Origin of the sequence: Actinomycetospora termitidis, assembly GCF_030286555.1 — a bacterium.
GTDB lineage: Bacteria > Actinomycetota > Actinomycetes > Mycobacteriales > Pseudonocardiaceae > Actinomycetospora > Actinomycetospora termitidis.
Window position 1 is genome coordinate 961400 of sequence record NZ_JASVWF010000001.1, and the last position, 55289, is coordinate 1016688.

Annotated in this window: 63 protein-coding genes, 3 tRNA genes and 1 pseudogene (2 of these 67 running past the window's edge); 47 read left to right on the forward strand and 20 right to left on the reverse strand. The window is 73.8% G+C overall.

The window, feature by feature from the left end; all coding sequences use genetic code 11:
• The 8 genes from QRT03_RS04705 to QRT03_RS04740 all read left to right on the forward strand — a co-directional run.
• On the forward strand, window positions 1–638 hold the 3' portion of the coding sequence (locus QRT03_RS04705) for an FAD-dependent monooxygenase (protein ID WP_286051348.1). It extends 493 nt beyond the left edge of the window; only the last 638 of its 1131 coding nucleotides appear in the window; the start codon falls outside the window, past its left edge; the stop codon is at window positions 636–638.
• A gap of 58 nt (window positions 639–696) precedes the next feature.
• Window positions 697–1941, forward strand: coding sequence for a serine hydrolase domain-containing protein (locus tag QRT03_RS04710; protein ID WP_286051349.1), 1245 nt, complete (start codon window positions 697–699; stop codon window positions 1939–1941).
• 147 nt (window positions 1942–2088) lie between these two features.
• The gene (locus tag QRT03_RS32065; RefSeq protein WP_345783232.1) at window positions 2089–2373 is read left to right on the forward strand and encodes a hypothetical protein; all 285 of its coding nucleotides are present in this window, start codon (window positions 2089–2091) and stop codon (window positions 2371–2373) included.
• Between the two features lie 86 nt (window positions 2374–2459).
• Entirely contained in the window at window positions 2460–3200 is a 741-nt protein-coding gene (locus tag QRT03_RS04720) for a ScbR family autoregulator-binding transcription factor (protein WP_286051350.1), read from the forward strand.
• Window positions 3201–3264: 64 nt separating this feature from the next.
• Window positions 3265–3337: transfer RNA gene (locus QRT03_RS04725), tRNA-Glu, on the forward strand.
• A gap of 22 nt (window positions 3338–3359) precedes the next feature.
• Window positions 3360–3433, forward strand: a tRNA-Asp gene (locus QRT03_RS04730).
• A gap of 28 nt (window positions 3434–3461) precedes the next feature.
• Window positions 3462–3535, forward strand: a tRNA-Phe gene (locus tag QRT03_RS04735).
• A gap of 95 nt (window positions 3536–3630) precedes the next feature.
• A complete protein-coding gene (locus QRT03_RS04740) occupies window positions 3631–3837 on the forward strand; it encodes a hypothetical protein (RefSeq protein ID WP_286051351.1) in 207 nt (68 codons plus the stop codon).
• A gap of 71 nt (window positions 3838–3908) precedes the next feature.
• Here QRT03_RS04740 and QRT03_RS04745 read toward each other — a convergent pair whose 3' ends face one another.
• From QRT03_RS04745 to QRT03_RS04760, 4 genes are all read right to left on the reverse strand, one after another.
• Window positions 3909–5615, reverse strand: a complete 1707-nt coding sequence (locus QRT03_RS04745) for an LGFP repeat-containing protein (protein WP_286051352.1) — start codon at window positions 5613–5615, stop codon at window positions 3909–3911.
• 64 nt (window positions 5616–5679) lie between these two features.
• Complete coding sequence (locus tag QRT03_RS04750; protein WP_286051353.1) at window positions 5680–6624, reverse strand: hypothetical protein; 945 nt, start codon at window positions 6622–6624, stop codon at window positions 5680–5682.
• Between the two features lie 52 nt (window positions 6625–6676).
• The gene (locus tag QRT03_RS04755; protein WP_286051354.1) at window positions 6677–7588 is read right to left on the reverse strand and encodes a S1 family serine peptidase; all 912 of its coding nucleotides are present in this window, start codon (window positions 7586–7588) and stop codon (window positions 6677–6679) included.
• Window positions 7589–7665: 77 nt separating this feature from the next.
• On the reverse strand, window positions 7666–8439 hold the full coding sequence (locus QRT03_RS04760) for a coniferyl-alcohol dehydrogenase (RefSeq protein ID WP_286051355.1): 774 nt from the start codon (window positions 8437–8439) through the stop codon (window positions 7666–7668).
• A 146-nt stretch (window positions 8440–8585) separates the two neighbouring features.
• Between QRT03_RS04760 and QRT03_RS04765 the strand changes: the two genes are divergently transcribed.
• Both QRT03_RS04765 and QRT03_RS04770 read left to right on the forward strand, forming a co-directional pair.
• Window positions 8586–9284 carry a GIDE domain-containing protein gene (locus QRT03_RS04765; RefSeq protein WP_286051356.1) on the forward strand — a complete coding sequence of 233 codons (699 nt, stop codon included), beginning with the start codon at window positions 8586–8588 and terminating at the stop codon, window positions 9282–9284.
• Between the two features lie 44 nt (window positions 9285–9328).
• A complete protein-coding gene (locus QRT03_RS04770; protein ID WP_286051358.1) occupies window positions 9329–10156 on the forward strand; it encodes a PhzF family phenazine biosynthesis protein in 828 nt (275 codons plus the stop codon).
• 42 nt (window positions 10157–10198) lie between these two features.
• On the opposite strand, the gene QRT03_RS04775 is transcribed toward QRT03_RS04770, so the two are convergent.
• The gene (locus QRT03_RS04775; RefSeq protein WP_286051359.1) at window positions 10199–11056 is read right to left on the reverse strand and encodes a nitrilase-related carbon-nitrogen hydrolase; all 858 of its coding nucleotides are present in this window, start codon (window positions 11054–11056) and stop codon (window positions 10199–10201) included.
• Between the two features lie 409 nt (window positions 11057–11465).
• Here QRT03_RS04775 and QRT03_RS04780 point away from each other — a divergent pair, with 409 nt between their 5' ends.
• The 6 genes from QRT03_RS04780 to QRT03_RS04805 all read left to right on the forward strand — a co-directional run bounded on the left by QRT03_RS04780 (window position 11466) and on the right by QRT03_RS04805 (window position 19823).
• A complete protein-coding gene (locus QRT03_RS04780) occupies window positions 11466–12248 on the forward strand; it encodes an alpha/beta fold hydrolase (protein ID WP_286051360.1) in 783 nt (260 codons plus the stop codon).
• 47 nt (window positions 12249–12295) lie between these two features.
• Window positions 12296–13129 (forward strand): hypothetical protein, encoded by an 834-nt coding sequence (locus QRT03_RS04785; RefSeq protein WP_286051361.1) that lies wholly within the window; start codon window positions 12296–12298, stop codon window positions 13127–13129.
• Window positions 13130–13145: 16 nt separating this feature from the next.
• Complete coding sequence (locus QRT03_RS04790) at window positions 13146–14786, forward strand: NAD(P)/FAD-dependent oxidoreductase (protein WP_286051362.1); 1641 nt, start codon at window positions 13146–13148, stop codon at window positions 14784–14786.
• A complete protein-coding gene (locus QRT03_RS04795; protein ID WP_286051363.1) occupies window positions 14783–16195 on the forward strand; it encodes an ATP-binding protein in 1413 nt (470 codons plus the stop codon). The genes QRT03_RS04790 and QRT03_RS04795 overlap by 4 nt, the downstream gene beginning before the upstream one ends.
• A 92-nt stretch (window positions 16196–16287) precedes the next feature.
• Window positions 16288–18156 carry an asparagine synthase (glutamine-hydrolyzing) gene (gene asnB, locus QRT03_RS04800; protein ID WP_286051364.1) on the forward strand — a complete coding sequence of 623 codons (1869 nt, stop codon included), beginning with the start codon at window positions 16288–16290 and terminating at the stop codon, window positions 18154–18156.
• A 455-nt stretch (window positions 18157–18611) separates the two neighbouring features.
• The gene (locus QRT03_RS04805) at window positions 18612–19823 is read left to right on the forward strand and encodes a DUF445 domain-containing protein (RefSeq protein ID WP_286052054.1); all 1212 of its coding nucleotides are present in this window, start codon (window positions 18612–18614) and stop codon (window positions 19821–19823) included.
• A 49-nt stretch (window positions 19824–19872) separates the two neighbouring features.
• Here the strand turns inward: QRT03_RS04805 and QRT03_RS04810 are convergent, their stop codons facing one another.
• Window positions 19873–20232, reverse strand: a complete 360-nt coding sequence (locus QRT03_RS04810; protein WP_286051365.1) for a fluoride efflux transporter FluC — start codon at window positions 20230–20232, stop codon at window positions 19873–19875.
• Window positions 20229–20687 (reverse strand): fluoride efflux transporter CrcB, encoded by a 459-nt coding sequence (crcB, locus tag QRT03_RS04815; protein WP_286051366.1) that lies wholly within the window; start codon window positions 20685–20687, stop codon window positions 20229–20231. The genes QRT03_RS04810 and crcB overlap by 4 nt, the downstream gene beginning before the upstream one ends.
• A 244-nt stretch (window positions 20688–20931) precedes the next feature.
• Here crcB and QRT03_RS04820 point away from each other — a divergent pair, with 244 nt between their 5' ends.
• The 4 genes from QRT03_RS04820 (at window position 20932) to QRT03_RS04835 (ending at window position 23135) form a co-directional block, all read left to right on the forward strand.
• Window positions 20932–21414 (forward strand): helix-turn-helix domain-containing protein, encoded by a 483-nt coding sequence (locus tag QRT03_RS04820; RefSeq protein WP_286051367.1) that lies wholly within the window; start codon window positions 20932–20934, stop codon window positions 21412–21414.
• 2 nt (window positions 21415–21416) lie between these two features.
• Window positions 21417–22145, forward strand: coding sequence for a hypothetical protein (locus QRT03_RS04825; protein ID WP_286051368.1), 729 nt, complete (start codon window positions 21417–21419; stop codon window positions 22143–22145).
• A 142-nt stretch (window positions 22146–22287) separates the two neighbouring features.
• A complete protein-coding gene (locus tag QRT03_RS04830) occupies window positions 22288–22584 on the forward strand; it encodes a DUF2516 family protein (protein ID WP_286052055.1) in 297 nt (98 codons plus the stop codon).
• Window positions 22578–23135 (forward strand): YbaK/EbsC family protein, encoded by a 558-nt coding sequence (locus QRT03_RS04835; RefSeq protein ID WP_425604774.1) that lies wholly within the window; start codon window positions 22578–22580, stop codon window positions 23133–23135. The genes QRT03_RS04830 and QRT03_RS04835 overlap by 7 nt, the downstream gene beginning before the upstream one ends.
• Window positions 23136–23139: 4 nt before the next feature.
• Here the strand turns inward: QRT03_RS04835 and QRT03_RS04840 are convergent, their stop codons facing one another.
• Window positions 23140–23610, reverse strand: coding sequence for a DUF2505 domain-containing protein (locus tag QRT03_RS04840; protein WP_286051369.1), 471 nt, complete (start codon window positions 23608–23610; stop codon window positions 23140–23142).
• A 45-nt stretch (window positions 23611–23655) separates the two neighbouring features.
• Between QRT03_RS04840 and QRT03_RS04845 the strand changes: the two genes are divergently transcribed.
• Entirely contained in the window at window positions 23656–24717 is a 1062-nt protein-coding gene (locus tag QRT03_RS04845; protein ID WP_286051370.1) for a UDP-N-acetylmuramate dehydrogenase, read from the forward strand.
• On the opposite strand, the gene QRT03_RS04850 is transcribed toward QRT03_RS04845, so the two are convergent.
• Window positions 24714–25472: an SDR family NAD(P)-dependent oxidoreductase gene (locus tag QRT03_RS04850; RefSeq protein WP_286051371.1), complete on the reverse strand. Its 759-nt coding sequence runs from the start codon at window positions 25470–25472 to the stop codon at window positions 24714–24716. The genes QRT03_RS04845 and QRT03_RS04850 overlap by 4 nt on opposite strands.
• 127 nt (window positions 25473–25599) lie before the next feature.
• On the opposite strand from QRT03_RS04850, the gene mshA reads away from it, so the two are divergent.
• From mshA to QRT03_RS04885, 7 genes are all read left to right on the forward strand, one after another.
• Window positions 25600–26901 (forward strand): D-inositol-3-phosphate glycosyltransferase, encoded by a 1302-nt coding sequence (gene mshA, locus QRT03_RS04855; RefSeq protein WP_286051372.1) that lies wholly within the window; start codon window positions 25600–25602, stop codon window positions 26899–26901.
• Window positions 26898–27377 (forward strand): type III secretion system chaperone family protein, encoded by a 480-nt coding sequence (locus QRT03_RS04860; protein WP_425604775.1) that lies wholly within the window; start codon window positions 26898–26900, stop codon window positions 27375–27377. The genes mshA and QRT03_RS04860 overlap by 4 nt, the downstream gene beginning before the upstream one ends.
• 76 nt (window positions 27378–27453) lie before the next feature.
• Complete coding sequence (locus tag QRT03_RS04865; RefSeq protein WP_286051373.1) at window positions 27454–29034, forward strand: AMP-binding protein; 1581 nt, start codon at window positions 27454–27456, stop codon at window positions 29032–29034.
• A gap of 116 nt (window positions 29035–29150) precedes the next feature.
• Window positions 29151–29597 carry a MerR family DNA-binding protein gene (locus QRT03_RS04870; protein ID WP_286051374.1) on the forward strand — a complete coding sequence of 149 codons (447 nt, stop codon included), beginning with the start codon at window positions 29151–29153 and terminating at the stop codon, window positions 29595–29597.
• Between the two features lie 208 nt (window positions 29598–29805).
• Entirely contained in the window at window positions 29806–30192 is a 387-nt protein-coding gene (locus tag QRT03_RS04875) for a DUF3224 domain-containing protein (protein WP_286051375.1), read from the forward strand.
• A gap of 13 nt (window positions 30193–30205) precedes the next feature.
• Window positions 30206–30496, forward strand: a complete 291-nt coding sequence (locus QRT03_RS04880; protein ID WP_286051376.1) for a putative quinol monooxygenase — start codon at window positions 30206–30208, stop codon at window positions 30494–30496.
• Between the two features lie 205 nt (window positions 30497–30701).
• Complete coding sequence (locus QRT03_RS04885; RefSeq protein WP_286051378.1) at window positions 30702–30989, forward strand: DUF1330 domain-containing protein; 288 nt, start codon at window positions 30702–30704, stop codon at window positions 30987–30989.
• Here QRT03_RS04885 and QRT03_RS04890 read toward each other — a convergent pair.
• Both QRT03_RS04890 and QRT03_RS04895 read right to left on the reverse strand, forming a co-directional pair.
• Window positions 30986–31375: a VOC family protein gene (locus QRT03_RS04890; protein WP_286051379.1), complete on the reverse strand. Its 390-nt coding sequence runs from the start codon at window positions 31373–31375 to the stop codon at window positions 30986–30988. The two genes, QRT03_RS04885 and QRT03_RS04890, sit on opposite strands and share 4 nt — an antisense overlap.
• Before the next feature lie 5 nt (window positions 31376–31380).
• Window positions 31381–31662, reverse strand: coding sequence for an ArsR/SmtB family transcription factor (locus QRT03_RS04895; protein WP_286052058.1), 282 nt, complete (start codon window positions 31660–31662; stop codon window positions 31381–31383).
• Window positions 31663–31707: 45 nt separating this feature from the next.
• On the opposite strand from QRT03_RS04895, the gene aac(3) reads away from it, so the two are divergent.
• On the forward strand, window positions 31708–32502 hold the full coding sequence (gene aac(3) / locus QRT03_RS04900; RefSeq protein WP_286051381.1) for an aminoglycoside 3-N-acetyltransferase: 795 nt from the start codon (window positions 31708–31710) through the stop codon (window positions 32500–32502).
• Here aac(3) and QRT03_RS04905 read toward each other — a convergent pair whose 3' ends face one another.
• Window positions 32503–33384 carry a LysR family transcriptional regulator gene (locus tag QRT03_RS04905; RefSeq protein WP_286051382.1) on the reverse strand — a complete coding sequence of 294 codons (882 nt, stop codon included), beginning with the start codon at window positions 33382–33384 and terminating at the stop codon, window positions 32503–32505.
• A gap of 114 nt (window positions 33385–33498) precedes the next feature.
• Between QRT03_RS04905 and QRT03_RS04910 the strand changes: the two are divergent.
• The 4 genes and pseudogenes from QRT03_RS04910 (at window position 33499) to QRT03_RS04925 (ending at window position 36281) form a co-directional block, all read left to right on the forward strand.
• Window positions 33499–34341, forward strand: a pseudogene (locus QRT03_RS04910) (TIGR03564 family F420-dependent LLM class oxidoreductase).
• Window positions 34342–34547: 206 nt separating this feature from the next.
• On the forward strand, window positions 34548–35084 hold the full coding sequence (locus QRT03_RS04915) for a 2'-5' RNA ligase family protein (protein WP_286051383.1): 537 nt from the start codon (window positions 34548–34550) through the stop codon (window positions 35082–35084).
• Between the two features lie 48 nt (window positions 35085–35132).
• Complete coding sequence (locus tag QRT03_RS04920; RefSeq protein WP_286051384.1) at window positions 35133–35834, forward strand: pentapeptide repeat-containing protein; 702 nt, start codon at window positions 35133–35135, stop codon at window positions 35832–35834.
• A gap of 81 nt (window positions 35835–35915) precedes the next feature.
• A complete protein-coding gene (locus QRT03_RS04925) occupies window positions 35916–36281 on the forward strand; it encodes a trypco2 family protein (RefSeq protein ID WP_286051385.1) in 366 nt (121 codons plus the stop codon).
• A gap of 59 nt (window positions 36282–36340) precedes the next feature.
• Here QRT03_RS04925 and QRT03_RS04930 read toward each other — a convergent pair whose 3' ends face one another.
• Both QRT03_RS04930 and QRT03_RS04935 read right to left on the reverse strand, forming a co-directional pair.
• A complete protein-coding gene (locus QRT03_RS04930; protein WP_286051386.1) occupies window positions 36341–37783 on the reverse strand; it encodes a hypothetical protein in 1443 nt (480 codons plus the stop codon).
• 32 nt (window positions 37784–37815) lie between these two features.
• Window positions 37816–37992 carry a hypothetical protein gene (locus tag QRT03_RS04935; protein ID WP_286051388.1) on the reverse strand — a complete coding sequence of 59 codons (177 nt, stop codon included), beginning with the start codon at window positions 37990–37992 and terminating at the stop codon, window positions 37816–37818.
• A gap of 301 nt (window positions 37993–38293) precedes the next feature.
• Between QRT03_RS04935 and QRT03_RS04940 the strand changes: the two genes are divergently transcribed.
• The gene (locus QRT03_RS04940) at window positions 38294–39301 is read left to right on the forward strand and encodes a MerR family transcriptional regulator (RefSeq protein WP_286051389.1); all 1008 of its coding nucleotides are present in this window, start codon (window positions 38294–38296) and stop codon (window positions 39299–39301) included.
• Between the two features lie 64 nt (window positions 39302–39365).
• On the opposite strand, the gene QRT03_RS04945 is transcribed toward QRT03_RS04940, so the two are convergent.
• Window positions 39366–39803 (reverse strand): OsmC family peroxiredoxin, encoded by a 438-nt coding sequence (locus tag QRT03_RS04945; RefSeq protein WP_286051390.1) that lies wholly within the window; start codon window positions 39801–39803, stop codon window positions 39366–39368.
• 101 nt (window positions 39804–39904) lie between these two features.
• The gene (locus QRT03_RS04950; RefSeq protein ID WP_286052060.1) at window positions 39905–40174 is read right to left on the reverse strand and encodes a GlsB/YeaQ/YmgE family stress response membrane protein; all 270 of its coding nucleotides are present in this window, start codon (window positions 40172–40174) and stop codon (window positions 39905–39907) included.
• Window positions 40175–40364: 190 nt separating this feature from the next.
• Here QRT03_RS04950 and tatA point away from each other — a divergent pair, with 190 nt between their 5' ends.
• Both tatA and QRT03_RS04960 read left to right on the forward strand, forming a co-directional pair.
• Complete coding sequence (gene tatA, locus QRT03_RS04955) at window positions 40365–40640, forward strand: Sec-independent protein translocase subunit TatA (protein ID WP_286051392.1); 276 nt, start codon at window positions 40365–40367, stop codon at window positions 40638–40640.
• A 36-nt stretch (window positions 40641–40676) separates the two neighbouring features.
• A complete protein-coding gene (locus QRT03_RS04960) occupies window positions 40677–41870 on the forward strand; it encodes an acyltransferase family protein (RefSeq protein WP_286051393.1) in 1194 nt (397 codons plus the stop codon).
• Here QRT03_RS04960 and QRT03_RS04965 read toward each other — a convergent pair.
• From QRT03_RS04965 to QRT03_RS04975, 3 genes are all read right to left on the reverse strand, one after another.
• Window positions 41834–42775: a ferredoxin family protein gene (locus QRT03_RS04965; RefSeq protein WP_286051394.1), complete on the reverse strand. Its 942-nt coding sequence runs from the start codon at window positions 42773–42775 to the stop codon at window positions 41834–41836. The two genes, QRT03_RS04960 and QRT03_RS04965, sit on opposite strands and share 37 nt — an antisense overlap.
• On the reverse strand, window positions 42772–44064 hold the full coding sequence (locus QRT03_RS04970) for a cupin domain-containing protein (RefSeq protein WP_286051396.1): 1293 nt from the start codon (window positions 44062–44064) through the stop codon (window positions 42772–42774). The genes QRT03_RS04965 and QRT03_RS04970 overlap by 4 nt, the downstream gene beginning before the upstream one ends.
• Before the next feature lie 72 nt (window positions 44065–44136).
• A complete protein-coding gene (locus QRT03_RS04975) occupies window positions 44137–44400 on the reverse strand; it encodes a hypothetical protein (protein WP_286051398.1) in 264 nt (87 codons plus the stop codon).
• Window positions 44401–44555: 155 nt separating this feature from the next.
• Here QRT03_RS04975 and QRT03_RS04980 point away from each other — a divergent pair, with 155 nt between their 5' ends.
• From QRT03_RS04980 to QRT03_RS05030, 11 genes are all read left to right on the forward strand, one after another.
• Entirely contained in the window at window positions 44556–45311 is a 756-nt protein-coding gene (locus QRT03_RS04980) for a phosphoglyceromutase (RefSeq protein WP_286051400.1), read from the forward strand.
• 122 nt (window positions 45312–45433) lie between these two features.
• The gene (locus QRT03_RS04985; RefSeq protein WP_286051401.1) at window positions 45434–46654 is read left to right on the forward strand and encodes a sensor histidine kinase; all 1221 of its coding nucleotides are present in this window, start codon (window positions 45434–45436) and stop codon (window positions 46652–46654) included.
• On the forward strand, window positions 46655–47374 hold the full coding sequence (locus QRT03_RS04990; RefSeq protein ID WP_286051402.1) for a response regulator transcription factor: 720 nt from the start codon (window positions 46655–46657) through the stop codon (window positions 47372–47374).
• 57 nt (window positions 47375–47431) lie between these two features.
• Complete coding sequence (locus QRT03_RS04995; protein WP_286051404.1) at window positions 47432–48451, forward strand: Ppx/GppA phosphatase family protein; 1020 nt, start codon at window positions 47432–47434, stop codon at window positions 48449–48451.
• 38 nt (window positions 48452–48489) lie between these two features.
• On the forward strand, window positions 48490–49785 hold the full coding sequence (locus QRT03_RS05000; RefSeq protein ID WP_286051405.1) for a hypothetical protein: 1296 nt from the start codon (window positions 48490–48492) through the stop codon (window positions 49783–49785).
• 74 nt (window positions 49786–49859) lie between these two features.
• Window positions 49860–50612 carry a sugar phosphate isomerase/epimerase family protein gene (locus QRT03_RS05005; RefSeq protein WP_286052061.1) on the forward strand — a complete coding sequence of 251 codons (753 nt, stop codon included), beginning with the start codon at window positions 49860–49862 and terminating at the stop codon, window positions 50610–50612.
• Window positions 50613–50663: 51 nt separating this feature from the next.
• Window positions 50664–51503, forward strand: coding sequence for a pyrroline-5-carboxylate reductase (gene proC, locus QRT03_RS05010; protein ID WP_286051406.1), 840 nt, complete (start codon window positions 50664–50666; stop codon window positions 51501–51503).
• A 227-nt stretch (window positions 51504–51730) separates the two neighbouring features.
• Complete coding sequence (locus tag QRT03_RS05015) at window positions 51731–51955, forward strand: helix-turn-helix domain-containing protein (protein ID WP_286051407.1); 225 nt, start codon at window positions 51731–51733, stop codon at window positions 51953–51955.
• Window positions 51956–52074: 119 nt separating this feature from the next.
• A complete protein-coding gene (locus QRT03_RS05020) occupies window positions 52075–52176 on the forward strand; it encodes a 30S ribosomal protein bS22 (protein WP_010241351.1) in 102 nt (33 codons plus the stop codon).
• A gap of 68 nt (window positions 52177–52244) precedes the next feature.
• Window positions 52245–53360, forward strand: a complete 1116-nt coding sequence (locus QRT03_RS05025) for an NAD-dependent epimerase/dehydratase family protein (RefSeq protein ID WP_286051410.1) — start codon at window positions 52245–52247, stop codon at window positions 53358–53360.
• 33 nt (window positions 53361–53393) lie between these two features.
• Window positions 53394–54401, forward strand: coding sequence for a lysophospholipid acyltransferase family protein (locus QRT03_RS05030; RefSeq protein WP_286052062.1), 1008 nt, complete (start codon window positions 53394–53396; stop codon window positions 54399–54401).
• Between the two features lie 21 nt (window positions 54402–54422).
• Here QRT03_RS05030 and QRT03_RS05035 read toward each other — a convergent pair whose 3' ends face one another.
• A protein-coding gene (locus QRT03_RS05035; RefSeq protein WP_286051411.1) for an HAD family hydrolase crosses the window boundary here: on the reverse strand, window positions 54423–55289 show its 3' portion. It continues 18 nt past the right edge of the window; 867 of the gene's 885 nt are visible here — the last part of the coding sequence; its start codon lies beyond the right edge, outside the window; it ends in the stop codon at window positions 54423–54425.

Consider the following 55289-nt stretch of genomic DNA (forward strand, 5'->3'; position numbering starts at 1 on the left):
CCTCGAGCCGGGTCCGGGCCCTGCTCGACGGCGGGGCGGGCGCGCTCTCGCCGACCTTCGTCGTCCGCCGGGGCACGATCGCCGCCTCCGCGGGGGAGTCCACCCACCCGGAGCTGCGGGTGTGGTCCACCCCGGCGCTGCAGGTCGCGCGCATCCCCTCGCCGAGCGGCGGCGCCGAGGTCGTCCTCGTCACGCGGGCCGACCTGCCCCCCTCGGAGCGCGAGTGGATCGTCTCCCGCCTCGACCCGGAGGTGCGGCGCACCGTCTCCGGGGTCGCCTCGCAGGAGCCGGAGCAGGTGGTCGCGCACCAGCGCCCCCTGCCGCGCTGGACCCGGCACCGGCTCACCGTCGTCGGGGCCGCGGCCCAGCCGCTGCTGCCGCACGCGGGCGAGGAGGAGAGCCAGGCGCTGCTCGACGCGCACGCGCTCGGAGCGGCGTTCGACCGCTCGGACGGCCGCATCCTGCCCGGGCTGGAGGGCTACGAGACGCTCCGCGCGGCGGCCCGGGCGGCCTGCGCGGCGCGGGTCGCGGAGTTCGCCGCCCTGTCGCACGCCGAGGGCCTCACCCGTCGCCTCCGTGACCGCCTGTGGGCCCGCGAGGCGGTGGACGAGGTCGTCGAGGTCGTCGGGGACCCCTGAGGCCCCGTCCTCGATCACTCCGCTCGATCATGACGCCGGACGGGCGCAGGATGGTCCGGTGAGCACCGCTGCCCCGGAACGTCCGATCACCGTCGAGGAGGACCCCGCCGCGGTGGGGTTCGATCCCGCCCGCCTCGCGCGCGTGGACACCCACTTCCGCCGCTACGTCGACGACGGCCGCCTCGCCGGCTGGCAGGCCGTCGTGGCGCGCCACGGCAAGGTCGTCCACGCCTCGACCCACGGCCGTCGCGACGAGGAGGCCGACCTACCGGTCGAGGCCGACACGCGCTGGCGCATCTACTCCATGACGAAGCCCATCACCTCGGTCGGCGCGCTGATCCTCTTCGAGCGCGGCGAGCTCGAACTGACCGACCCGATCAGCCGGTGGCTGCCGGCCTTCGCCGAGCCCCGGGTGTACGTCAAGGGCAGCGCCACCGCCCCGCTGACGATGCCCAGCCCCGAGCCGGTCCGGGTCTGGCACCTCCTCACGCACACCGCCGGGCTGACCTACGGCTTCCACCACGCCCACCCGGTCGACGAGCTCTACCGGTCCCGCGGCTTCGAGTGGGGCGTCCCGGAGGGCATGGACCTGGCGGCGTGCGTCGACGCCTGGGCGCAGATGCCCCTGGTGCACACGCCGGGCACGGAGTGGAACTACAGCCACGCCACCGACGTGCTGGGCCGGCTCATCGAGGTCGTGTCCGGGCAGAGCCTGGACGCGTTCCTCCGGGCCGAGATCCTCGACCCCCTCGGCATGACGACGACCGGCTTCCAGGCCGACGACCCGTCCCGGACCGCGGCGCTCTACGCCCTGGGGCCCGGCCGCACCCGGGTCCGGGCCGACGGCATGGGCGAACCGTTCCTGCGGCCGCCGACGTGGCTCTCCGGCGGCGGAGGGATGGTCTCCACCGCATCGGACTACCACCGCTTCACCCAGATGCTCGCTCGCGGTGGCGAGCTGGACGGGGTCCGGATCCTGGGATCGCGCACCGTGGCCTACATGGGACGCAACCACCTGCCCGGGGGACTCGACCTCGAGCAGGTCGGCCGGCCGCTGTTCGCGGAGATGCCCTTCCACGGCGTCGGCTTCGGGCTCGGGGTCTCCGTGGTGACCGACCCCGCCGCCTACCGGACGCTCGTCAGCCCAGGTGAGATGGCCTGGGGCGGCGCCGCGAGCACCGCGTTCTGGGTCGACCCGGCGGAGGGGATCACGGCCCTGTTCCTCACCCAGCTCCTGCCCTCGAGCGCGCACCCGATCCGCAGCCAGATGCGGTCGCTCGTCTACCAGGCGCTGGTCGACTGACGCGCTACGTGACCGGCGTCAGCACGCACCGTCACGAACCTGAGGACTCCCCGGGTCACCCTGAGAGAGGGCTGCACAGCGACCGCCTGCTCGGTAGCGTCCAGCCCTGCCTCGCGGTGGACGAGGGAACGGGTGCACAGGAGACGGATGAACGTGACGCCGGGTCCACGACGACGGCCAGCCGGACCGCATCCGGAGAGCACGACGGTCGCCCCGACGGTCCCCGCGCCCCGCGGGTCCGACCAGGGGGCGCTGGCCGGGGTACCGGCCCAGCGCACCGCGGCCGACGTGTACCGGGTCAGCGAGGAGCAGGTGCACCGTGCGCGCATGGCGGTCGCCCGCAACGCGCTGGACTCCGAGGACTGCCGCGACCTGCTCGACATGCTCGGGCTCATCGGCGAGCCGGGCGAACCGCCGCCCGTGCGCCGCTGACGCTCGCCCGGAGGCGCTGACCGGACGGGCCCGCCACCCCGGCGGTGCCCGGCCCGGACGGCGCCGTCTGCGAGCCTGATCCCGACATGGTCGACGTCCCCGCCACGCGCCCGGCCGGCTCCGAGGCACCGCTGCGCCCCGCCCCCCGTCAGGCGCGGGCGGTGGCGACCCGCGACACGATTCTCGAGGCCGCCGCCCACGAGTTCGCCGCCGAGGGCTACCACGCCGCGTCGCTCTCGAAGATCCTCGAGCGCAGCGGGGTGACCAAGGGCGCGCTGTACTTCCACTTCACCTCGAAGCTCGCGATGGCCGACGCCGTCGTCGCGGTGATGGAGGAGCGGTTCCCGGAGATCGCGGCGTCGTTCGAGGGACTGGGCCGCGACGCCCTGACGACGGCCGTGCACCTGGCGATCGGCATCGCGGACGCCCTCGCCGCGGACGTGTGCTGCCGCGGCGGGATGCGGGTGATGGGCGAGGGTGCCCTGGGGCCCGCGCGCGCCCCCTGGCCGTACCGCTACTGGGAGGACGTGTTCGTCGACCTGCTCGCCCGCGCGGCGGCGGAGGGACTCCTGCGCGACACGGTGGACTCCCGCGAGCTGGCCCGGACCGTCGTCGCGATCGGGCACGGGCACCGTGTCGTCTCCACCGCGACGACCGGCCTGGCCGACCTGCGGGAACGCGCCGTCGCCTCCTGGGAGCTGCTGCTCGGGTGCGTGGCCGATCCGGCGTGGCTGGAGCGGTGGAACGCGGCCGGCGGGATGGCGTCGCTGCCCGTCGGGGTGCCGACGACGGGGGTGCCTGACGGGGGCCCGGGAGCCGTCCCGTAAGCTTCCCCCTGCACCCGACGGAGCGGACCGGTCCACACCGGAGGGGGTAAGGTCCACACACCGAGCCCCCATCGTTCAGTGGCCTAGGACTCCGCCCTTTCAAGGCGGCAACGCGGGTTCGAATCCCGTTGGGGGTACGCAGTACAGTTCGACAAGCAAGGCCCAGTGGCGCAGTTGGTTAGCGCGTCGCCCTGTCACGGCGAAGGTCGCGGGTTCGAGTCCCGTCTGGGTCGCACAGTCAGGCCGGTGTCCGGCCGACAAGGCCAGGTAGCTCAGTTGGTACGAGCGATCGCCTGAAAAGCGATAGGTCGGCGGTTCGACCCCGCCCCTGGCCACCCTTCCTGATCGGGTCGCCGTCCGTGTGTTGCGCCGGACGGCCGAACGGGCATTACACTCCCGCCGCAGACGACGGCCGAGGGGGTTGGACGCCGTGGGCGAATGGGTCATCGCGTTGTTGGTGCCGTTCCTCGTGATCGGCGCCGTCGCGCTGGTCGCGGGTCTGATCACGCTGCGGCTGCGACGCCGCTCGATCCGACGGATGTCGGCGAATCCGCCGCAGCCGGACCCGCAGTGGCAGGGGGCGCACGTCGAACCGCTCGTCGAGCGTGAGGTGGACGCGCACCGTCGCGGAGCCTGAGCGGCCCCGATCCGCGAGTGCGACACCGGGCAGGCCCGGGAGCCCCGGGACCTGCCTGGTGACGACCTCGCCTAGCGGGTGAACACGTAGGTCTGGTTGTTCGCCTGGTACCAGATGATCGTGCCCTTCGCGAAGTCGCTGCGCTGGCCGCCGGTCATCGCGTACTGGTCCGTCGTCGGGAACCCGATCACGCTCGTGGGCCCGCCCAGCGCCTTGTACCGCGTGAGGATCGCACCGCGCACCGCGTGCGCCCCCGTGGCCTGCGACCAGTAGATCGACCCGCCCGCGTAGTCCTGCGCGCGCCCGCCGGCGACGGCGTACACCGCCGCCTTCGGAGCGCCCAGGTACGAGGAGGCCCCGCCCAGCTTCTGGTAGTACGCCGTCACGGGGTCGGTGGCCGGGGCCGTGGTCGTGGAGGTCGGCGGCTTCGTGGTGGTCGGGGGGACGGTCGTCGTCGGCGGGGCCGTGGTGGTCGGGGGCGCCGTCGTGGTGGGCGGCGTCGTCGTCCCGAGGTCGATCCCGGTGGCCGCCGCGTACCGGCGCAGGGCCTCCATGAAGTAGTAGTCGCCGAACATGATCCCGGTGTCGGCGCTGCCCGACGGCTTGTTCTGCGTGCCGTGCAGCAGGACGGCCTGGTTCGTGGTGCCGTCGGCGAGGTAGGCCGGGGTGGACAGCGAGGCGATGATGTCGCGCGCGCCCTCGAGGTAGCGCTGCTTGCGCGCGGCGTCGGGCTCGAGCGTCGAGAGCTCGACGAGGCCGGACGCGGCGATCGCGGCCGCGGAGGAGTCGCGCGGCTGGCCGGCCGTCGAGGGCAGCGAGAAGTCCCAGTACGGGACCTTGTCGGCGGGCAGGTGCGAGAGGAAGTAGTCGGCGGACGTCCGCGCCGTCGTCAGGAACTGGGCGTCCCGGGTGAACCGGTAGGCCATGGTGAAGCCGTGCACGGCCCAGGCCTCGCCGCGCGACCAGGTGGAGTCGTTGCTGTAGCCCTGGTGGGTGTACTTGCTGATCACCGCGCCGGTGGTCTGGTTGTAGTTCACGACGTGCCAGCTGCCGCCGTCCGGGCGGAAGAAGTCGCGGGCCGTGGTCTTCGCGTGCGTCGTCGCGATGGTCGCCAGCGACGGGTCGCCGCCGTTCTGGGCCGCCCACCAGAGCAGCTCCAGGTTCATCATGTTGTCCATGATCACCTGGTACTTGGAGGTGTCGGTCCGGGCGTCCCAGGAGCGGATCGCGCCGACCTTGGCGTTGTAGCGGGTCGACAGCGTCCGCGCGGCGGTCAGGGCGACGGCCTTCGCGTTCGCGTCGCCGGTGAGCACGGCGTCCTGGCCGAACGAGTTGAAGATCTGGAACCCGACGTCGTGGCTGGTGTCGTCGGTCTTGTTCGACTCGACGCCGGCCTGCCACGCCTCGGCGCGCTGCTTCCACACCGGGTCCTTGGTATGCGCGTACGCCTGCCACAGCGCGCCGGGGAAGAAGCCGCTGGTCCAGTCGGAGGCGCCCGCGGTGACCCACGCGCCGTTCGCGCCGGTGCGGACGGGGTAGGCGTTCGTCGCGGTCCGACCCGCCGTCGCGGCCAGGCGGGCCTCGGCGAAGGCCAGGTCCTTGCGGACGGTGTCCGCGCTGAGTTCCGCGGCGCGGGCCGGGGGCGCCGTGAGCACCTGCGTCCCCGCCCCGAACACCGCGACCGCGGCGAGTGCCGCCACGACCGTCCATCGCCGGGCCCACCCGCGCCCGACCGTCCCCGCCGTCATGATCTCCCCCTCCGGATGACGCACCGTCACCGCAGGAGTCGTATCGATCAGCCGAGAGCGTTACGGCAGGTGGCCTACGAACACGGAACGCACCTCAGAAATCCACTCCGCCGCCCTCGGCCTTCGGGATGTCCGGCCGACACGCCGGTGCACCCACCGGCACCCAGCGGGCGTCGCCGCCGTGGCGCGCCGTGCCGTCCGCGGCCGTGCGGGCCGGGCCGCTGCCCTCCTCCGGGCGGTAGCACCGGTCGAGGCCCACCGCGTCGAGGTGGCAGAGGAACCACGTGACCATGACGGCGTCGACCGGTCCCGCGTCGGTCGGGAGCTCCGCGTCCCAGTACGTCGCGTCGGCGTCGGCGCGCACCCGCCACGCGCGGCCCCACCGGTCAAGCAGGGTCCGCCGGGAGGGCACGGCGTGCAGGCGCTGACGCAGCCGCAGCTCGCCGAGCGGGAGGTCGAGCGTCCAGTCGACGAGATCGCCGCGGCGCTCGCCCCGCGCGGTCGCGGCGACACCGCCGGTCTCCTCGGCGAGGCGGAGCGCCACGGTCTCGACCGTCCCGTCCCCGGTGCGCCCGAGAACGCTCTCCTCGAGGGCGAAGGTCCGCCGCTCGTGGCGCACGACCCGCCGTCCCCGCCGCTGGTCCGTGTCCGCGACGCCGCAGCCGGCGAGCCGGACCGCCCCGGCCTCGGCGCCGTCGGGGAGCGAGAACTCGGCTCGGACGCCCCCGGCGTAGCGGGAGAGCTCGTCGTCGTACCGGTCGTGGCGCTGCGCCCAGCCCAGCCGGTACCCGGGCACCATGGCGCCGATCGCCGCCAGCCAGCAGCCGAACCACAGCAGGAACGCCGGGGTCCGGTCCTCGACGAGGAAGACCGCGACCAGCGCCGCGAGCCCGAGGACCCCGAACCCCGCGCTGGCCCACCACCATCGGAGCCACCCGCGTTCCCGGGCCCGGGACAGGGCGGAGCGGGGGAACAGCGGACCGTCGCCGGGGATGAAGGGCGCATCGGTCGGGGGAAGAACGTCGTCACGAATCGTCATGCGCCCAGAGTCATGGTGACGCTGGGTGCATGGCGATCGGCCGAACGAGTGGTCAGAGGAGTCCGAGGCTCCGGAACGGCCCACCGGTCGCGAGGGCGAGGTCCCCGGGAGCGCCGTGGTCCCGCGCGTAGTCGAGCATCCTCGCGAGGTCGCCGACACCGTTCGATCCCGGCGCGGGCAGCAGGTTCAGCGTCGACAGCACGCCCACGGCCGTCCCATCGGGGGAGAGGAAACCGCTGCCGGAGTCTCCGGGCACGCCCGGGGTCACGGTGAGCACGGGGTGGCTCCAGCCGTTCCCCTGGTCGCCGAGCCCGACGCCGACCTTCGGCGAGAGGGCCGCGACCCCGCCGCGCAGTTCGGAGTTGCCGTAGCTCGCGACCCGCTCGCCGGCGCCCAGCCCGTCGGTGTCGAGCCCGGTCGGCCCGCCGAAGAACGGCACCGTCGGGGAGACCGCCGCGACGTCGGCGGGGTCGATCTCGACCAGAGCGAGGTCGTTGTAGGCGCAGGCGTCCGCGTCGGACTCGCCGGACTCCTGCATCGCCAGCCACGAGTTGTAGGCGAGCTTCCCGGGCTTCGACGCGCCGCTGATCTCGACCGGCGTGCCGAGGGGCAGGGACTCCGAGGTGCACCCGTCCGTCTCGGTCGACCCGCCCGTGCCGGAGCAGTGGGCGGCCTGGCCGAGGAAGGTCTTCCCGCCACCGGTGAACACGAAGTTGGAGGTGCACTGCGCCCCGTCGGTGCGTACCTGCACGCCCGGGTGGATCGTCGATCCCCCCAGCGCGGCGGCGAGATCGGGCAGCGCGATCGGGGCCGGCAGCGGGACCGCAGGGGCCGGGGCGGTCACCGCTCCGGGGACCGGGGGCGCCGGGGACGGCGTCGGATCCGCCCACGCCGCACCGCCCGCCGCACCGAGCAGCAGCGCCGCTCCGGCCAGCACCGTCGCGAACCGTCGTCCCTGCCGCACCCGCTCACCCCACCCGATCGGCTGATCCGTTTCACGGACACAACGCCCGGAACCCGGGTGGGTGACGGCGGAGGCGCTTACCGCGTCTGGAGGGCGGCCCAGGTGGTGGCCGCGGCGACCCCGCCGTCGGCGGCGAGGGTCTGGCCGTTGATCCAGCGGCTCTCGTTGGACATGAGGAACGCGACGACGGCCGCGATCTCGTCCGCCTCGGCGTCGCGGCCGGCGGCCGTGCGCTGCCGGGCGAGCCGGCGCGGGTCCATCGAGCGCTCGACCTCGGCGAGCTGGGGCGTCCGGACGGGCCCGGGCGCGACCCCGTTCATGCGGACCCCGTCCGGCCAGGTCAGCGTGGAGGAGGCCGTCGTGTACGCGAGCACGGCCTCCTTCGACACCTCGTAGACCGGCCGGTCCGGACGGCGCTCGCGGCACCAGCGCAGGCCCTCCTCGAAGGAGGTCGTCGCGAGCAACGGCCGCAGCTCGGCCAGGTGCGCCACCCAGTGCCTGCCCTCGGCCGAGGACACGTTCACCACCGACCCGCCGCGCTGGATGCGGGGCAGCAGCCGTTCGGTCAGGTGGCGCATCCCGAGGAAGTTCACCGCGAGCACGGTCTCCGCGGGGGACGTGCCCGGGACACCGGCGACGTTGGCCAGCGCGTCCACGCGATCGTCGAGCCGCTCGACGGCCGCGTCGATCGACCGCGGGTCGGCGAGGTCGCAGCGCACGTGGGCGACCTCGCGGTCCGGCGGGTCCCGCCGGTCGAGGCCGATCACGGCCACACCGTGGCGCGAGAGGAACTGCGCGAGGGCGCGTCCCACCCCCGACGAGGTGCCGGTGACGACGAAGACGGTGCTCATGACACCGGTCAGAGTAGACAACCCCTTCTCGGTCACCGGCGGGTGACCGGTGACGTGACCCGGACCTCCTCCCGGGTGACGCCCGCGGTTCACCGCGACACCAGCCGTCGTCGGGGACCCTGGACGGACCACCGGAGGGATCACCCATGCTGCTGTTCGGGATCGTGCTCATCGCCCTCGGCGCCGCGGCGATCGTCGCGGCGAACCGCCGGGTCGCGGCGCGGCACGCCCTGATCGGCGCGTCGACAAGCCCCGTCGCCGACCTCGAGGTGGAGCGCGAGGCCCTCGTCGAGCTGGGCACCGTCGGCGGCTTCCGGCGGGTCGCCGCGGTCGTCGGGTACGCCCACCCGCCCGAGGACGGGCCGCTGCGCTCGCCGCAGACCGGCACCGAGTGCGTCTGGTACCGCCGGACCGTGCGTCGCCGGACCTCGGAGGACGGCGCGTGGGAGACGGTGCTCGAGGAGGCCTCGGAGCGCCCGTTCGTGCTCGTCGAGGAGACCGGCAACATCGGGGTCGACCCGCGCGTCACCGTCCCCGTGCAGCCGGAGAAGGTGGCGGGGGAGTCGTCGTTCGGCGGCCACTCGTACCCGACGGGCGCGGTCGTCCGCGAGGAATGGGTGCTGCGGCCGGGCGCCGGGCTCTACGTGCACGGCGAGGTGCACGACCGCGACGGCACCCTGGTGATCGCCGCGCCGGAGACCGGGACCGACCCGTTCGTCGTCTCCACCCGTGGGTCGACCGACCTCCGCGACGACTCGCTGCTGCTCCAGCGACGCTGGGCGTGGGGCGGGGCGGCGTCGGGCGTGGCCGGTCTGGCCCTGGTGGTGGCGTCCCTCCTGGGCTGACGCACCGCATGTCGCTCGCCCACGGCATCGGTCACCATGGGGGCGTGGCCCACCAACTCCTCGTCGTCGACGCCTTCACCTCCGTGCCCTTCACCGGCAACCCCGCGGCGGTGTGCCTGCTCGACGACGGCGAGGGCCCCGTCGACGCGGGCTGGATGCAGGACGTCGCGGCGGAGATGAACCTCTCCGAGACCGCGTTCGTCGACCTCTCCTCCTTCCCGACGACGGGTGAGGTCGGCCTGCGGTGGTTCACGCCCACCGTCGAGGTGGAGATCTGCGGGCACGCGACGCTCGCCTCGGCGCACGTCCTGCTGGAGCGGGGGCTCGCGACGGCGCCGATCGCGTTCTCGACCGCCGCCGGCGTGCTGCGGGCCGACCGGGCGGGCAACGGCGCGATCACCCTCGACTTCCCCATCGACACCCCGGTCGCCGGCCTGCCCGGCGGGTACTTCGCCGACGAGTTCGCGGACGCGCTGGGGGCCTCCGTGGTCGCGCTCGCCCGGTGCCGCTACGACGTGCTGGTCGAGGTGTCCTCGGCGGAGGAGGTCCGTGACCTCGAGCCGGACCTCTCGGCGCTGCGCGCGGCGAGCGGGCGGGGCGTCATCGTCACGGCCGCGAACGACCTGCCCGGGGTGGACGCCGACTTCGTCTCCCGCTTCTTCGCACCCGCCGTCGGGATCGACGAGGACCCGGTGACCGGGTCGGCGCACTGCTGCCTCGCCCCGTACTGGGCCGAGCGCACCGGCAAGCCCTCGCTGGTCGGCGCGCAGCTCTCCCGCCGCGGCGGGACGGTGGGCGTCGAGGTCGTCGGCGATCGGGTGATGCTCCGCGGCGACGCGGTGACGATCACCGAAGGTGTGCTTCGCAGGTGAGCACTTGTTGTCGCGATAGCGACGACAAGTGCTCACCTGTGCTCACAGATCACCGCCCTCGTCGAGCAGTCGGTCGATCTCGCGGCGGAGCAGGCCGAGGCGCGCCTCGCGGACCAGCGGGATGTCGCGGCGCCGGCGGCGCACGTCGGCGAGGTTGATCTCGACGGTGAGCGTCTCCTCGGCCTCCGGTCCCTCGCCGCACTCGCCGACGACCTCGCCCCACGGGTCCACCACGTGCGACCCGCCCCAGAACGTCAGACCGCCCTCCACGCCCACGCGGTTCACGAAGACGACGAACAGCTGGTAGATGCGGCCGTAGAACGTGGTGATGTTGCGCCAGTACTCGCGCGAGTCGTAGCGCTCCGGGGACATCGACTGCGCCGAGTTCGCGGGGACCAGCAGGATGTGCGCGCCGTCCTGGGTGGAGAGGAACGCGACCTGGGGCTGCCAGGCGTCGTTGCAGATCAGCGTCGCCGCGCGGTGCCGCCCGCCCCGCACCCCGTAGGCCCGCGAGTGCTGGCCGGGCAGGAAGTGCTTGCGCTCCTCGAACGTCGAGTACGTCGGCAGGTAGAGCTTGCGGTGGGTGTGCACGAGGTGGCCGTCCTCGTAGTAGCCCGCCGAGTTGTAGGTGTGCAGGCCGTGGGTGCCCGCCTCCGGGTAGCCCATGAGCATCCCGGCCCCGCCGGCGCGCTGGGAGAGCCGCAGCAGCCGGCGGTCGTCGGGGGACATCGACAGGTCGTGCGCGACGTCGCCGAGCTGGTACCCGGACAGCGCCAGCTCCGGGAACACCACGAGGTCCGACCCGTCCTCGACGGCCTCGCCGAGGACCCGTTCCGCGCGCTTGAGGTTGCCGTCGAGGTCGCCGAGCGTGGCGTCGGTCTGGGCCAGGGTGATCCGCACGCGAGGCTCCTCTTCCTGACGACGGGTCCGGTGGCTCCGGCGCCCTGCGCGCTCGAGGCGCACGAGCGCGGCCGGTCCGACCCGGCCCGGCCTCGGTGCCGGGTCCGGTCGGGCACGACCGCGTCCGGGGAGTGTGCATCCCACTGCTCTGTGTGGTCGACCCGGGTGTGACGGCGGAGCTGGACCGGTCGAGCGAGCACCTGCGGTCGTCGACCCGGTGCACGGACCACCGACGGTGCTCGTTCGTCGCGATGGCGGCGACCGAGTGGGCGCCCACACGGCGCGGGCGCCTCGGCCTGCACCGATGGACGCCCACTCGACGAAGGAGGGGGCACCGCCCCCTGGGGCGCACCAGACCAGCCGGGCGACACTCCGTCGACGGGCAGGGGGAGGGCACGTGGAGTCGACGATGCGAACGGTGCGGTCCGCGGACGGGACGGCGATCGCCGTCGAGCAGGTGACGGACGGGCCACGTCCGATGGTGACCGTCGCGGGCGGCCCGAGCGGTCGGGCGTCCTGGGCCGTAGCGGCCGAGGGTCTCGTCGGGCGCTTCGCGGTCCACCTGGCCGACCGGCGCGGGAAGGGCGACTCGGGGGACACGCTCCCGTACTCCTTCGCGCGCGAGCACGACGATCTCGACGCGCTCTGTGCCGATCTCGGCCCGGACGTGGTTGTCGCCGGCCACTCCTCGGGAGCGGTGTGCGTCCTCGGCGCCGCCGCCCGCGGCCTCGCTGCCTCCGCGCTCGTGCTCTACGAGCCGCCGTGGCCGCTGCCCGGCCGGCCCGACGACAGCGCGACCCTCGATCGCATGGAGGCCCAGCTGGCCGCGGGCGACGCGGAGGGGGCGCTGCTCACGGGGGTCCGCGAACTGGTGCAGGCGCCCGAGGCGGCGATCGAGGGGATGCGGCGCAGTCCGATCTGGCCGAGTCGGGTCGCGAACGCCGCGGCCTGGCCGCGGGAGGGCCGCGAGCTCGTCCGCATGCCCGTCGGGACGGAGGGGCTCGCCGACATCGGGATGCCCGTCCTCATGCTGCTCGGGGAGCACAGTGCCGGACACCTCCGCGACTCGACGGCGGCCGTGGCGGCGGCCCTGCCGCACGCGACCGTCGTCGAGCTCCCCGGACAGGCGCACGCGGCGCTGCAGACGGCGCCGGACCTGGTCGCCCGCGTGATCGCGGAGTACTTCGGATAGCCCAATATAGTTGCTTTGCGTCACCGGAATCGGGCACAGTCCGTGACATGAGCGGCGTTCACGACGAACTCGGACTCGAGGCGTCACCCTCCGTACCCGGCGGTGGTCCGGCCTCACCGTGGCGGGTGGGTCGGGTCAGCAGCCGGTTCTTCTGGATCTGGGCACTGCTCACCGTCGCCTGCCTGGCGGTGCTCGGCGCCGTGCTCACCGCGTGGATCGGCACCGGGATCTCCGACACCGGGATCGTGCTGTTCGTCCTGCTCGTGATCGCCCTGCCGCTCCTGCTCGCCGCGACCTTCGCGGCCGTGGGCGCGGCGACGGACAGCCGCGTGGACGACGACGTGCGGGACTACGGCGTCGGGATCGGTTCGGTGCTGCACACGGCCGAGTACGCCGACTCGCCGTTCGAGTTCGACGGACGGCTGGACGGCACGGTCTCCCGACCGGAGAAGCGCGGCAAGAAGAAGGGGAAGCGCGAGGGGCGCACGCTCGCCGTCGGGAACGAGTCGCGGTGGCTCGAGCAGCGGGGGAACCGGTTCGAGCTGTTCGACGACCGCGAGCTCGTCGCGACGGCGAGCCCGCACGCGCGCGGTCCGTGGCGCGACTGGGAGATCGACGTCGACGGCCGGGTGCTGCGGATGCGCACCCGCGTGGAGCGACACCCCCCGCGGCGCACGCTGATCGACGACCTCGGGCGGGCGTGGCGGGCCGACGTCACGAAGGGCCGGGTCGCCGCCCGCCTGCCCGACGAGCTCTCGCCCCTCGGCGCCGCGTTCGTGCTGTGCGTCCTCGCCGGGATCCGCGACACCGTCGTCCCCGTGACGTCGGGCTCCGGGGGCGGGGTCGACCTCGCCGAGAGCGGTTGGACGACCGGCGACTGAGCCTAGGCTGGTACCCGTGCCCCGCCCCGTGATCCTCACCGTGGACGACGACCCGGGCGTCTCCCGTGCCGTGGCGCGCGACCTGCGCCGCGAGTACGGCGAGCACCACCGCATCGTGCGCGCCGACTCCGGCGAGGCCGCCCTGGAGGCGCTGCGCGAGATCGCGCTGCGCGGCGAGCAGGTCGCGGTGATGCTCGCCGACCAGCGGATGCCGCGGATGACCGGTGTCGAGTTCCTCGAGCGCGCCATGGACCTCTTCCCGCGCGCCCGCCGCGTCCTGCTCACCGCCTACGCCGACACCGAGGCCGCGATCACCGCGATCAACGTCGTCGACCTCGACCACTACCTGCTCAAGCCCTGGGACCCGCCCGAGGAGAAGCTCTACCCCGTCGTCGACCAGCTCCTCGAGGCCTGGCGCCGGGCGCCCGACCGGCCGAGCACCGACACCCGGGTCATCGGCCACCGGTGGTCCGCCCGGTCCTACGAGCTGCGCGACCTGCTCGCCCGCAACCAGGTGCCGTTCCGCTTCCACCTCGCCGACGACCCCGAGGGAGCGCGCCTGCTGGAGGCGGCCGGGTGCGACGTCGAGCGGCTGCCGGTCGTGATCACCGGCGACGGTCACGCCCTCGTGGAACCGACCGACGCCGAGGTCGCGGAGCGGGTCGGCCTCTCCACCCACGCCACGGCCGAGCTCTACGACCTCGCGGTGGTCGGCGGCGGCCCGGGCGGGCTCGGCGCGGCGGTCTACGGCGGCTCCGAGGGCCTGCGGACCGTGCTCGTGGAGTCGCTGGCCACCGGCGGACAGGCCGGCACCTCCAGCCGCATCGAGAACTACCTCGGCTTCCCCGACGGCGTCTCCGGCTCGCAGCTCACCGACCGGGCCCGTCGTCAGGCGGTCAAGTTCGGGGTCGAGGTCCTGACGACGAGGACGGTCACCGGCCTCGGCGTCCGCGGCGGTGTCCGGGTGCTCACGTTCGACGACGGGTCGGAGATCGCCGCCCACGCGGTGGTCCTGGCGACCGGGGTCTCGTACCGGACGCTGGACGTCCCCGGGCTCACGGAGTTCGCCGGCGAGGGCGTCTTCTACGGCGCGGCCACCACCGAGGCGCCCCTGTGCGCGCAGGAGGTGGTCTACGTCGTGGGCGGCGCGAACTCCGCCGGGCAGGCGGCGATGAACTTCTCCCGCTACGCCAGCCGCGTCGTGATGCTGGTGCGGGGCGGGTCGCTCGAGGCGTCCATGTCGCACTACCTGATCGAGCAGATCGCCGGTGTGGAGCACATCGAGGTGCGCACCGGCACCGAGGTGGTCGGCGCCGAGGGCGACGGTCACCTGCAGAAGCTGACGCTGCGCGACCGCGGGAGCGGCACCGAGGAGGTCGTCGACGGGCAGTGGCTGTTCGTGTTCATCGGCGCGCAGCCGCGCACCGACTGGCTCGACGGCGTCGTCGCCCGCGACGACCGCGGATTCGTGCTCACCGGACCCGACCTGCCGTCGGGAAGCAACCCGGACCGGGAACCGTTGCACCTGGAGACCTCCCTGCCCGGGGTGTTCGCCGTCGGCGACGTCCGGGGCGGGTCGGTGAAGCGCGTGGCCTCCGCCGTCGGCGAGGGCGCGATGGCGGTGAGCCTGGTGCACCGCTGGTTGGAGAACCGATGAACGACATCCGTGACGAGCTCGCCCCCGCCACCCTGCGGCGGCTCTTCCTCTTCGAGTCGCTGGACGACGACCAGCTCGCGTGGATCTCGGAGCACGCCGACGTCGTCGACGTGCCGTCGGGCGAGGACGTGTGCCGCGAGGGCGACCCCGCACGCTGCTTCTGGGTGCTCTGCGACGGCGAGATCTCGCTGATCCGGACCGTCCGGGGCGACGAGGTCGAGGTCAGCCGTTCCGACCGGCCCGGCACGTACGGCGGGGCCACCGAGGCCTACGTCGAGGGCGAGAACCTCCTCTACAAGCACACGCTGCGCGCCTGCACCGACTCCCGGTTCCTGGCGCTGCCGGCCGAGGAGTGGGGCGCGCAGCTGCGGACGTGGTTCCCGCTGGCGATGCACCTCGTGGAGGGCCTCGCCGTCGGGATGCGGCGCTCCAGCACCGCGATCGGCGAGCGGGAGCGGCTGCTGGCGCTGGGATCGCTCTCGGCGGGCCTCACCCACGAGCTGAACAACCCGGCCGCCGCCGCGATCCGGGCCACGGAGTCCCTGCGCGACCGGGTCGCGGGGATGCGGCACAAGCTCGCGATGCTCGCCTCCGGCAAGCTCGACGGCGCCGTCGTCTCCCAGCTCGTCGAGCTGCAGGAGGAGGCGGTGCTCGGCGTCGCGACCGCCCCGGAGCTCTCCGCGATGCAGGCCGCCGACGCCGAGGACGAGGTCGGCGACTGGCTGTCGGACCGCTCGGTCTCCGGGGCCTGGGACCTGGCCGCGGTGCTCGTCGCGGGCGGGCTGGACGCCGAGTGGCTCGGCAAGGTCGAGCGCACGGTCCCCGACGGCACGCTCGAGGCGGCCGTGCGGTGGATCGCCTACGCCGTCGAGACCGAGACGCTGATGGGCGAGATCACCGACTCGACCGTCCGGATCGGCACGCTGGTCAACGCCGCCCGCCAGTACTCCCAGCTCGACCGCGCCCCGTACCAGGCGAGCGACCTGCGGGTGCTGCTCAAGTCCACCGTCACGATGCTCTCCCGCAAGCTCGAGGGCATCACGCTGGTGAAGGAGTTCGACCCCGACCTGCCGCAGGTGCCGTGCTACCCGGCGGAGCTGAACCAGGTCTGGACGAACATCATCGACAACGCGTGCTCGGCCATGGGCGGCGAGGGGACGCTGACGATCCGGACGCGGCGCGAGTCCGACACCGCGGTCGTCGAGATCGCCGACACCGGCCCGGGGATCCCGGACGACGTGCGGCCGCGCATCTTCGAGCCGTTCTTCACGACGAAGGACGTCGGCGAGGGCACCGGGCTCGGCCTGGACATCTCGTGGCGGATCGTCGTCTCGAAGCACCACGGGGACATCCGCGTGCACACCTCGTCGGCGGGGACGACCTTCGAGATCCGGTTGCCTCTGGGGTGATCGTCCGGTTCACCAGCACGTCACATCTGGTTACATGCCCTAAACAAACGGGGTAGTCCGGAGCTGTCGCCGATGACAGGAGGACAGCCGGCATGTGTGGCATCGCAGGAACGGTCGACTTCACCCGGGACTTCTCGCAGGACCGCGGCGCCGCCGCCGATGCGCAGGCGATGACGGACACCATGGCCTGTCGCGGGCCGGACGACGAGGGACTCTGGAGCGCCCGCCACGCCGCCCTCGGGCACCGCCGGCTCGCCATCATCGACGTGCCCGGCGGGCGGCAGCCGATGACGCTCGAGGACCCGGCGAGCGGCGAGACCCGTCTGGCGATCGTCTACTCCGGCGAGGTCTACAACTTCACCGAGCTGCGGGCCGAGCTGCAGCAGCGCGGGCACGCGTTCCGCACCGACTCCGACACCGAGGTCATCCTGCACGGCTGGCTGGAGTACGGCGAGGACGTCGTCGAGCGCCTGAACGGGATGTTCGCCTTCGCGTTGTGGGACACGCGCGCCGACGAGCTCTTCCTCGTCCGTGACCGCATGGGCATCAAGCCGCTCTACTACTACCCGACGCCCGACGGCGTGCTGTTCGGCTCCGAGCCCAAGGCGATCCTCGCCCACCCGCGCTCCGAGGCCGTCGTCGACGCCGACGGGCTGCGGGAGCTGCTCTCGCACGTCAAGACGCCGGGCCACGGCGGGTACCGGAACATGCACGAGGTCCGCCCGGGCTCGCTCGTCCGGATCCGGCAGGAGGGTCTGTCGACCCGGCAGTACTGGCAGCTCGAGGCCCTCGAGCACACCGACGACCGGGAGGCCTCGGTCGCGCACGTCCGTGAGCTGCTCGACGACATCGTCGGCCGGCAGCTGATCTCCGACGTGCCGCTGTGCTCGCTGCTCTCCGGCGGGCTCGACTCGTCGGCGATCACCGCCCTCGCGGCGCAGCAGCTGGCGGACCAGGGCGCGGGCCCGGTGCGGTCGTTCTCGGTCGACTTCGTCGGCTACGAGGACTCCTTCGCCGCCGACCCGATGCGCGACACCCCGGACGGGCCCTTCGTCCGCGAGCTCGCCGAGTACGTGAAGGCGGACCACGAGGCCATCACGCTCTCCAACGACGACCTCATGGACCCCGACGCCCGGGCCGCCGTCCTGCGCGCCCGCGACCTCCCGCTCGCGCTCGGCGACATGGACACCTCGCTCTACCTGCTGTTCAAGGCCATCCGCGGCCGCTCGACGGTGGCCCTGTCCGGGGAGTCCGCCGACGAGGTGTTCGGCGGGTACCGCTGGTTCCACGACGCCGACGCCGTGAATGCCGACACCTTCCCGTGGATGGCGGCGCAGAACGCGCCGATGGACCTGCAGCGCAGCTTCTTCGACCCCGGGCTGATGACGACGCTGGACCTGCCCGGCTACGTCGATCAGTCCTACCGAGACGCCCTCGCCGAGGTGCCGCACGTCGACGGCGTCAGCGCCCACGAGCGCCGCATGCGGGAGGTCTGCTACCTGCACCTGACCCGCTTCGTGCAGATGCTGCTCGACCGCAAGGACCGCATGTCCATGGCCAGCGGGCTCGAGGTCCGCGTGCCGTTCTGCGACCACCGGCTCGTGCAGTACGTGTTCAACACCCCCTGGTCGCTGAAGACGTTCGACGGCCGGGAGAAGTCGCTGCTGCGTGCGGCCTCGAAGGACGTGCTGCCGGCCTCGATCGTCGAGCGGGTGAAGAGCCCGTACCCGTCGACGCAGGACCCGGCCTACGAGAAGGCGCTGCGCGGCGACCTCGCCGACCTGCTCGCCGACCCGAACGCCCCGGTCCGCGCGCTGATCGACGTCGACGCGGTGCGGGCCTCGATCGACGCCCCGGCCGACAGCGCCACGAGCCTCGAGGTCGACCGCGCCAAGACGGAGAACGTCCTGCAGCTCGACGCCTGGATGCGCGCCTACTCGCCGACGATCGAGACCGGCTGAGGCGGCCCCTGGCGATCCGAACGAGCGGCACTCTCGCGCACATAGAGGCAGCGAGGGTGCCGTTCGTGCGTTCGGTGGGGCGCCCCCCGGCCACCGTGGGGCAGCACGGCGGCCGGAGGGCGCGAGAACCCCGTGCGGCCGGGCGCGGACGGTCGCACGGGGCGTTCGAGGGCGCGTCCCTGCGCTCGAGCCCCACGTTCACGGGCCCCCCGACGCCGGGCACTCGCGACGCTGTGAGTCCTAACGGCGGTGGTCCTGGTGACGATGCGGGCGATTCGGTTCTCGTCAGGTCGCTTCGCACGTCGGGCCACGACGGTTCATCCGGTCGGGTCGGGGCACAATCGACGGGTGTGAGCACCACGGCGGTTCCCCCGACGACGGATCGGGGCAGCGGGGGCGGGTCCGGCCTGTCCGGCCTCGCCGACGAGGAGGGCAAGCGGCTCCGGCTGCGCCGGATGAAGGTCGTGGCGACCGGGTTCCTCGTCGGTGCCGCGATCGTCTGGATCGTCTTCCTCACCTGGGAGCGCAACGGCGGTCCGGCCTTCACCGGCTTCGTGCGGGCCGCGGCCGAAGCGGGCATGGTCGGCGCGTTCGCCGACTGGTTCGCCGTGACGGCGCTGTTCCGCCACCCCCTGGGACTGAAGATCCCGCACACCGCGATCATCCCGCGGAAGAAGGACCAGCTCGGCGAGAGCCTGTCCGACTTCGTCGGGCAGAACTTCCTGTCCGTCCCCGTGGTGAGCGACAAGCTCCGCTCGGCGCGGATCGCGAACCGCACCGGTGCCTGGCTGTCGCGGAGGGAGAACGCCGAGCGGGTCACCGCCGAGGCGGCGACCGTGGTGCGGGGCGCGGTCGCGGTGCTGCGGGACGACGAGGTCCAGGCCGTCATCGAGCAGACCGTCACCCGCCGCGTGATCGCCCAGCAGTGGGGCCCGCCCATGGGCAAGCTGCTCGAGGGGATCCTGGAGGACGGGTCGCACCGACGGGTGGTCGACCTGATCTGCGATCGCGCCTACGACTGGGTGCGGGCCAACCACGAGACTGTCATGGCGCTCGTCAGCAAGCAGGCCCCGAGCTGGTCCCCGCGCTTCGTCGACGGCCTGATCGGCGACCGCCTCTACGCCGAGGCGCTGTCGTTCGCCTGGGCGGTCAAGTCCGACCAGGACCACCCGCTGCGCAAGGCCATCGACCGGTTCCTCACGAGCTTCGCGGGCGACCTGCAGCACGAGCCGGAGACGATCGAGCGCGTCGAGGCGATCAAGCAGCAGCTCCTCGCGCACCCCGACGTGCAGGGCCTGATCAGCCGGGCCTGGGCGACCGGGAAGGCGATGATCCTGGACGCCGCGGAGGACCCGTCCAGCGAGCTGCGGCTGCGCGTGACCGACGGCGTCACCCGCTTCGGCGAGCGGATGGTGCTCGACGAGGCCCTGCGGGACAAGGTCGACAGCTGGATCGTCGACGCGGCCTCCTACGTGGTCACCCGCTACGCCCCGGAGATCACCGCGCTCATCTCCGACACCGTCAAGCGCTGGGACGGCCCGGAGACCTCCCGCAAGATCGAGCTCCAGGTCGGCCGGGACCTGCAGTTCATCCGGATCAACGGCACCGTGGTCGGCGCCCTCGCCGGACTGATCATCTACACGATCGGCGAGCTGCTCGTCGGGTAGGTGGCTTCGCCTCGTGTGCACTTGTGGCGGCTATGACCGCCACAAGTGCTCACAGGGCGAAGCCACCGATCGCGAGGCCCAGCGACGCGGCGCCGAGGCCCGCGAACGTCGACATCACGACGTTGAACAGCGAGTGCGCCCGCTCTCCGGCCTCGGCGAGGCGCACGGTCTCGTAGCCCAGGGTCGACCACGTGGAGAGCCCGCCGCAGTACCCGGTGCCCATGGCGGCGACCACGGCCGACGGCGCCGCTCCCCCCAGCACGATCCCGAGCACGAGCGAGGCCACGACGTTGACGGTGAACGTGCCCCACGGGAACGACGTGCCGTGGGTGCGCTGCAGGGCGCGGTCGACGAGGTAGCGGGTCGGCGCCCCGAGCGCGGCGCCGAGCGCCACCCAGAGCCCCGTCACCGCGCACCCCCCGTCGTGCGGCCCAGGACGAGGCCGAGCCAGGCGGCGCCGACCGACCCGGCCACCGTCGCCGCGAGGTAGCCCAGCGCGGTGCCGAGCCGGCCGCCGGCGAGGAGGTGCTGGGCGTCGACGGCGAAGGTCGAGAAGGTCGTGAACCCGCCGAGGACACCCACACCGAGGAACGGCCGCACGAGCGGGTGCGCGGTGCGGACCTCGGCCACGTGCACGACGAGGAACCCCATGAGCAGGCAGCCGACGACGTTGATGACCACGGTCGTCGTCGGGAACCCGCCCGGCGGTGTGGGCCACGCGAGGCCCAGGCCCCAGCGGGCGAGCGCGCCGAGCGCGCCGCCGAGGGCCACGGCTGCGACGGCAGCCCCCTGGCCACGCAGGACGGACCCGCCGGGTTCACGCCCGGCGACGACGTCGTCGGAGATCTCGGGACGCTCGGGCACGAAGGCTCCCTGGGCACGCGGAATCGGGCTCCAGGGACCGTTGGCGCCGGCATGACGCAGTTGTCGGCGGGCCCCACCGCCATCGCCGCAGACGCTAGCCGAGGCGTTTCCCCAGCGCACGACGCCGTCCGGAAACGATCTCCAGAACTGTGGCACAGCCCACCCCACCTGCGCAAACAGAGTGCTTGCACCAGCTAGCACTCGTGTTAGCGTGGATGTCAGTCACGGCGAGGAGGTGAGCACGATGTCCGGTGTGGACGGTGTCGACAAGGCACTCAACCAGGCCGTCGAGGACATCGGTGCGTACATCCGCAAGCAGCGCGAGTCGGCGCAGGTCTCCCTGCGGCAGCTCGCCAAGGTCGCGGGGATCTCAAATCCCTACCTGAGCCAGATCGAGCGGGGACTGCGCAAGCCGTCCGCCGAGATCCTGGGTCAGATCGCGACCGGGCTGCGCATCTCGGCCGAGGCGCTGTACGTGAAGGCGGGGATCCTCGAGGAGCGTCAGGGCTCCGCGGTCCTCGATTCACTGGCCTGCGACCCGGAGCTCACGGAGCGCCAGAAGCAGGTCCTGCACGACATCTACGAGTCGTTCCGCCGCGAGAACCGCGCGGCCGGGATCACGGCTCCGGCGCCCGCCGAGCGCGATGCCGCCTCCGGTGCCACCGCGGGGACGGCGGCCCTGTCCGTCGCCCCCGACCTCACCCGCATCCCGTCCGACGAGGAGTGAACATGCCTGTCACCTTCCCCACCAAGTTCGACGTGCGAGAGGCGCGCGACCAGGCCAACAAGGTCGTCTCCGACGTCGTCGACCCGTTCCGTGCCCCGGCGCTCGCCCTGCTCGGCCTCGGTGACTACGCCGTGGCCAGCGCCCAGGAGGCCTTCTCCAAGGTCCAGGCCGGCGCCACCGAGGTCCAGGCCCGCGTCGAGGACCTCCCCTCGGAGCTGCAGGAGCTGCGCGGCAAGCTGACCAGCGAGGACTTCCGTCGCCTCGCCGACAGCTACGTCGCCGCGGTGCGCAGCGTCTACGCCGACCTCGTGAAGCGCGGCGAGACCGCGTACACGCAAATCAAGGCGCAGCCGCAGGTCAAGCAGGCCCTCGACACCGTCGACCAGGTCTCCTCCGAGCTGGAGAACCGGCTCGAGGACGCCACCGAGGGTGTCCGCGTCCGCGGTGAGGCCGCGCTCGCGGAGGTCACCAAGCAGACCCGCTCGGTCGGCGAGCGCGCCGCCCGCTACACCCAGCGGGCCACCGCGGAGGCCGCCGAGGCCATCACCGAGGTGAGCGCCGAGGTCGCCGCCGACGTGAAGGAGGCCGGCGAGGAGGCCGCGCACGAGACCCGCTCGGCCGCCCGCAAGACGGCCGCGCGCACGGCCCCGAAGAAGCAGGGCCCGAAGAACGCCCCGAAGTCGGCCGCCACCAAGGCCGCCGCGCCGAAGGCGCCGACCGGCAAGGCCTGACGCTCCCCGGTCGAATGGCCCCGGTCCCCGCACCCGCGGGGGCCGGGGCCGTCGTCGTGTCTGCTCTGCGCCGAGTGGGTGGATCGGGCCGTTCCCACCAGCACGTATCCTCGCCGGTGTGCTGCTGCCCAGCCCGGTGTTCGTGTATCTCGACTACTACCTGTCGACGCTGATCTGGATCATCATGATCCCGGTCGGCCTCTACGCGTTCATCCATTCGCTCCTGCAGCGGGCCGACGCCTTCACCGCCGTCGACAAGCTGACCAAGCCGGCCTGGTGCGCGATCACCGGGGTCGGCGCGCTGCTGCTCGTGGTCTCCGTCGGCGGGCCCGTCGCGAACTTCGCGATCCTGTGGCTGGTCGCCCTGTGCGCGGTGCTCGTCTACCTCGTCGACGTGCGGCCGAAGGTGACCGAGGTGCAGCAGGGCGGGCGGTGGTGATCGGTCTCGAACCAGCCGCCGGCACGCTCGAGCCGGTCCCGGCGCTCGACCGGCCCGACCTGCTCGCGGGTCCCGTCGTCGAGGCGCTGAAGGCCCTGCCCGCCGACCTCGCCGCCTCCTGCGGCGTGGCCGCGATCGACCCCGACCTGGCCGACACGGCCGCCTTCTGCGAGGCCTACTCCTCCCCGCTCGAGCTCTCGGCGAACTGCGTAGTGGTGACGGGGTCGCGGTCCGGCGAGCAGCGCTTCGCGGCCTGCGTGGTCCTCGCGACGACGCGTGCCGACGTCAACGGCGTGGTCCGCAAGCGGATCGACGTCCGCAAGGCCTCGTTCGCGCCGATGGACCTCGCCGTCGAGCTCACCGGCATGGAGTACGGCGGCATCACGCCGTTCGGGCTGCCGGTCGGCTGGGCGGTCCTCGTGGACGCGGCGGTCCTGGCCGCACCCGCCGTCGTCGTCGGGAGCGGGATCCGCGGCTCGAAGCTCGTCGTGCCGGGCTCGGTGCTCGACCGCCTGCCCGGCGCGGAGGCGCTGGAGCGCCTGGGGCGGTAGGGGCTCAGCCGGCGAGCCAGCGCGTCAGGAAGTCGGCCTCCCAGCGCAGCAGCTCGCCCACCTGCTCGGCGACGACGCCCTCGATCTTCCCGCCGACCATCGGCACCGGGACGGTGGTCGAGGCGTCGACGGTCAGCCGGGAGCCCTCGCCGTCGGGAACGACCTGCTGGGTCCCCGTGATCGAGCCCGGCAGGCCGCGCACGTCGACGGCGACGTCGGCGTGCGGGCCGTTCCAGGTCTCCGTGCGGTCGAGGATCAGGTCGTCGCCGGTGAAGCGCCGCACCACCGAGGGCAGGAACTCGACCGGGACCCCCTGACGCAGCACGATCCGGTCGCCCTCGTGGGACACCAGCGCGGCGTCCTTCCCGCCGAGCTCGGCGAGCCGCGCGTTCAGGTACGCGTCGTCGGTGAGGGCGCCGACCACGGTGTCGACGGGGTGCGGGAACACGGCGCTGTGCTGGATGGGGCGGGCCACGGGCCGGAACGCTACCGGCCGTCGGTGGCGGCTACCGTCGGGAACGTGCCGACGACCGCGGTCCCCCTGGCGGACCTGACGACGCTGCGTCTCGGCGGCCCGGCCCGACAGCTCGTGCGGGCGACGGACACCGACGCGATCGTCGCCGCCGTGCGGGAGGCGGACGCGGCCGGCGAACGGCTGCTCGTCCTCGGGGGCGGGTCCAACCTCGTCGTTCCCGACGACGGGTTCGACGGCACCGTCGTCCGGCTCGAGTCCCGGGGCCACACGGTGACGCGGGACGGCGACACCGCCCTCGTGGACGTCGCGGCCGGCGAGGACTGGGACGAGCTGGTCGCGGCAACCGTCACCGAGGGGCTCGGCGGGCTGGAGTGCCTGTCCGGCATCCCCGGCAGCACCGGGGCGACGCCCGTGCAGAACGTCGGCGCGTACGGGGTCGAGGTCGCCGACCTGCTGGTCGACGTCACCCTCCTCGACCGCGCCACCGGCGAGGTGGCGACCGTCCCGGCCGGCGCCCTGGGGCTCGGCTACCGCACCAGCCGGATCAAGGGCCACGACCGCGAGATCGTGCTGAGCGCCCGCTTCCGGCTGACCACCGACGGGCTCTCCGCCCCGATCCGGTACGCCGAGCTCGCCCGCACCCTCGGCGTCGAGGCCGGGACGCGGGTGCCCGTCGCGGAGGCGCGTGCGGCCGTCCTCGGGCTGCGCCGCGGCAAGGGCATGGTGCTCGACGAGGCCGACCACGACACGTGGAGCGCGGGCTCGTTCTTCACCAACCCCGTCGTCGGGAAGGACGTGGCCGACGACGTGGCCCGACGCGTCGCGACGCTCGACGCGCGGCCCGTCACCGCCTGGCCCACCGACGACGGGCGGGTCAAGCTCTCCGCCGCGGCCCTCATCGAGCGCGCCGGCGTACCGCGCGGCCACCCGGGCCCGGACGCGCCGGTCCGCGTGTCCACCCGGCACACGCTCGCCCTGACCAACCGCGGCGACGGCACGACGGCGGAGCTGCTCGCGCTCGCCCGCGACGTCCGCGACCGGGTCGAGGCGGCGTTCGGGGTGCGGCTGGTCCCGGAGCCGGTGCTCGTCGGTCGCGCCGCTCTCTAGGTCCGGTGGAACCTCATCCCGCTGGCCTGGTCGCGCGGCTTGAGGACGATCGTGTCGATGTTGACGTGCGACGGGCGGCTCATGACGAAGGCGACGGTCGCGGCGACGTCGTCGGCGGTCAGCGGCGTGATGCCCTGGTAGACCTTGTCGGCGCGCTCCTGGTCGCCGTCGAAGCGGACCAGCGCGAACTCGGTCTCCACCGCGCCCGGGGCGATCTCGGTGACCCGCACCGGCTCGCCGAGCAGCTCGCCGCGCAGCGTGCGGTGCAGCGCGCCCTCGGCGTGCTTCGCGGCGGTGTAGCCGGACCCGCCGTCGTAGACCTCCAGGCCCGCGATCGAGGTGATCGTCACGACGTGCCCGTCGCCGGAGGCGATGAGGTCGGGCAGCAGGGCCTTCGTGACGCGCACGGTGCCCAGGACGTTGGACTCCCACATCCAGCGCCAGTGCTCCTCGTCGGCGTCGATCACCTTCTCGGTGCCCTTGGCCCCGCCGGCGTTGTTCACCAGGCCGCGGACGGTGCCCAGCTCCCGGACGCCGCGGGCGAACTCCTCGACGGACGAGGCGTCGGTGACGTCGAGCGGGAGGGCCGTCCCGCCGACCTCGTCCGCGATCGCCTGCACGCGCTCCAGGCGGCGGGCGCCGAGCACGGGGTGCCAGCCGTCGGCGGCGAGCGCCCGGGCGGTGGCGGCGCCGATCCCGGAGCTGGCGCCGGTGACGACGACGAGGGGCCGCGTGGCTGAGGTGGGAGAGGTCACGGCGGGCCACCCTAGGCCCGCTTTCGGGCGGACGGCGATCTGGTCGTTGCCTAAGCTGTGGTCCGTGATTCCGGCGGCGAGGGCGGCGACGGACGGCACGGCCCCATCTCGGCCGAGGCCGCGCACGTTGGCATCGGTACGGCGGTCCCCCCGCCGGGTCGCGGTGATCTCGGTGCACACCTCCCCCCTCGCCCAGCCCGGGACCGGCGACGCCGGCGGGATGAACGTCTACGTCGTGCAGACTGCGAAGGAGATGGCGCGCCGCGGCGTCGAGGTCGAGATCTTCACGCGGCAGACGACGTCGGACCTGCCGCCGGTCGCCGAGCTCGCGCCCGGGGTGCTGGTGCGCCACGTCGTCGCGGGCCCGTTCGGCGGCCTCGGCAAGGAGGACCTGCCGGGCCAGCTGTGCGCCTTCACCGCCGGGGTGCTGCGCGACGAGGCCCGTCAGGAACCGGGCTGGTTCGACGTCGTGCACTCGCACTACTGGCTCTCCGGCCAGGTCGGGTGGCTGCTGCGCGACCGGTGGGGCGTGCCCCTGGTGCACACCGCGCACACGCTCGCGAAGGTCAAGAACGCCGCGCTCGCCGAGGGCGACACCCCCGAGCCGCTCGGCCGGCTGGTGGGGGAGGAGCAGGTGGTCGCCGAGGCCGACCGGCTCGTGGCGTCCACGCCCGCCGAGGCCGAGGCGCTCATCGCCGAGTACGACGCCGACCCGGAGCGGGTCCGCACCGTCGCCCCCGGCGTCGACCTGGAGACCTTCACCCCCGGGCGGGACCGCGGCGCCGCCCGCGCGGCCGTCGCCCGCGAGGTGGGGACGCCGATCCGCGAGGACGACGTGGTCCTCGCCTTCGTCGGGCGGATCCAGCCGCTCAAGGCGCCGGACGTCCTCCTCCGGGCCGCCGCGGAGATGCTCACCCGCCGTCCGGACCTGCGGGAACGGCTCAAGGTGCTCGTGGTCGGCGGCCCGTCCGGCTCCGGGGTCACCCAGCCGCGGGTGCTCGTCGATCTCGCGGCGGAACTGGGTATCACCGACGTCGTGAGCTTCCTGCCCCCGCGCGCCGGTGCCGCGCTCGCCGAGGTCTACCGGGCGGCCGACGTCGTCGCGGTCCCCAGCCACTCCGAGTCGTTCGGCCTGGTCGCGCTCGAGGCGCAGGCCTGCGGGACGCCCGTCGTCGCCGCTGCGGTCGGCGGGCTGCCGGTCGCGGTCGCCGACGGCCGGTCGGGGCTGTTGGTGGGCGACCACACCGCCGCGTCGTGGGCGTCGGCGCTCGAACGGGCCGCGGTGGACCGCGAGATGCGCGGCCGGCTGGCCGCGGGCGCGATCGAGCACGCCCAGGCCTTCTCCTGGGACCGCACGACGGACGCCCTCCTCGCGACCTACGCCGAGGCGGCCGCGGCCCGCGTCGCCGTGCAGGGGGTGGCGGTGTGAGCGCGCAGACCATCGTGGACGCGCTCGAGGAGCGCGAGCTCGCCTACCAGCGGCGGGACGCGAACAGCTTCTTCGTGACGCTGCCCGGCACCAAGAAGCTGCAGACCAACTGCTGGCTGGTGCTCACCCCGCACGCGCTGCTGGTCGAGGCGTTCGTGTGCCGGCGCCCGGACGAGAACTTCGAGGGCGTGTACCGCTGGCTGCTGCAGCGCAACACCCGGCTCTACGGCGTGCACTACTGCCTCGACGACGTCGGGGACATCCACCTCGTCGGACGGGTCGCGCTGCACGCGATCACCGACGACGAGATCGACCGCGTGCTCGGGCAGGTGCTCGAGGCCGCGGACGGTGACTTCAACACGCTCATCGAGCTCGGCTTCGCGACGTCGATCCGGCGCGAGTGGGCGTGGCGGGAGTCCCGCGGGGAGTCGCTGGCGAACCTCCGCGCCTTTCAGCACCTGGTGTCCGATTCCTGAGTGACGACACGTGCTCTGGGCCATACTGCTCGGTAGCGTGGTGTGACCCAGCTGACGCAGAACGAGGAGCCCCTGCATGACCGTGCGTAGTCCGTTTGCCGACATCGACATCCCCGACGTCGGGCTGCCGGAGTTCCTCTTCTCCGACCTGGGCGAGCACACGGACCGCGTCGCGCTGATCGACGGGCCGTCGGGCCGGACGATGACGTTCGGGGAGCTCGCCACGGCGGTCGACCGCTTCGCCGCCGCCCTGGGTGAGCGGGGCCTGGGTCGGGGCGACGTGATCGCCCTGTTCGCCCCGAACACCCCGTACTACCCCGTCGTGTTCCACGGCGCGCTCGCCGCGGGTGTCGCTGTGTCGACGGTGAACGCGCTCTACACCCCCGACGAGCTGGCCTTCCAGCTGCGCGACTCCGGCGCGAAGATGCTGGTCACGGTGTCGCCGTTCCTCGACCGCGCCCGCGCCGCGCTGCGCGAGGAGGGCATCGGCGTCACCGAGGTCGTGCTCCTGGACGCCGCCCGCGACGACGCGTCCACCCCGCTGCCCGAGAACGCGCTGGCCGACCTGCTGACGACGACGGCCGAGAAGCCCTCGGTCCAGCTCACCGGGGACGACGTGGCGGCGCTGCCGTACTCGTCGGGGACCACCGGCCGGGCGAAGGGCGTCGTGCTGACGCACCGCAACCTCGTCGCGAACCTGCTGCAGTTCGCGGTGATGCAGAAGACGACCAGCGAGTCGAAGATCCTCGCGGTCCTGCCGTTCTTCCACATCTACGGCATGACCGTGATGATGAACAACGGCATCTACCAGCGCGCGGCCGTCGTGACGATGCCGAAGTTCGACCTCGCGGAGTTCCTGCGGATCGTCTCCGAGCACCGCGTCGACCGGATCTACATCGCGCCGCCGATCGCGGTGGCCCTGGCCAAGCACCCGATGGTCGAGCAGTACGACATCGACTGCGTCGACGTCGTGTTCTCCGGCGCCGCGGCGCTCGACGCCGACCTCGGCCACAAGGTCGCCAAGCGGCTGAACTGCTCGGTGTTCCAGGGCTACGGCATGACCGAGCTCTCGCCGGTCAGCCACGCCATGCCCGAGGACCGGCCCGACATGGACCTGTCGTCGATCGGCGTCGCGCTGCCGAACATCGAGTGCAAGCTGGTCGACCCGGAGACCGGCGAGGAGGGGTCGCGCGGCGAGCTGTGGGTCAAGGGCCCGAACGTCATGCGCGAGTACCTGAACAACGCCGAGGCGACCGCGTCGACGCTGGACGACGAGGGCTACCTGCACACCGGTGACGTCGCGACGGTGACCGAGGAGGGCGTCTTCTACATCGTCGACCGGGTCAAGGAGCTCATCAAGTACAAGGGCTACCAGGTGCCGCCGGCCGAGCTCGAGGCGCTGCTGCTGACCAACGACGGCATCGCCGACGCCGCCGTCATCGGGGTCAAGGACGACGAGGGCGAGGAGATCCCGAAGGCGTTCGTCGTGCTCCAGCAGAACGCATCGCTCTCCGCGGACGACGTCATGTCCTTCGTTGCCGAGCGCATCGCCCCGCACAAGAAGGTCCGGCGGGTGGAGTTCATCGACCAGATCCCGAAGTCCGGCTCCGGGAAGATCCTGCGCAAGGACCTCCGGGCGCGCGAGGCGGCTTCCTAGAACCCTTTCCCGACGACGGCCGTGGTCACCTCTCGGGGTGGCCACGGCCGTCGTCGTTCCCCCGGGAGTGCTGCGGGGTTGACCCTGGACCCGGCTCCAGGTTCTAGCGTCTGCTCATGACGGACGCGGGCCCGCTCACCATCTCCGACCTGGCCGGACGCACCGGCCTGCGCCCGGACACCGTGCGGTACTACGAGCGCGTCGGCCTCATGCCGGCGCCCGCGCGGACGAGCGGGGACCACCGCCGCTACGACGCGCTCGCCGTCGACCGGCTGCAGTTCATCCGCGGTGCGCAGCGCCTCGGGCTGCGTCTCGCGGACATCCGGAGCCTGCTCGCCGTGCGGGACACCGGGGAGTGCCCGTGCGAGCCGGCCGAGCCGCTCCTGCGCAGCCGGATCGCCGAGATCGACGCCGAGATGGAGCGGTTGCGTCTGCTCCGCGCCGACCTGGTGGCCATGGCGGACGAGTTGCCGAGCGCGACCTGCCCGGACCCCGTGCCCGGGACCTGGTGCCCACCCGACCACCGCGAGGCGGAGGGGAGGTGTGACGCATGCTCGATCTGAGGGCCTGTCCCTGCTGCGAGGACCCGACCTGTGACTGCAGCTCGTGCGACTGCTGCTGACGCCCGGCTCGTGCCCGCCGCCGTACGCGTCGGCGGGCACGGGCGTCAGTGACGACACGCCCACGGGGTGACGCGACACGCCGCGGAGTCGGGTCGGCGCCGTCGGAAGCTGACAGGAGGTGTCAGCGCCGTCCGGGAGGCTCGGCGTCATGAGCGAGACGACGGAAGCGGCGGCGGCGTTCACGATCGACGCGTGGGAGGAGACGACCTACGACGATCCGGCCGAGGGGCCGAAGCTGACGCGGGTGGTGGTGCGCAAGACCTATGACGGTGTGCTCCGCGGGACCGGCGTGGCCGAGGTGCTGACGGCGCAGGGCGGGGGCAGCGGGTTCGTCGCCTCGGAGCGGATCGTCGGGACGCTCGACGGCCGGGCGGGGTCGTTCGTGATCCAGCACGGTGGACTGGCCGATCCGGACGGTACGACGAGTACGTTCGGCGCGATCGTGCCGTCGTCGGGAACGGGCGAACTCGCCGGCATCAGCGGCGAGGCCACCGAGGGGACACCCGGCACGCTGACGTTGCGCTACCGGTTCTGACCGAGGGGGAACGATGGTCATCGTCGCGGGGCACGTGATCGTCGCGCCGGAGCGGCGCGAGGACTACCTGGCCGGCTGCGTCGCCGTCGTCGAGCAGGCACGGGTCGCTCCCGGTTGTCTCGACTTCTCGCTCACCGCCGACCTGGTCGAGCCGGGGCGGATCAACATCCTGGAGCGGTGGGAGTCCCAGGCCGACGTCGAGGCCTTCCGCGGCAGCGGGACGAGCGACGAGCAGGCGGCGGAGATCCTCGGGGCGTCCGTGGCCGAGTACGACGTGGCGGACGTCCGGTCACTGACCGGCTGAAACCCGGCGGACGACCAGCTCGGGCACCGGGTCGGGTCGCCCGGGGACCGCGCGGGCGCCCGCGAGCAAGATCCCGACGATGGGAGCGGACCGATCGGTCCCCGCCCCTCTCCGCTCCCCGTAACAGGATCTTCAGGCGTCGGCGCCCGACCCGACCCGCCGTCGGGAAGGGACAGCACTGGACGGCCGGGGCAGGCTGGACGACGTGGGCGCCTACTGGATCAACACCTTCCGCGCGATCCGCGACCAGGAGAAGCTCGACGCGTACGTCGCGCTGGCCGGCCCGGCGATGCGCGCGGGCGGCGGCACGTTCCTGGCCCGCGGGAACCCGGCAGCCGCGTTCGAGCAGGGGACGACCGAGCGCACGACGCTGATCGCGTTCGACAGCGTCGAGCAGGCCGTCGCCGCCTACGAGAGCGCGGCCTACCAGGAGGCGCTGGCGGCCCTCGGCGACGGCGCGGAGCGCGACATCCGGATCATCGAGGCCCTCTAGCTCGAGAACAGCTGGATCAGGTTCCCGCAGGTGTCGTCGACGACCGCGATGGTGACCGGCCCGGCCGGGCTCGGCGGCTGCACGACGGTGACTCCGTGCTCGTCGACGAGGCGGCGCACCTCGCCGTGCACGTCGTCGACCTCGAACGCCGTCAGCGGGATGCCGTCCTCGACGAGGGCGGCCTTGAAGGGCTTGGCCGCCGGGTGCTCGTCGGGCTCGAGCAGCAGCTGGGCGCCGTCCGGGTCGCCGGGTGCGGTGAGCGTCAGCCAACGGTGCGGGCCCATGGGGACGTCGTGCTTGAGGGCGAAGCCCAGCACGTCGCGGTAGAAGCGGAGCGCCCGCTCCTGGTCGTCGACGAACACGCTGCAGTACGAGACCTTCGGCATCGTGGTCACTCCTGGGGTAGGGGCCAGCGGCGCGGGATCTCGCGCAACGGGCGGGTGTCGAGGTCGTGGAACTTGTAGCGGCCCTCGCGCCGGACGTGCACCAGCCCGGCCTCCTCGAGCACGGCGAGGTGCTGTGAGACCGCCTGACGGGTCGGGGTGAGACCGCGTTCGAGCAGGGCGTTGCAGAGCGCGAACAACGTCTGGCCGTCGGTCGCGGCGAGGGCATCGAGGAGCGCGCGCCGGGTGGGCTCGGCGATCGCCCGGTAGATGTCGCTCACCGCGAGCAGAATAGGCAAGTGGTGACTTGCCTGTCCAGGCGCTACCGTCCGGCCGTGCTGATCACCCGCGCCGATCTCACGGCGGACCTCCGGGGGCTCGGGCTCGGTCCCGGCGACGCCGTGCTCGCTCACGGGGCCCTCGGCGCAGTGGGGGACATGATCGACGGCCCGGACACGATCGTCGGCGCTCTCCTCGACGCGGTCTCGCCGGGCGGCACGGTGCTGGCCTACACCGACTGGAACGCCCCGTACGTCGCGCTCCTCGACGAGGAGGGCCGGGTCCCGGAGGACTGGCGGGAGCACGTCCCGCCGTTCGACCCCGCGACCTCGCGGGCGATCCGCGAGAACGGGGCGTTCCCGGAGTTCCTCCGCACGACGCCGGGTGCCCATCGCAGCCGGTCCGCCGGCGCCTCGTTCGCGGCGATCGGGGCGCACGCGGAGTGGTTCACCGCGGACACCCCGATCGACTACGGCTACGGCCCGGGCTCGCCGCTCGCCCGGCTCGTCGAGGTCGGCGGCAAGGTCGCGATGCTCGGCGCGCCGTGGGACACGATGACGCTGCTGCACCACGCCGAGCACCTGGCCGACCTGCCCGGCAAGCGGGTCGTCCGCGTCGAGGTCCCCTTCCGGACGGCGGGTGGGACGGCCTGGCGGTGGGTGGAGGAGTTCGACACGTCCGATCCGGTCGTCGAGGGCTTCGACGAGGACTACTTCCTGACGGTGGTGGAGGACTTCGTCGCGACGGGGGAGGGGAAGCAGGGCCGGGTCGGGCGCGCGCCGAGCCTGGTCGTCGACGCGGCCCCGATGTGCGCGTTCGCAGTCGCGTGGATGGAGGCCCGAGGACGCTGATCAGACCGTGGCGGCCTCGGCGTCGGAGAACGTCGCGACGAGGCCCTGCACGCACTCCGGCGGGGTGGTCGACGGCGCGACGACGCTGCCGATCACCTCGACGGGCGGGTCGAGGGGGACACCGCGCACCCGGCGGGACCCGGACGCCGCCACGACGGCGGCGGGCAGCAGCGACCAGGCACGCGGGTCGGCGCCGACCGCCACCACGAGGTCCTGCACCGAGCCGACGGTCCGCCGGTCGGGCTGGCACACGCCGACCTCGCCGAGGGCGCGGGCGGCCGCCTCGCGCAGAGCCGGGTCCGCGGACCCGCCGTCGAGGTCCAGCAGCGGGCCGGCGGCGAGCTCGGCCAGGGTCACGGAGAAACGCCCGGCGAGCGCGTGGTCGGCGCCGACCACCGCCTGCAGGGGCTCCCGCCACACCGGCACCACCGTCAGCCCCGCCACCGACCGCGTCCCGCGCATCAGCGCGACGTCGAGGCGGCCGTCCCGGACCGCGGTGAGCCGCTCGCCGGCCGGGAGGTCGACCAGCACCGTCTCCAGCGCCGGGTTCTCCCGTCGCAGGACCTCGATCGCGCGCTCCAGGCGGTCGGTCAGGGCCGGTGCGGTGCCGATTCGCAGCGTCGCCCCGGGATCGCCCGCCGCCACCCGCACCTGCTCCGCGGCGGCCAGCGCCGTCCGCGCCGCCGTCAGCACCCGCTCTCCGGCGGCGGTCAGGTGCACGTGGCGGGACGACCTGTCGAGCAGCGGCACGCCGAGCTCGCGCTCGAGCCGCGCGACCTGTTGGCTGACGGCGGGCTGCACGATGTGCAGTCGTTCGGCGGCGCGACCGAAGTGCAGCTCCTCGGCGACGGTGACGAAATAGCGCAACGCCCGCAGCTCCACGGCCGTGACCTCCGTCGATCAGTTCCGGTGATCGCTGTACAGCGTAGGTCGACCTGGTTCATGACGGCGGGTGCGCGTGAGGTGGTCGGCATGCGGATCGGCCTGAACATCACCATGACGACGACACCGGCCACGGTCGCGGACGACGTCGCGAGCGCGGCCCGGGACGGCCTGGACTCCGTCTGGACGAACCAGATGCCCGGCCACTGGGACCCGTTGACGCTCCTCGCGGCGGCCGGGCAGGTCGGTACCGGCGTCGAACTCGGCACCGCGATCGTCCCGACCTACCCCCGCCACCCCGCCGTCGCCGCCACCGAGGCGCTCACCGTGGCCGCGGCCACGGGCGCGCCCCTGAGCCTCGGGCTCGGGCCCAGCCACGCCTAGGTCGTCACCGACCAGCTCGGCCTGCCCTACACCTCGCCCGCCGCGCACAGCCGCGAGTACCTCGAGATCGTCGGCGGACTGCTGCGCGGCGAGCACGTGCGCCACGACGGCCGGTTCTTCACCGTCGACACCGAGCTCGGGATCCCCACCGCACCGGTGTCGCTGCTCCTCTCGGCGCTCGGCCCGCGGATGCTCGAGGTCGCCCGGGACCTGACCGACGGCACGGTCGGCGTCTGGGTCCGCCCGGACCTCGTGGCCGACGTGCTGCGCCCCGCCCTGCGCGACGACCAGCGGGTGGTGGTGCAGGTCCTCGCGGGCGTCACCACCGACCCGGACCGCCTTCGGGCCCGGATCGCCGAGGAGTACGCGGCGGTCGGGTCGATGCCGGCGTACCGCGCGGTGCTGGACCGGGGCGGCCTGCAGGGGCCGGCGGACACGCTTGTCGTCGGGACCGAGGAGGACCTCGCCCGGGAGTTCGCCCGTTTCGCCGACGCCGGTGTCACCGACCTCGTCGTGGCCGCACTCGAGGAGCCGCGCCGGGTGCTGGACGTGGAGCGCGGCGTTCACGTGTGAGACTCCCGCCCCGGCGGGCCCGTCGCGGGCTGGAACGGGATCGTTCGCGACGGACTCGCGTTCGAGCGGACCCGGGACACCGATTCCGGTGGACGCGGTTTCCGCTGGGGTGTGCCCAGCGTCGACCACCCGGCTCGCGAGAGGCCCCGCGAGACCGATTCCGGCGGACGCGGTTCCGGGAGAGGTGTCACGGCAGGATGGGGCCCGTGAGCGCCCCGACCGAGTCCGCCGTCCTCGCGCTGGTCCCCCAGGCCGAACCCGTCGTCGGGAAGGAGCGCCTGGCCCTGGACCCGACGACGGCCGCGGGCGTGCCCGCGCACGTCACCGTCCTCTACCCGTTCCTGCCGCCCGACGAGATCGATGACGCGGTGGTGGCGCGCCTGCAGCACGCGGTGGCCGGGTCGGGCGCGATCGACTGCTCCTTCGCGACGACGGGGTGGTTCGGCGAGGACTACCTCTGGCTCGGCCCCCGGCCGTCGGCGCCGTTCGCGGACCTCACCGCGTGCGTGTGGGAGGCCTTCCCGCAGTGCCCGCCCTACCGCGGGGAGCACGAGCCGCACCCGCACCTGACGATCGGGTACGGCTCGACGTCGGGGGTCGAGGCGCTGCGCGCAGCGGAGGCGCGCATCGTGGGGCAGCTGCCGTTCGCGGCGCGGGTCGAGGCGCTGCACCTGCTGGTCGGCTCGCGGGAGCCCGACTCGTGGCGGGTGGTCGCGGACCTGCCGCTCACCGGAGAACGCTGACCGGTGGAGCTCGAGGCGGACTGCGGTCGGTGCAGCGGACTGTGCTGCGTGGCGCCGGCCTTCGCGCGGTCGGCGGACTTCGCGCTCTCCAAGCCCGCGCGGACGCCGTGCCCGAACCTGGCCGTCCGCGTGCCCGGCGAGCCCGCGCCGTGCACGATCCACGACGCGCTGCCCGAACGCGGCTTCCCGGGCTGCGTGACGTTCGACTGCTTCGGCGCCGGCCAACGGGTCACCGCGTGGGCGGACTGGCGGGAGTCGCCGGACGCGGCGTTCGGGGCCTTCGACGTGATGCGGGCGCTGCACGAGGTGCTCTGGTACCTGGCGGAGCCCGTGCCCGAGCTGGCGGACGAGCGGTCGGCGTTGGCCGATCGGGTGGCGGCGCTGGGGCCGGAGGCGGACGTGGGAGCGGTCCGGGCCGAGGCCGGCGGGCTGTTCGAGCGGACGAGCGTGGCGGTGCGGGGGCGTCGTGCGCGCTCGCTGGCGCGCGCGGACCTCGTCGGGAAGGACCTGCGACGACGGGGGCTGCGCGACGTCTCGCTGCGCGGGGCCCTGTTGATGGGGACGGACCTGCGGGGTGTCGACCTGGGCCGGGCCGACCTGCTCGGCACGGACCTGCGGGGCGCGGACCTGCGCGGGGCGTTGCTCGGGTCGGTGCTCTTCCTGACGAACCCGCAGGTCACCTCGGCGGTCGGAGACGGGTCGACGTCGTTGCCGGGACGGGTGCACCGGCCGGGGGCGTGGGTCTCCTGATGTGTCAGCAGTGCGGCCATGCTGACACTGGACGGCACAGTCGCCACATCGTCGTCGGACCCCGGCGCTAGCGTGCGCGCCATGGCGGACGACGAGGACCCGGGCCTCGGGCTCGACACGGTGCTGAAGGCCCTGCGGCACGACCTGCTGGCGGCCCAGGAGGACGGCGGACCGACGACCGGGCTCGCGGTGCAGTCGGTCGAGATCGAGCTGTCGGTCGAGGTCAGCCGGCGGATCGGGGCGAACGGCGAGGTCGGCGCGAAGTGGTTCGTGCTCACCGCGTCGGCGTCGGGCGAGGGCAGCCGGGAGCGGACGAGCACGAACCGGATCACGCTGACGCTCGGGCCGCTCTCCTCCGGCACGGACACGACGCCGGCCACCACGGAGCGCCCGATCGCGGGGCCGGATGTCTCGTCGGGGGTGATCTCGGGGGCCGGGCCGACCTGACGTTGCGGGTCTTGTGACGTTCAGTGTCAGCATGGCCGCACTGCTGACACAGGGAGGAGCTACGCCCGCCCCCGCCTCCCCGTCGGGTAGTGGCCCGGCGCCTCGATCCGGACCTCGCGGCGCTGCCCGTGGTCCGGGCCGACGCGGTGGGCGATCCGTCCGCCGTGCAGCGCGATGAGGCCGGAGAGCAGCGGCTCGTGGTGGGTCGAGGCGGTGGAGTCGAGGACCGCCTCGCCGACGACGTCGGGCTCGCCGCGCGCCCGGGCGCCCCGGTCGACCGCCTCCACGACCCACACGTACTCCGGCATCAGCGTCAGCCGGTAGAGCCGGACCAGGGCCGGGTCGAGACCGCGGGCGTCGAGGTCCTCCAGCCACTCGTCGGAGCGGGTCACGTAGGTGCGCCAGGTGAGGTCGGCGCCCGCGATCGGCTCGTCCGGGTCGGCCTGCGAGAGATAGCCGCGGAACCAGTGCTCGCCCGCGGCCTCGGCGCGCTCCGCGGTCACGTAGACCTGCGGCAGGAGCGGGAGCAGGGCCGCCTGCCAGGGGCGGTGGGCCTCGTCGGGCTCGTCGAACGGGTCGGTGACCTCGAGGTACGGGCCGCGGGCGTCGTCGTGCCGCCACAGCCGCACTCCGGCTCCCGGCGCCGCGGACACCCGCCGGTACCCGACGACCACCCACGCGTGCGCCCGCGAGATCACCACCGGCGGCGCCTGCGAGTTGACGTAGCGGCACAGGATCCCGCCGAGCGTCAGCATGCCGGCGTCGTCGTCCTCGGCCCGGGTCTGCGGCAGGTGCACGAGGCCGGGGGAGAGCCCGAGCCGCGTCGCACCGGACATCATCTGCTGCACCGACAGGCCCTCGCTGGGCACCTGGCGCCCGACGATCACCCCACCCAGCGCCGCGTCGTGGACCTCGGCGGACAGCCGGCGCGGGATGCCGTGCGCGAGGTGCGCGTGGCGCAGGACCATCCACAGCGTCGCGTGCGCGCACCGCAGGTACTCCGCGTCCTGCGACAGGAACGGCATCGCGCGCACCGTCAGCGCCGTGCCGAACAGGGACACCCGCTCGGTCGCCTCGCAGCGCACGCCACCGTCCAGGCCGGGTGGGGGAGCGATCATCGTCGGGCCGACCGGCGTCGCGGGCAGGGGCCGCAGCGTCGTGTAGCCCCGGTACGACGACGGGTCGAGCGCCGTCACGTCGGCCGGGTCGACCTCGGTGGTGAACAGGTGCCAGCGGTGCGTCACGGACGGGTGCCGGCGGAACAGGCGACCGTGGAACGCGGCGTGCTCGCTGCGCCAGTCCGGGTCGAGCTGGCGCTGCTCGACGACCAGCGACCGCACGCCGTGCTCCCGGGCCAGCGCCACGACCCGCTCCAGCGGCGGGCAGGAGGCCCCGCCGGCGTAGAACGCGACGAGCTGCTCCCAGGCCCCGTCGACCGTGACGTCGTAGACCGCGGCCGCCGCGTCGTCCGGCGACCAGGACAGGAACGGCCACTCGGTCACGCGCGAAGACCTACCACGGGCCCCGACGACGATCAGCGCAGCCGGATGCCGTCGCTCTCGTACTCCGCGCGCAGCTCGGCGTCACGGACCCGCTGCAGTGCCGCGACGAACGCTCGCTCGCGCTCCGGCCGGTGCAGCCCGAGCCGCTCGGCGAGGTCCCCGGCGGGCTCGCCGGGTTCGACGACCGCACGCCTGCCCGTCGACACCATGCCCCGAGAATACGCCGGAATCCTCTCCGGCAGGCGGTTCTCGACGGCGGGCCGACCCGAGCGAAGGGTCCCTTCGCTCGGATAGACGGGCCATGGGCGCCCCTCGCCAGGACGCGGCGTGTCCGGCCGACCTGAGCGAAGGGCACCTCCGGTCGGATAGATCGAGCGGAGGGGCCCTTCGCTCGACAGGGTCGACCACGGCGGGCGGGCGGGCTTGACCTTCCCCTCGGGACAACGCCGAGCGTGGCCCGCGGCCCGGGGACGTCCCGGACCGGGGAGGGTGGACCACGTGGGCGGACGGATGACGATCGGTGAGTTCGCGGTCGCCGTCGGGCTGACGCCGAAGGCGTTGCGGCTCTACGACGAACTCGGGCTCGTGGTGCCGGCCGCGGTCGACGGCTCGTCGGGGTACCGGTTCTACGACCGTGCCCAGCGGGACCGGGCCCGGCTCGTCGCGACACTGCGACGGGTCGGCGTGCCGCTCGCGCGGATCGCGGTCGTCGTCGACCTGCCCGCCGACGAGGCGATCGCGGACCTGGAGGCGTGGTGGCGCCAGGTGGAGCACGACACCGCGACCCGCCGTGCGCTGGTGGCCGACCTCCTCACCCGCTGGGGAAGGAGCACGATCATGACGACGGGTGCGGTGCAGTGCCTCGGGGCGACCGGCCTCGTGCAGGGAGGGCGCGACACGCAGCAGGACGCGGTGGCCTGGTCGGCCGGGCGGGCGGTGGTGGCCGACGGGTTCCACGACGGCGGCGCGGACGCGAGCCGGGTGGCCGTCGACGCCGTCCTGGCCGCGGACGTCGCGGAGCCGGTCGAGGCCCTGCGGTCGGCGTTCGCGGCCGCGGCGCGGGAGGTCGGTCCGACGGACGCCGGAGGGACGACGGCGACGGCCCTGTGGTGCGACGGTGCCCGGGTCGGCCTCGCGCACCTCGGGGACTCGCGGGCCTACCTCCTGCGCGACGGCGTGCTGACGCAGGTGACGAACGACCACAGTCAGGTGCGCTCGCTCGTCGACGAGGGGCGGCTCACGCCCGAGGAGGCGCGGGACCACCCGGAGCGCCCGCGGCTGGTGCGGGCGCTCGGCACCGACGAGCCGGACGTGCACCTGCGGACCGCCCGGGCGGGCGACCGCTACCTGCTCTGCACCGACGGGGTGTGGTGCCTCCTGGACGACGCCGCCCTCGCCCGCACGCTCGCGGCCGGGGCCGAGCCCGGACCCGTCGTCGGGAACCTCCTGGAGCAGGTGCGCGCGGCCGGGGCACCGGACAACGCGGCCTGCGCCGTCGTGGATCTCGTCGCGGAATGAACGAACGGCACCCTCGCTGCATCTATGTGCGCGAGAGTGCCGTTCGTTCGTGAGGGCGCGGGATTCAGCCCTCGAGCGCGGCGTCCAGCGTGATCGTGGTGCCGGCGAGGGCCTTCGAGACCGGGCAGGTCTCCTCGGCGGTCCTGGCCAGCTCCTTGAACTTCGCCTCGTCGACGCCGTCCACGCGGGCGCGGAGGGTGATCGCGATCCCGCTGATCTCGAAGCCGCCGCCCTTGGCCGGCGACAGCGTCACCTCGGCGCTGACGTCGATGGACCTCGCGGTCAGGTTCTCGCTGCCGAGGACGCCGGAGAGGTTCATCGCCAGGCACGACGAGTGCGCGGCGGCGATGAGCTCCTCGGGGCTGGTCTGTCCGTTCGGGCTCTCGGCGCGGGTCGGGAACGAGACGTCGAACTGTCCGGCGTTGGACGAGTCCAGCGTGACGCTGCCCGTGCCGTCCTGCAGTCCGCCTTCCCAGTGGGTCGTGGCGTCGCGGCTCGGCATCGTTGCCTCCAGGGTGTCGTGGGGTGGCCGTTCGATGGTGCACAACCGAACGGCCTCGCCGCCGATTCCGGAACCGGCGGCGAACCCTCCGGACGGAGGGGTCAGCGTCGGGCGCGCTTGCGACCGGTGACGCGGTTGTAGATGACCAGCAGGATGATCGCGAAGATGATCGACCCGATCCAGCCGACCGGGTTCGAGAGCGTGATGCGGCCCGTGAACAGCGAGAAGACCAGGCCACCGACCACCGAACCGAGGATGCCGAGCCCGATGGTCGGGAGGATGCCGATGTCGTCCTTCCCGGGCACGAGCGCGCGGGCGATGAAGCCGACGATCAGACCGAAGATGACCCAGCCGATGATGGTGAAGAGCACGGACATGGAGGACGCCTTTCCCGGACGTGACACTGACGGTGGTGCAGTCCCTACCTCGCCCCGGACCCGGGGTCGTCAAACCTCCGGACGAGGGTTTCCCCCGGTCTTTGCCTCATGCTCACCATCCCGGCGCTAGCGTGACGGCCGAACGGTCGCCGGACGGGTGGCCGAGGGACGCGAGGTGGGGACGATGGGGTCGTTGAGCCCGGTGCACTGGGCGATCGTGATCGTCGTCGTGCTCCTGTTGTTCGGCTCGCGCAAGCTGCCCGACATGGCCCGCGGACTGGGGCAGTCGATGCGCATCCTCAAGGCCGAGAGCAGGGCGATGGCCGAGGACGCGACTCGTCCGGACGAGGCGGCGCGTCCGTCGGACACGCCGAGCGGCACGTCCACCCGGTCCGGTGGCGCCACCCGACCGGCCGAAGCGCAGGAGAATCCGTCGAGCGAAGAGCGCCACGCCTCGTGAGCTGACCGTCGCCGTGCGTTGCTACCTTCGCCGGCGGTGACCGACATCGTCCAGCGACCGGCTCAGCCGGCCACGCACGCCCCGGCCGGGGTGCCGGCGACGCGTACGACGACGCCGGGCGGCTCCACCCGCAAGGTCAGCTGGGACGCCCTGCGCTGCGGCTTCGTCCTGCTGGTGATCCTCTACCACTCGACGTTCATCGGCCCGCTCGTCTACCACGACATCCTGCCGAAGAACTACTCGTTCCCCCACCAGGTCGGCGCGAGCCTGCTGCTGGTGCTCTCCGCGTACTTCGTGGCCGCCACGGTCCGGCGCGGCGGCGCCCGCCGGGGCGGGACCGCGCGCTGGTGGTGGGGGAAGCTGGCGCGCCTGCTGCCGGCGTTCTTCGTCGCGACCGTCAACGCCTGGCTCTTCCTGCGCTACCTCGCCCCCGACGGCTGGTACCTGCCGGGCAAGAAGGACCTGCTCGCCAACCTGGCGATGGCGTGGCACTGGGACGCGAGCTGGGGCTTCGTCGACGGGTCGTACTGGACGATCCCGCTGCAGCTGATGGCGTTCTGCCTGGCGGCCGTGATGTGGAAGGGACCGCTCGGGCGCGGCGTGGGGCTGCGCGTGGTGATCTGGGTGGCGCTGCTGCTGCCCGCCGTCCAGTGGTGGTTCCGCGCGACGCACGAGACCGGCGTCGCGTACGGCTACGTCGTCGACGGGCTCGGCCTGTTCCGCTGGCACCTGTTCGTCGCGGGTGTCGCGGTGTGGATGTACTCGACCGGGCGGCTGCGCCTGCCGCACTTCCTCGCCGTCGAGGTGCTCGCGATCGCCGAGCACGCGCTGCAGACCTCCGCGCTCGACCCGGAGGCCGGGTGGAGCACGGACTGGATCGCGGTCGCGCTGATCGGGCTCGGCGTCGCCGCGATGACCCTCGCGGCGGTCGGTCCGGACTGGGGGCGGTGGCTGCCGGCCCGCGTCAACCGCGCCGTCACCTGGCTCGCGGGCATCTCCTACGGCGTGTTCCTGACCCACCAGACGGTCGGCTACGTGGTGATGCGCCGCGCCCAGCAGCTGGGGGTCGGTCCGACGCTGCAGACCGGCCTGATGATCCTCACCGGGGTCCTCGCGGGATGGCTCCTGACGAAGGCCGTGGAACGTCCCGTGCACCGGCGCCTGATGGCGTGGTGGGACGCCGTCCCGGGCCGCTACGGCCGCGTGCCGCCGAGCGCGACCAACTCGTAGGTCCGCATCGACGCCGTCCGGCCCGCACTGCAGGTCAGCGGGGTCGCGGACGGGATCCAGCGCTCGCGGACGGTCACGTCCAGCGGGCCGTCCGGGCCGGCCAGCCGCACCGTAGTGACGGCGGGGTCGGCCTCGTCGTTCGTGACGGCGAGGGGGGCCAGCGCGTCGACGCTGTGCTCGTCGAGCGCCAGCCGGGCGTGGTGCTGGGCGCCCTGGACGGCGGGGGCCAGCCCCGCGCGGCCGCGGACCAGCCGGGGGTCGACCTCGCCCGCCGCGTAGCGCTCGGCGACGCCCACGGCGTCGGTGGCGGGCACGCGTCCCAGGACGAGGCCGTGCGGCAGCAGCACCACGTTGGCGGCGAAGCGGTCGCCGCCGGTGTGGGTGGTCTCCCAGGTCCGGTCGGCGAACCCACTGGCGAGCACGGCGGCGACCGGGCGCCCCCGCACCGCGCAGCACGCGTCGTGGCGGCCGTGCGCGCAGACCAGGTACACCGGCTCGTCGGAGGGCTCGGTCGACGCCTCGAGGTCGGCGAGCGCGGCCGGGAGGGCCTCCGGGGAGTCGACCCGCCCCCAGCGCACCGACTCGTGCCCGATGCGGGAGTCGACGACGGCGAACCGTCCGCCGGCCTCGGTGGGTGCGCCCCGCGCCGCGGTCCTCCGGATCAGCTGGAACCGGGCCTCGTGCGCCCCGCAGAACGCGTCGATCGCCTCGACGACGGCCGGGGAGAACCCGGCCCCGCCGAGGGCCTGGAAGCCCCACGGCCCCGGGTGCTCGACGAGCAGCCAGCGCCGGGCGGGCGGGGCGGAGGCGAACAGCGGGTCGTCGCGCTCGCGCGCGGCGACCGAACAGCGGAAGGTGGCCGGGTCGTCGGCCGGGTCGGGCCGCGTCAGGGAGTCCGCCGTCACCGCTCCGTCGTACCTCCTGTGGTGGTCCGGGCGCCAGCGACCGAATCCGGGGTCACCACCACCCCCTCCCTGAGCAGTCGCCGGGCGACCACGGTGGCGTCGCCGGCCTCGTCCTCGGGCACGTCGCCGAGCCGGACCGGGCCACCGCGGAGCAGGACCGCGAGCGGGGTCGCGGCCGCCGTCGGGAACTCCAGCGTGCGGTCGGGCAGGTCGAATCGGAGCCGGCCACGGCCGTCGTCGGGAAGGAGCCGGTGTCGCAGGCCGAGCCGGGGCTCCAGCACCGTGTCCGCGTCCAGCGCGTGCACCGCCGCGGCCTGACGCAGCGGGAGCAGCGGCTCCGGCCGGTTGCCGTTCCAGACGCGCCCGCGCAGCCGGCGGGCGGTGGGCGCCGGGTCGGTGGGCCGGGAGAAGTGCTCCACGGCGCGACGTGCCACCAGGTCGACGAACGGCGCGAGCGCCTCCGGGTCGGACACGTCGACGCCGAGCGGCAGCGAGGTGCGCAGCTCGGGGTCGTCGGCGAGGCCGGCGAGCAGGGTCTCGAGGACCGCGTGCCGGGTCAGGACGTGGATCCCGACCGTCAGGTGCACGGAGGTCTCGCCCTGCGCCGTCGCCGAGTGCAGGAAGCCGCGCGGCAGGTAGAGGGCGTCGCCGGGCTGCAGGACCTCGTCGAGCAGGGGCTCCTGCGCGGCCCGCTCGCCGACGGCCGCGGCGTGGTCGTTCCACGGCTGGGTGCGCAGCGGGTCGGGATGCACCGGGGCGTGCACGTGCCAGCGCTTCGTGCCGGCGATCTGCAGGACGAAGACGTCGTGCACGTCGTAGTGCGCGGAGAACCCCGTCGACGACGGCGGTGTCACGTACGCGTTGACCTGCACCGGGTGGCCCAGGTCGGCGTTGAGGCCCGTGGCGAGGCGCGCGACGGGCTCCCACGTGCGGTGCACGCCCTGCAGCACCACGGTGTGACCGTCGGCGAACAGACCGGCGACGCGGTCGTCGCGGACCTGGTCGGCGACCTCGGCGCCGACGCCGCCGTCGCCGGTGAAGTGCTTCGAGTCGACGACGGTGCCCTGCTTGGCGATGCGCAGGAACGGCGTGCGCAGGCCGCGGTGGGCGAGCAGTTCGTCGACCGCGTCGAGCGAGAAGAGGTCACCGAACCCCGCGTGGCCGGACGCCTCGTCGTGCTTGGCGAGGTCGTCGGCGCGCGACAGGACCGCCTGCCGGCCCCACGCCTCGTCGGCGAAGGACGCGAGGTCGCCGGCGACGCAGCGACGCAAGAACGGTCGGTCGGTCATGTGTCCTCCGAAGTCGGGCAGGTGAGCACTCGGTGGGGCTATCGCACCACTGAGTGCTCACCTGCGAAGCACCTACGCGCCGCCGTCGGCCCCACCGTCGGAGCCGCCGCCGCGGGCGCCGCCGTCGGCCGGGCCGTGACCGGCGCCGCCGTCAGCGCCGCCGTCTGCGCCGCCGTCGGAGCCGCCGCCGCGGGCGCCGCCGTCGGCCGGGCCGTGACCCGCGCCGCCGTCGGCACCGCCGTCGGCGCCACCGTCCGCACCGCCACCCGAGGCGCCGCCGTCGGCCGGGCCGTGGCCGGGGGTCGAGCCGGAGGTGGTGATGTCGTCGTCGTTCATCCCTGCTCCTTACCGATGTGCTGTGGTGGTACGACTCGCGCCGTCCGAGTGCGAGCAGTGTGGTGGCTCGCCGGGGTGCGTGTCGTCCGGTCGCGCCCGGCTACCCCCGGCGGTTTCGTCCTACGCCCCGATCGATGGCCGTAGGGTGCTGCGCCATGACTGTGGGCACGCTGGTGCTGCTGCGGCACGGCCAGAGCGAGTGGAACGAGAAGAACCTCTTCACCGGATGGGTCGACGTCCCGCTGTCGGCCACCGGCGAGCAGGAGGCCCGCCGTGGCGGCGAGCTCCTGGCGGACGCCGGGCTGCTCCCCGACGTCCTGCACACCTCGCTGCTCCGGCGGGCCATCGCGACCGCCAACATCGCGCTGGACACCTGCGACCGGCACTGGATCCCGGTGCGCCGGGACTGGCGGCTCAACGAGCGGCACTACGGCGCCCTGCAGGGCAAGGACAAGAAGCAGACGATGGAGGAGTTCGGCGAGGAGCAGTTCCAGATCTGGCGCCGCTCCTACGACACCCCGCCGCCCCCCATCGACCCGGACGACGAGTACGCGCAGACCGGCGACCCGCGCTACGCCGACCTGGGCGACGGGATGCCGCGCACCGAGTGCCTCAAGGACGTCCTCGAGCGGCTGCTGCCGTACTGGACCGAGGCCGTCGTCCCGGACCTGACGGCGGGTCGGACCGTGCTCGTCGCCGCGCACGGCAACTCGCTGCGCGCCGTCGTCAAGCACCTCGACGGCGTCGACGACGACACCATCGCCGGGCTGAACATCCCGACCGGCATCCCGCTGCGCTACGACCTCGAGTCCGCGGGCGACGACCTCCGCCCGACGAACCCCGGCGGCACCTACCTCGACCCGGAGGCGGCGAAGGACGCGATCGCGGCGGTGGCCAACCAGGGCCGCTGACTCCGGAGGCGGTGAACACCGCCTGAACGGGGTCCCAACAGTCACCCGTCCGGGGGTTGGACGGGTCACCAACGGGACTCCGACGCGGGTGGAAATCGCGGTGACGGCCCTACCATCGCGTCGTGGCCGTGCCGCTGTCCGTGACCGTCCTGGCCGTCGTCGTGGCGGCGGTCCTGGGCGTCGTGGTCGGTGCGGCCGGGCTCCGGTGGAGGACCCGGGCCACGCGCACGCCGGTCGTCGCCGCCGGTCCGACCGTCGCGGAACTGCTGGCCCGCATCGTGCGGCGCTCGCACACCGGCCTCGCGGTGATCAACCGCTTCGGCGACGTGGTGCTGTCGAACGACCGGGCCGAGATCCTGGGCGCGGTCGTCGACGCGCGTCCCGACGGGCGGGTCGCGGCCGCGGCAGAACGGATCGCCGAGCACGGCGGCACGGCCGAGATCGACCTGTCGCCGCCGGTGGCGTCGCGCCGCGCCCCGCAGTCGGTGATCGCCCGGCTCGGCCCCCTGGGGGACGGGTTCGTGGTGGTCGAGGCCTCGGACACCTCGGCCGCGGTCCGCCTCGAGGCAGTGCGGCGGGACTTCGTGGCGAACGTCGGCCACGAGCTCAAGACGCCGGTCGGGGCGATGGCCGTGCTCGCCGAGGCCGCGCTCGACGCCGACGACCCGGCCGAGGTCACCCGCTTCACGACGAAGATCCTCCACGAGTCCCGTCGTCTGGGGTCGCTGGTCACCGAGCTCATCGAGCTCTCCCGGCTCCAGGGTGCGGAGGCGCTGCCCGAGCTCGAGCCGGTCGGGCTCGACGACGTGGTGCGCGAGGCCGTCGCGCGGGTGCGGGTGTCCGCCGAGACCGCGGGTACCGACCTCACGCTCGACGCCCCCAGCGGGCTGGAGGCCGCGGGCAGCCGCACGTTGCTGGTCACCGCGCTGGCCAACCTGCTGGAGAACGCGATCGCCTACTCGCCGGAGGGATCCCCCGTGTCGGTGCGGCGACGCAAGGTCGACTCGCGCGTGGAGATCTCGGTGACCGACCGCGGGATCGGGATCGCCCCCGAGCACCAGGAACGGGTGTTCGAGCGGTTCTTCCGGGTCGACCCGGCGCGCTCCCGGGCGACGGGGGGCACCGGGCTGGGCCTGGCGATCGTCAAGCACGTCGCCGCCAACCACGGCGGTGAGGTCCGGCTGTGGAGCGAGCCCGGGGTCGGCTCCACCTTCACGTTGCGGCTGCCGACCCCGGAGGCGACCGGCGGGGACCCGCCGTCACCCGTCGTCGGGACCGGGTCCCGCGACACCACCCACCGGACCGGAACACCCGTGCTGGAACCGACGAGCAGAGGTGAGTAGATGACCAGGGTGCTGATCGTGGAGGACGAGGAGTCCTTCGCGGACCCGCTGGCCTACCTGCTGCGCAAGGAGGGCTTCGAGGCGAGTGTCGCGGAGACCGGCGCCGCCGCCCTCGAGGACTTCGAGCGCCACGGCGCCGACATCGTCCTGCTGGACCTGATGCTGCCCGGGATGAGCGGCACCGACGTGTGCAAGGCCCTCCGGGCGCGCTCGTCGGTCCCGGTGATCATGGTGACCGCCCGGGACGCCGAGATCGACAAGGTGGTCGGGCTCGAGCTCGGCGCCGACGACTACGTCACGAAGCCCTACTCCGCCCGCGAGCTGATCGCCCGGGTGCGGGCGGTGCTGCGGCGCGGGCAGGAGAACGACGGCCCGGCCGAGGGCAGCACCGGATCCTCCGCGGACCGTCAGGTGCTGGAGGCCGGCCCGGTGCGGATGGACGTCGGGCGCCACGTGGTGACCGTCGACGCCGCGGGCGACGCCGTGGAGGTGGCGCTGCCGCTCAAGGAGTTCGACCTGCTCGAGTACCTGATGCGCAACGTGGGCCGGGTGCTCACCCGCGCGCAGCTCATCGACCGGGTCTGGGGCGCGGACTACGTCGGCGACACCAAGACCCTCGACGTCCACATCAAGCGACTGCGCGCCAAGCTCGAGCCGGAACCCTCGCAGCCCCGGCACCTGCTGACGGTGCGGGGCCTGGGCTACAAGCTGGACGCGTGAGGGGCCGGCCCGTGACCACCCATCGAGTGACGTCGAGCACCGTCTAGGCTGGTCGCCGTGCGTCTCGGGGTTCTCGACGTGGGGTCGAACACGGTTCACCTCCTCGTGGTCGACGCGCACCGGGGGGCCCACCCGACGCCGCAGTCCTCGACGAAGACCGCGCTACGGCTCGCCGAGCACGTGACCGGCGGGCAGCTCTCCCGCAAGGGCGCCGACGCGCTCGTCTCGGCCGTCGCCGAGGCCCGGCGGGAGGCGAGCGCACTCGGGTGCGACGACGTGCTGGCCTTCGCCACCTCCGCGGTGCGCGACGCCGACAACTCCGACGCGGTGCTCGCGCGGGTCCGGGACGAGACCGGGGTCGACCTGCAGGTCCTCACGGGTCCCGACGAGGCGGCGCTCACCTTCCTCGCGGTGCGCCGCTGGTTCGGGTGGTCGGCCGGGCGGCTGCTCTCGCTCGACATCGGCGGCGGCTCGCTGGAGATGGCCGTCGGACGTGACGAGCGCCCCGACGTCGCCCTCTCCCTGCCCCTGGGCGCGGGCCGGCTGACCCGGGACTGGTTCGCGGCCGACCCGCCGGACCGCAAGGAGACCCGGGCGCTCGCCGAGTACGTCCACGACATGGTCGCCCCGGCCGCGGCCGCGCTGCTCGACGGCGGGCCCCCGGAGCGGGCCGTCGTCACCTCCAAGACCTTCCGGTCACTCGCCCGGCTCACCGGTGCGGCGCCGCGGTCGGCCGGTCCGCGGGTGCACCGACGCCTCACGGTCGCCGGGCTGCGGCAGGTCGTCGCCTTCATCAGCCGCATGGACTCCGCAGACCTCGCCGAGCTCGAGGGGGTCAGCGCCTCCCGGGCCCACCAGCTCGTCGCCGGCGCGATCGTCGCGCGCGGGGCGATGGACGCCCTCGGCCTCGAGGAGGTCGAGGTCTGCCCGTGGGCCCTGCGTGAAGGCGTGATCCTGGGACGCCTGGACCAGGTCCCCCTCGAGGACGGTCCGTTCGCCGCTGACGGGACGTACGCCACCGGTCGTCCTGCTGCGACTGGACGAGCAGGCTCGACCACGGCACGGTGGAACGGATGACGACCGACGGTCCCCCTCCGCGAGGAGCTCAGCGCAGCGTGGCGGAGCTGCTGGCCGCCTACGGCGCCGAGTCGCGGTCGGCGTCGCCGCCGCCGGATCCCCAGCCCGAGCCCCGCGATCCCTACGGCGACGCCGGGTACGGCTCGTCGTACGCGGCCCCCGCGGACTACGGGTCCTCGTCGTACGGCCCGCCCCGCGGCTCCTACGACACGTACGACTGCTACGGCTCCTACGACCAGGAGCCCCCGGGGCGCGGGTCGTACTCGTCCGGCTACGACTCCTACGGGTCGTCCTACGACCCGCCCGGGTACGGCTCGTCGTCCTACGACCAGGGCTACGGGGCCTCGGGCCCCGGCTCCTCGTCGCCGTACGGCTCGTCGGGATACGGCTCGTCGGGGTACGGCTCCGCGGGCTACGGCTCGTCGGGGTACGGCTCCGCCTACGACGACGGGTACGGCCCGGCCGGGTACGACTCCTACGACCAGGGCCCCCCCTCGCGCGGTCCCGCGTACGGAGCGCCCTCCTACGGGTCCCCGTCGTACGCCCCCGAGCCCCCGCCGCAGGATCCCTACGGCGGCGGGTACGGCAGCCCGTCCGGATACGGGTACGCCGCGCCGGCGCCCACGGGGTACGGCCAGCCGTCCGCCGTGCCGCGCCAGTCCGGACCGCCGCCCGGGTCCGGCCCGCAGCCGGCGAGCGCCCCGCCGCAGGCCTGGGCGCCCTCGGCCCCGACCACGGTGACGCCGGCCGCGCGCCCGGCCCCGCCGGAGGCGCCGACCACCGCGCAGCCCGTGGCACCGACGCAGGCCCAGCCGACGCAGGCCCAGCCGACCTCGGTGCAGCAGACGCAGGTCCAGCCGGGCCCGCAGGCAGCGCCCACCCGCGCCACCCCGGCGCCCACCACTGCGTCCCCGCGGCCGACCGACGACGGCGGCCCGCCGACCGCCGCGTCCGCGGCCGCCCGGCCCGACGCGACCCGGGCGGACGCCCCCGCCGGGCTCGACCGCGACCTCGACGACCGGGACGACGACGACTGGGACGACGAGTACGACGACGAGCCCGTGGAACGCCCGTCCGCGCGCGAGTGGGCGATCATCGCCGGCCAGCTCGTCGTCGGTGCCGTGCTCGGGGCCCTGCTGTGGATCGGGTTCTCCTACCTCTGGCAGTCCCAGCCCGTCATCGCCCTGGTCCTCGCCGCCGCCGCGACCGGTGGGCTCGTCTTCGGGGTGCGGGCCATGCGTCGCTCGGACGACCTGCAGACCATGGCGCTCGCGATCGTCGTCGGCCTGGTCGTCACCGTCTCGCCGGCGGCGTTCGTCCTCCTCGCTCGTTGACCGGCGACCCGTCGCCGGCGGCCGGCCCGCCCGTCCCCGTCGCGCTGTCGACCGCGTCGGTCTACCCGGAGCCCATGTCCGCGGGGTTCGACGCGGCGGCCGAGCTCGGCTACGACGGCGTCGAGCTGATGGTCTGGAACGAGCCCGAGTCGCGCCAGCTGCGCACCGTGGCGCGGCACGCCGAACGCACCGGCGTGCCCGTCCTGGCGGTGCACGCCCCGTGCCTCGCCATCACCCAGCGGGTCTGGGGCGCGGATCCGGCCGAACGCCTGCGGCGCAGCGTCGTGCTGGCGGCGGGCCTCGGCGCCCCGATCGTCGTGCTCCACCCGCCGTTCCGCTGGCAGCGCCGGTACGCGGCCGGGCTGGCCCGCCAGGTCGACGAGCTCGAACGCGCGCACGGCGTCCGGATCGCGATGGAGAACATGTTCCCGCTGCGGCGCGGGCGCGTGCGGGTCTCGAGCTACACCCCCGGGCACGACCCGACGGTGCCGGGCGCCCGGAACTACACCCTGGACCTCTCGCACACCGCGGTCGCGGGCGACGACGCGTTCGCCCTCCTCGAGCGCATGGGCGACCGCCTGGTCCACCTGCACCTCGCCGACGGCACCGGGGAGCCTCACGACGAGCACCTCGTCCCCGGCCGCGGCACCCAGCCGTGCGCGGACGTCCTGCGCCGGCTCGCGCTGACCGGCTTCGGGGGCACCGTCGTCGTCGAGATCTCGACCCGCCGGGCCCGCACCCGCAACGAGCGCCTCGACGCCCTCGCCGAGTCGCTGCTCTTCGCGCGGCTGCACCTCGGCTCGCGCGTGCCCCGCTCGCGCGCCTGACGGGGGCGGGCGCGGGTCGGACGCGACCCGCCGTCGGGAAGACTGCGGAGCATGACGACGGAGACGCAGCGGAGCGCGGCCCGATCCTCCGACACGGTCGCGGTGCTGGGCGGCGGACGGATCGGGGAGGCCCTGCTGGGCGGGTTGGTCGCGGCGGGTCGCGACGCCGGGTCGCTGCTGGTCGTGGAGCGCGACGCCGACCGGGCGGCCGAGGTGAGCGGGCGCCTCGGTGTCACGGCGACCGACGTCGCGGACGCCGCCGGCCGCGCCGACGTCCTCGTCGTCGCCGTGAAGCCCCAGGACGTCCAGGGAGTCCTGGAGTCCGTCCCGGCGGGGCGCGAGCGCGTCGTCGTCTCGCTCGCCGCCGGTATCCCGACGATCGCGCTCGAGCGGTGGCTGCCGACGGGGACGCCGGTCGTCCGGGTCATGCCGAACACCCCGATGCTCGTCGGCCGGGCGATGTGCGTGCTCTCCGCGGGCGCGCACGCCGACGACGCCGCGATGGACACCGCGGAGGGCCTGCTGCGCAGCGTCGGCCGGACGGTCCGGGTGCCGGAGTCCCAGCAGGACGCCGCGACCGCCCTGTCGGGCTCCGGGCCCGCCTACCTGTTCCTGGTGGCCGAGGCGATGATCGAGGCGGGTGTCGCGCTCGGCCTCCCGCGTCCCACGGCGACCGAACTCGTGACCGCCACCGTCGACGGCGCGGGCGGCCTGCTCACCGGACCCGGCAACCACCCGTCGCTGCTGCGCGAGGCCGTGACCTCGCCGGGCGGGACGACGGCCCAGGCGTTGCGGGTGCTCGAGGCGCACGGGCTGCGCGCGGCGTTCGCGGACGCCGTCGAGGCGTGCCGTGACCGTTCGCAGGCCCTCGGTGCCACGTACGGCGGTTGACGGGGCACCGTCCGCTCGGGCCGGGCGCGCGACCGTTCGTCGCCGGACGGCGGTGCGCCCGGCGTGCGGCGTGTGCGCTTGACGCAGCGGGGACCACGGCCACCGCACCACCACGTCGAGCGATTCATCCGTCACATCCGTCTCGCTACTCTCCGATCAGCACGTGCGTGTCGAACCGCCGGAGGGGAAGACCGGCGGCACGACGGGTGCTCGGAAGGCGGTCAACCATGCCGCAGAACGCCGCCGCTGGGCGGAGGGACGAGGGCGACCTGTCGCGGGTGCAGTTCCTGACCGTGGCCGAGGTCGCCGCGACCATGCGGGTGTCGAAGATGACGGTGTACCGACTCGTGCACAACGGAGAGCTGCCGGCGGTCCGCGTCGGCCGCAGCTTCCGGGTGCCCGAGGAGGCCGTCCACGAGTACCTCCGGGGCTCGTACATCGACGCCGGCTGACACCGGGAAAGGCCCGGGCGGTGCATCGGCGCCGCCCGGGCGCCCGGTACGGTGGAGCCTTGCGCTCCGGGGCCTCGGTCCCCGGGTCCTCCACCAGGTTGTAGCGAAAGGGAACCCGTATGGGCTCGGTCATCAAGAAGCGTCGCAAGCGGATGTCGAAGAAGAAGCACCGTAAGCTGCTTCGCAAGACCCGCGTGCAGCGTCGCAAGCTCGGCAAGTGACCGGCCCCGGCCGGGGCTGAGCATCGGGTCGCACGTCCAGGACACCGTCAGCCCCGTCCGGGAGAGTCATGCCGCCGTCCGTCGTCCTCGTCACCGGTGTGAGCCGCCAGCTCGGCGGTGACCTCGCGGCACGGCTCGCAGCGGACCCCTCGATCGACCGCGTGCTCGGCGTGGACACGACGCCCCCGAGCCGCGACACGCGCCGGCGGATGGGCCGCGCGGAGTTCGTCCGGGTCGACATCCGGAACCCGCTGATCGGCAAGGTCATCAGTACCGCGAAGGTCGACACCGTCGTCCACGCCTCCCTCTCCGGGCACCCGTCGGCCTCCGGCGGGCGCTCGATGATGATGGAGATGAACGTCATCGGGACGATGCAGCTCCTCGCGGCGTGCCAGAAGTCGGACACGGTGGGCCGCCTCGTCGTCCGGTCGACCACGAGCGTCTACGGGGCCAGCCCGCGCGACCCGGCGACGTTCTCCGAGACCACGGAGCCGAAGGCCCTCCCGCCGGGCGGGTACGCGAAGGACGCCGTCGAGATCGAGGGCTACGTCCGCAGCTTCTCCCGCCGCCGGCCGGACATCCCGGTGACGACGCTGCGGTTCGTCAACTTCATCGGTCCGCGCGCCGACACCGCGTTCGCGCACTACTTCTCGCTGCCCGTGGTGCCGATGGTGCTGGGCTTCGACGCCCGGGTGCAGCTGCTGCACCACGAGGACGCGGTCGCGGTCCTGGAGCGCGCCACGATGCACGACCTGCCCGGCGTGTACAACGTCGGCGCCGACGGCGTGCTGATGCTCTCGCAGGCGATCCGACGGGCCGGCCGTCTCTCCCTGCCGATCCCGGAGCCGCTGGTCCCGTGGGTCGGCCGGATCACCCGTCGCGCCCGCCTCGTGGACTTCTCGCCCGAGCAGATGCGGTTGCTCAACTACGGGCGGGTGGTCGACACCACCAAGCTCAAGAACGAGTTCGGCTTCGAACCGCGCTGGACGACGGTGCAGGCGTTCGACGACTTCGTGGCCGGACGTGCGCTGCGCCCCGTCGTCGACACCGACCGCGTCGTCGGCGTCGGCGAGTCGCTCGTCCTGGGCGCGGCCCGTCGTCTCCCCGGTTTCGGCGGGGACACGGGACCGGCGCAGCTGGACGCCCCGCAGGACCAGACGCCCGCCCTCGCACCGGTGCGGTAGGGAAGCCACGTGAGCAGCAGGAGGAACGACCCGATGGGCGAGGCGGACGTCATCCCGCTGCACGGTTCGGGCGGGCGCCCCCGCCCCCGGCCGACCCCGCGCCGGCGCAGCCTGACCCCGCCGCCCGCCGACGTCCCCGGGGAGCCCGACGTCCGGGAGGACGCGCCGACGGCGAACCTCCCGGTCCCCACCGGCCCGTCGGAGCTGGAGCGTTCGGTCGGGGAGGTGGCGGACTTCCTGCGCCGGCGTCTCGCGGGCCGCTACAGCGTCGACGAGTTCGGGTTCGACCCGGACCTCAACGAGAACGTGATCCTCCCGGTCCTCCGCCCGCTCTACGAGCGCTGGTTCCGGGTGGAGACGATCGGCGTGGAGAACGTCCCCGCCGAGGGCGGGGCGTTGCTGGTCGCCAACCACTCCGGGACGCTGCCGCTGGACGCGCTGATGACGGTCGTCGCGACCCACGACGACCTCCCGACCCCCCGCAACCTGCGCATGCTCGCCGCCGACCTCGTCTTCGGGATGCCGGGCGCCGGATCCATCGCCCGCAAGGCCGGGCACACGCTGGCCTGCAACCCGGACGCCGAGGCGCTGCTCGGTGCGGGCGAGCTCGTGGGCGTGTGGCCCGAGGGCTTCAAGGGCATCGGCAAGGCCTACGCCGACCGCTACAAGCTGCAGCGCTTCGGGCGCGGCGGCTTCGTCTCGGCCGCGCTGCGCACGGGGGTGCCGATCATCCCGTGCTCGATCGTCGGGGCCGAGGAGATCTACCCGAAGATCGGCGACCTGGGTCCCATCGCCCGCCTGCTCGGGGTGCCGTACTTCCCGATCACGCCGACCTGGCCGTTGCTCGGGCCGCTGGGCCTCGTGCCGCTGCCGTCGAAGTGGTACATCGAGTTCGGCGAGCCGATCCGCACCGACGAGTACGAGGCCGGCGCGGCCGACGACCCGATGCTCGTCTTCAACCTCACCGACCAGGTGCGCGAGAACATCCAGCAGACGCTCTACCGGCTGCTCTCCGGCCGCCGGAACGCGTTCCTGGGCTAGCTCGTCCCGACGGCGGGTCCGTCAGCCGCGGCGGCGGTACGCCGCCCCGGCCGCGACGGCCCCGGCGACCGCGCCGGCACCGAGGACGGACGGGACGCCGATCCGGGCGACCCGTCGTCCGGACCGGAAGTCACGGATCTCCCAGCCGCGCTTGCGGGCGAGCCCGCGCAGCTCCGCGTCCGGGTTGACCGCGACCGCGGTCCCGACCACCGAGAGCATCGGGGCGTCGTTGATGGAGTCCGAGTAGGCCGAGCAGCGTCGCAGGTCCAGACCCTCCCGGGTGGCCAGCGCGCGGACGGCGTGGGCCTTCGCGGGGCCGTGGAGGAGCTCCCCGACGAGTCGGCCGGTGTAGACGCCCCCGTCGTGCTCGGCGACCGTGCCCAGCGCCCCGGTCAGGCCCAGGCGCCGGGCGATGATCCCGGCGAGCTCGAGCGGGGTGGCGGTGACGAGCCAGACCCGCTGCCCGGCGTCGAGGTGCATCTGGGCCAGGGCGCGGGTGCCCTCCCAGATGCGGTCGCTCATCAGCTCGTCGTAGATCTCCTCGCCGAGCTCCACGAGCTCGGAGACCTCCCGGCCGGCGACGAACGACAGCGCCAGCTCACGGTGCTGGCGGATGTCCTCGGGGGTGCCCTCGCCGCCGAGCCGGAACTTCACCTGCTGCCACACGAAGCCGCGCAGGTCCGCCCCGGAGAAGAAGTTGCGCGCCGCGAGTCCCCGCGCGAAGTGGAAGATCGACGCGCCCATCATCATGGTGTTGTCGACGTCGAAGAACGCCGCTGCGGTGAGGTCCGGCGGGACGCTCGGGGCGACGGGGCCCTCGGTGTCCGCCGCGGCGGCCGCGGCGGCACCCGCGTCGCGCGCGGCCCCGCCGTCGTCCAGCGCGGTCAG

Bases quoted from the DNA above. Each gene is read 5' to 3' on its own strand.
- QRT03_RS32065 (WP_345783232.1), top strand. From the start codon at position 2,089: ATGAACGTGACGCCGGGTCCACGACGACGGCCAGCCGGACCGCATCCG.
- QRT03_RS04720 (WP_286051350.1), top strand. From the start codon at position 2,460: ATGGTCGACGTCCCCGCCACGCGCCCGGCCGGCTCCGAGGCACCGCTG.
- QRT03_RS04750 (WP_286051353.1), bottom strand. From the start codon at position 6,624: ATGACGATTCGTGACGACGTTCTTCCCCCGACCGATGCGCCCTTCATC.
- QRT03_RS04760 (WP_286051355.1), bottom strand. From the start codon at position 8,439: ATGAGCACCGTCTTCGTCGTCACCGGCACCTCGTCGGGGGTGGGACGC.
- QRT03_RS04765 (WP_286051356.1), top strand. From the start codon at position 8,586: ATGCTGCTGTTCGGGATCGTGCTCATCGCCCTCGGCGCCGCGGCGATC.
- QRT03_RS04780 (WP_286051360.1), top strand. From the start codon at position 11,466: ATGCGAACGGTGCGGTCCGCGGACGGGACGGCGATCGCCGTCGAGCAG.
- QRT03_RS04785 (WP_286051361.1), top strand. From the start codon at position 12,296: ATGAGCGGCGTTCACGACGAACTCGGACTCGAGGCGTCACCCTCCGTA.
- QRT03_RS04795 (WP_286051363.1), top strand. From the start codon at position 14,783: ATGAACGACATCCGTGACGAGCTCGCCCCCGCCACCCTGCGGCGGCTC.
- asnB (WP_286051364.1), top strand. From the start codon at position 16,288: ATGTGTGGCATCGCAGGAACGGTCGACTTCACCCGGGACTTCTCGCAG.
- QRT03_RS04805 (WP_286052054.1), top strand. From the start codon at position 18,612: ATGAAGGTCGTGGCGACCGGGTTCCTCGTCGGTGCCGCGATCGTCTGG.
- QRT03_RS04820 (WP_286051367.1), top strand. From the start codon at position 20,932: ATGTCCGGTGTGGACGGTGTCGACAAGGCACTCAACCAGGCCGTCGAG.
- QRT03_RS04825 (WP_286051368.1), top strand. From the start codon at position 21,417: ATGCCTGTCACCTTCCCCACCAAGTTCGACGTGCGAGAGGCGCGCGAC.
- QRT03_RS04865 (WP_286051373.1), top strand. From the start codon at position 27,454: ATGACCGTGCGTAGTCCGTTTGCCGACATCGACATCCCCGACGTCGGG.
- QRT03_RS04870 (WP_286051374.1), top strand. From the start codon at position 29,151: ATGACGGACGCGGGCCCGCTCACCATCTCCGACCTGGCCGGACGCACC.
- QRT03_RS04875 (WP_286051375.1), top strand. From the start codon at position 29,806: ATGAGCGAGACGACGGAAGCGGCGGCGGCGTTCACGATCGACGCGTGG.
- QRT03_RS04880 (WP_286051376.1), top strand. From the start codon at position 30,206: ATGGTCATCGTCGCGGGGCACGTGATCGTCGCGCCGGAGCGGCGCGAG.
- QRT03_RS04890 (WP_286051379.1), bottom strand. From the start codon at position 31,375: ATGCCGAAGGTCTCGTACTGCAGCGTGTTCGTCGACGACCAGGAGCGG.
- QRT03_RS04925 (WP_286051385.1), top strand. From the start codon at position 35,916: ATGGCGGACGACGAGGACCCGGGCCTCGGGCTCGACACGGTGCTGAAG.
- QRT03_RS04935 (WP_286051388.1), bottom strand. From the start codon at position 37,992: ATGGTGTCGACGGGCAGGCGTGCGGTCGTCGAACCCGGCGAGCCCGCC.
- QRT03_RS04940 (WP_286051389.1), top strand. From the start codon at position 38,294: ATGACGATCGGTGAGTTCGCGGTCGCCGTCGGGCTGACGCCGAAGGCG.
- QRT03_RS04945 (WP_286051390.1), bottom strand. From the start codon at position 39,803: ATGCCGAGCCGCGACGCCACGACCCACTGGGAAGGCGGACTGCAGGAC.
- tatA (WP_286051392.1), top strand. From the start codon at position 40,365: ATGGGGTCGTTGAGCCCGGTGCACTGGGCGATCGTGATCGTCGTCGTG.
- QRT03_RS04970 (WP_286051396.1), bottom strand. From the start codon at position 44,064: ATGACCGACCGACCGTTCTTGCGTCGCTGCGTCGCCGGCGACCTCGCG.
- QRT03_RS04975 (WP_286051398.1), bottom strand. From the start codon at position 44,400: ATGAACGACGACGACATCACCACCTCCGGCTCGACCCCCGGCCACGGC.
- QRT03_RS04980 (WP_286051400.1), top strand. From the start codon at position 44,556: ATGACTGTGGGCACGCTGGTGCTGCTGCGGCACGGCCAGAGCGAGTGG.
- QRT03_RS04990 (WP_286051402.1), top strand. From the start codon at position 46,655: ATGACCAGGGTGCTGATCGTGGAGGACGAGGAGTCCTTCGCGGACCCG.
- QRT03_RS05005 (WP_286052061.1), top strand. From the start codon at position 49,860: ATGTCCGCGGGGTTCGACGCGGCGGCCGAGCTCGGCTACGACGGCGTC.
- proC (WP_286051406.1), top strand. From the start codon at position 50,664: ATGACGACGGAGACGCAGCGGAGCGCGGCCCGATCCTCCGACACGGTC.
- QRT03_RS05015 (WP_286051407.1), top strand. From the start codon at position 51,731: ATGCCGCAGAACGCCGCCGCTGGGCGGAGGGACGAGGGCGACCTGTCG.
- QRT03_RS05020 (WP_010241351.1), top strand. From the start codon at position 52,075: ATGGGCTCGGTCATCAAGAAGCGTCGCAAGCGGATGTCGAAGAAGAAG.
- QRT03_RS05025 (WP_286051410.1), top strand. From the start codon at position 52,245: ATGCCGCCGTCCGTCGTCCTCGTCACCGGTGTGAGCCGCCAGCTCGGC.
- QRT03_RS05030 (WP_286052062.1), top strand. From the start codon at position 53,394: ATGGGCGAGGCGGACGTCATCCCGCTGCACGGTTCGGGCGGGCGCCCC.